Source organism: Streptomyces sp. NPDC088725 (assembly GCF_044751305.1).
Taxonomy (GTDB): Bacteria; Actinomycetota; Actinomycetes; order Streptomycetales; family Streptomycetaceae; genus Streptomyces.
Genome location: NZ_JBIVLO010000002.1, coordinates 356,958 through 414,628 on the forward strand (window position 1 = coordinate 356,958; position 57,671 = coordinate 414,628).

The following is a 57,671-nucleotide window of genomic DNA, read 5'->3' on the forward strand; positions in this document are numbered from 1 at the left end:
AAGCCCTCGCAGACACTGATGTCACGGAGGAACAATGCAGCCGACCGCCACGGTGCTGGTCTACAGCGACAACGCGCACACCCGCGAGCAGGTACGGCTGGCGGCGGGGCGCAGGCCGGCCTCCGACGTACCGCCGGTCGAGTTCCTGGAGTGCGCGACCCTGCCCGCGGTCCTCAAGGCCCTCGGCAGGGGCGGGATCGACGTCTGCGTGCTGGACGGGGAGACGACCCCCGCGGGCGGCATGGGCGTCTGCCGGCAGATCAAGGACGAAATCTTCAACTGCCCGCCCGTGCTGCTGCTCATCGGCCGCCCGCAGGACGCCTGGCTGGCCACGTGGAGCCGCGCGGAGGCCGCGGTGACCCTCCCGGTCGAACCGGTCGATTTCGCGGACTCCCTGGCCGCCCTGCTGCGCCGCAGGCTCGCCGTCGGAGCCTGAGGAGGACGGCGCCCCCGGCGCGCCGTCCCACGCCGCCCCGGCCGGTGCCGGTGGCGGTCAGAGCTGGGGGCGCAGCCGGGCCGCGTCGGCGGGGGTGCTGCCGTCCCTGGTTCCGGCCTGCAGGACGCTGCCCTTGCGCCACTTGTCCCAGTTCAGGTTCCAGTCGCCGAAGCCGTTGCCGAACGGTTCCATCATCTCGCCGCCGCTGTTGATGACCTTGACGATGTCTCCCGGGCGCACGGTCTCGAAGAACCACTCGGCGTTGTCGGTGGACATTCCGATACAGCCGTGGCTGACGTTGGCGGAGCCCTGGGACCCGACGGACCACGGCGCGGCGTGCACGTACTCACCGCTCCATGTCACCCGGGTGGCCCAGTGGACGGGCAGGTCGTAGGAGTCGCCGCTGCCTTCCGCGATGCCGACGGTCGTGCCGCGCATCCGCACGAACTGTTCCTTGCCGAGGATGACTTTGATGCCGTTGCGGGTGGAGAAGCCCGGCTTGCCGGTGGTCACCGGCACGGTGTTGATCTCCTTGCCGTTGCGCAGGACCGTCATCTGGTGTGTTTCCGAGTCGGTGATGGCCTCGACGCGGTCGCCGGTGGTGAGCTTGAGGGGTTTCACGGCAGCGCCGTACAGCTTGCCGGTGACTTTCACCCCTTGGAGTGACCCGGTCGCGGTGATGGTGGCGTTCGCGGGCCAGTACTCCTTGGGGCGGAAGTGCAGGTTCTTGTCGTCGACCCAGTGCCAGGCACCGGTGACCGCGGGCATGGAGGTGACTCTGAGGGAGCGTTCGACGACGGCCCTGGCCTCCTTGGACTTCACCGGGGCGCTCAGCTCGGCCGTGATGGGCTGGCCGACGCCGTACTTGCCCGCCTGCGGGCCGAATGTGACCTTGAGGAGCTTCTTGGCGGCGGAGGTGTCGAGCGTGAGCACACGGGAGCCTGGGGCTCCGTCCTCGTCCTCCGTGGAGACCTTGACGGTGTAACGGGTGCCGGCCGCGAGCGGCGCGGTGGAGCGCCACCGGGTGCCGTCGGCGTTCAGCTCTCCCGCGAGGTAGTGGCCCGCGGTGTCCCTGGCCGTGACGTCGGTGATGCGGTCTTCGCTGTCCTTGGCGGTGACTTCGAGCGGCTTGTCGGGGTCTGCCTTGCCCTTGCCCTGCGGCCCGTGGACGGCGATCTGTCCGGCGGCGTCGTAGGGCTTGACGGAGAGTGAACTGCTGTCCGTGTGACCGCCGCACGCTGTCGCGCCCGCCCCGAGGGACACGACCAGCAGGCTGCAACTGAGTACGGTGCGGATGCGTGGCGTGTGGTTCATGGCCTCACGTTATGGAGACTTCGTCGCCGACAGCGCGACGAGTGAGGCAAAAGAGTGACCCGGACCCTCCGTCACGGAGTGTCCGGGCCACGTGGTGCTGCTGTACGTGTTACTGGTTGCGGCTCTCACCGCGGTAGTACTCGAAGACCCAGCCCCAGAGTCCGACGAAGATCAGCGGAGCCGAGAAGTAGAGCAGCCACCAGCCGATCGCCACGGCCAGGAAGGCCAGGGCGCCACCGATCGCCAGCGAGAACGGCTGCCAGCTGTGCGGGGAGAAGAACCCCACCTCGCCGGCCTCGTCCGCGACATCGGCTTCCTTGTTGTCCTGGGCCAGCGCGTCCACGCGCCGGGCCGTGAACGACAGGTAGAAGCCGATCATGATGGCCAGGCCGAACGCCAGGAAGAGCGCGGTGGTGCCGGCGGCTTCCTTCGACCACACGCCGTACAGGACGGCGATGGCCAGGATGAAGATACCCAGCCAGATGAACAGCCTGCCTTGGATCTTCACTTCCCGACCTCCTTGCCGCCGGACAGGGCGGTGTCCTTCTGGCCGTGACCGACGAGTTCGTCCAGGGCGGCGATCTCAGGGTGGTGCAGGTCGAACGCCGGGGATTCGGAACGGATCCGCGGCAGCGAGGCGAAGTTGTGCCTCGGCGGCGGGCACGACGTCGCCCATTCGAGCGAGCGGCCGTAGCCCCACGGGTCGTCGACCTCGACCTTCTTGCCGTACTTGGCGGTCTTCCACACGTTGTAGAAGAACGGCAGGATCGACAGTCCGAGGAGGAACGAGCTGATCGTGGAGATGGTGTTCAGCGTCGTGAACCCGTCGGCCGCGAGGTAGTCCGCGTACCGGCGCGGCATGCCCTCGGCACCCAGCCAGTGCTGGACGAGGAAGGTGCCGTGGAAGCCGATGAACAGCGTCCAGAAAGTGATCTTGCCGAGCCGCTCGTCCAGCATCTTGCCGGTGAACTTCGGCCACCAGAAGTGGAATCCGGCGAACATCGCGAACACGACCGTACCGAAGACCACGTAGTGGAAGTGGGCGACGACGAAGTACGAGTCGGAGACGTGGAAGTCCAGCGGCGGTGAGGCCAGGATGACGCCGGTCAGGCCACCGAAGGTGAAGGTGACCAGGAAGCCGATCGTCCAGAGCATCGGTGTCTCGAAGGACAGTGAGCCCTTCCACATCGTGCCGATCCAGTTGAAGAACTTCACCCCGGTCGGCACCGCGATCAGGAAGGTCATGAACGAGAAGAACGGGAGCAGTACCCCGCCCGTCACGTACATGTGGTGCGCCCAGACCGTCACCGAGAGACCGGCGATGGCGATGGTCGCGGCCACCAGGCCGATGTAACCGAACATCGGCTTGCGGCTGAACACCGGGATCACCTCGGAGATGATCCCGAAGAAGGGCAAGGCGATGATGTACACCTCTGGATGCCCGAAGAACCAGAAGAGGTGTTGCCAGAGCAGCGATCCGCCGTTGGCGGCATCAAAGACATGTGCTCCGAACTTGCGGTCCGCCTCCAGTGCGAAGAGGGCGGCGGCGAGCACGGGGAAGGCCAGCAGGACCAGCACACCGGTCAGCAGCACGTTCCAGGTGAAGATCGGCATCCGGAACATCGTCATGCCGGGGGCGCGCATGCAGATGATCGTGGTGATGAAGTTGACCGAGCCGAGGATCGTGCCGAAGCCGGAGAAGGCCAGACCCATGATCCACATGTCGGCGCCGATACCCGGCGAGCGGACGGCGTCCGACAGCGGGGAGTAGGCGAACCAGCCGAAGTCGGCGGCACCCTGCGGGGTGATGAAGCCGGCCACCGCGATGATCGAGCCGAAGAGGTACAGCCAGTAGGCGAACATGTTCAGCCGCGGGAACGCCACGTCGGGCGCGCCGATCTGCAGCGGCATGATCCAGTTCGCGAATCCGGCGAACAGCGGCGTAGCGAACATCAGCAGCATGATCGTGCCGTGCATCGTGAACGCCTGGTTGAACTGCTCGTTCGACATGATCTGCGTGCCGGGGCGGGCCAGCTCGGCGCGCATGAAGAGCGCCATCAGACCGCCGATGCAGAAGAACGCGAACGACGTGACCAGGTACATCGTGCCGATCGTCTTGTGGTCAGTGGTGGTCAGCCACTTCACGACGACGGTTCCGGGCTGCTTGCGCCGTACCGGCACCTCGTTGGCATACGAGTCGTCAGCAGCCGCGGCACCCTGTGGTTCGTTGAGGATGCTCACAGTGTCTTCTTCTCCGCGTTCCTGGCCGGTGCCGTCTGCTTGATGCCTGCCGGGATGTAGCCGTCCTGACCCTTCTTGTGCAGGTCCTCCAAGTGCTTCTGGTAGCGCTCCGGGGAGACGACCTTGACGTTGAAGAGCATCCGCGAGTGGTCGACGCCGCACAGCTCGGCGCACTTGCCCCGGAAGGTGCCCTCCTGATTGGGAGTCACCTCGAAGGAGTTCGTGTGCCCCGGGATGACGTCCTGCTTCATCAGGAAGGGGACCACCCAGAAGTCGTGGATGACGTCGCGCGAGGTCAGGATGAACCGGACGCGCTCACCCTTGGCCAGCCACAGGGTCGGGCCCGGGTCGCCGTTCTGGGGGTTCCGCTCGCCCGGGACACCGGCGTCGTAGACGCCTTCGGCTCCCTTGGGGAACGCCTTCTGGAACTTGTCCGGAATGGCTTCCAGGTTGGTGCGGTCGTTGGCCGAGATCCCCGTGGAGTCGTTCCCGTCCACGTTCTCGATGTAGTTGAAGCCCCAGCTCCACTGATAGCCGACCACGTTCACGGTGTGGACCGGCTTCGGCTTGAGCTCGAGGAGCTTCGACTCATCGCGGGCGGTGAAGTAGAAGAACACCGAGACGATGATGAGGGGGACCACGGTGTACAACGCCTCGATGGGCATGTTGTACCTGGTCTGCGGAGGTACCTCGATCTTGGTGCGGCTGCGCCGGTGGAAGATGATGCTCCACAGGATCAGACCCCACACCAGAATGCCCGTGATGAGCGCTGCCGCCCACGAGCCCTGCCACAGGGAGAGCACCCGAGGGGCCTCCTCCGTCACCGGCGTAGGCATACCAAGGCGGGGGAAGTCCTTGTAGGTGCAACCGGTTGCGGTCGCAAGGATCAGGCCCGCAGTCAGCACCTGCGGCAGCTGCCGCCGCATCGGGCGCCGCGACGAGCGGTCGGAGCCGTTGGGACTCACGTAGCGCCTTCCCGAGAGTCTCGCCCGCGCGGCCGGCTGCGGCCGTCTCGGTCGGTCGCCGGCCCTGACACGGGCAGGGGTTTGGATGTTTATGCGGACCAAACCCTACTGGACGCAATTTGGGGTCGCGCGGGGAGGGTACCCAACGCGCCGCACGGCACCCCGAAGGGATGGAATGCCCGCCTCCGGGGCACTTCTGACGCCCCCTCCGGGTACCGGGGTTAGCGTGGCGCTGTGCCTTACTTCGACACGGCCTCGTCCGCACCGCTGCATCCCGTCGCCCGGCAGGCCCTCCACGCGTCCCTGGACGAGGGTTGGGCGGATCCGGCCCGTCTCTACCGGGAGGGACGGCGGGCCCGGCTGCTCCTCGACGCCGCCAGGGAGTCCGCGGCCGAGGCCGTCGGCTGCCGTCCCGACGAGCTGGTTTTCACCCCTTCGGGGACATCCGCGGTGCATTCAGGAATGTCCGGGGCTCTTTTCGGGCGTCGGCGTGTCGGATCCCATGCCGTCGTGTCCGCGGTGGAGCACTCGTCTGTTCTGCACGCGGCACGGGCGCACGGGGACGCGACCGGCGGCGAGGTGACCGAGGTACCCGTCGACCGGTACGGAGCGGTGTCGCCGGGGACGTACGCCGGGGCGCTGCGCGACGACACCGCGCTGGCGTGTCTCCAGTCCGCGAACCACGAGGTGGGTACGGAGCAGCCGGTGGCGGCGGTGGCCGAGGCGTGCCGGAGCCGGGGCGTGCCGCTGCTGGTGGACGCGGCGCAGTCGCTGGGCTGGGCTCCGGTGGACGGCGCCTGGTCGCTGCTCACCGCGAGCGCGCACAAATGGGGCGGGCCCGCCGGGGTCGGGCTGCTCGCCGTACGCAAAGGGGTGAGGTTCGCCCGTCGGGGTCCGGCCGACGAGCGGGAGTCGGGACGCGTGCCCGGCTTCGAGAACATCCCGGCGATCGTGGCGGCGGTGGCCTCGCTGCGGGCGGTGCGCGCGCAGGCCGCGGACGAGGACGTGCGGCTGCGCGTGCTGGTGGACCGGATCCGGGCGCGGGTGCCCGAGCTGGTGCCGGATGTCGAGGTGGTGGGCGATCCGGTGCGCCGGCTCCCGCATCTCGTCACCTTCTCCTGCCTCTACGTGGACGGCGAGAGCCTGCTGCACGAGCTGGACCGGGCGGACTTCTCCGTCAACTCGGGCTCGTCCTGTACGAGCAGCACGCTGACGCCGAGCCATGTGCTGCGGGCGATGGGCGTCCTGTCGGAGGGCAACGTCCGGGTCTCGCTCCCGCTCGGGACACCGGACGCGGAGGTGGACCGGTTCCTGGAGGTGCTGCCGGGCGCGGTGTCCGGCGTACGCGCCCGGCTCGGCGCGCCGGTGTCGGCGCCGCTGGCCGGCTCGGGGCGGCCGGCGCCGGGCGCCGGGGCGCCCGGGGATCCTTCCGGTGGTCCGGTGTCCGGTGGTCGGTCCGGTGACGCGCTGCCCGGTACCGCGCCCTCGCTCGTGGTGGACGCGCTCGGCAGGCGGTGTCCGATCCCGGTGATCGAGCTGGCCAAGGTGTTCGGCGAGGTCCCGGTGGGCGGGACGGTCGCCGTGCTCTCGGACGACGAGGCCGCGCGGCTGGACATTCCGGCGTGGTGCGAGATGCGCGGCCAGGAGTACGTGGGCGAGGAGCCGGCGGACCACGGTGTCGCGTATGTGGTCCGCCGGGTGTCCTGAGGCCCTGTGTCCTGAGGCCCGGTCCGGCCGTGCGCCGCCGGTGGGGCGGGTCAGGCCGGGCAGTTCAGGCGGCCCTGGATCTCTTCCGCGGCCTCGTGGCCGTACGCCTTGGTGAAGCGGTCCATGAAGTGGGTCCTGCGCAGGGTGTACTCCTGCGTGCCCACCGTCTCGATGACCAGTGTCGCGAGCATGCAGCCGACCTGGGCCGCGCGCTCCAGGCTGACACCCCAGGAGAGACCGGAGAGGAATCCGGCGCGGAAGGCGTCGCCGACGCCGGTCGGGTCGGCCTTCGTGTCCTCCTCCGGGCAGCCGACCACGATCGTCTCGGCGCCGGTGGCCTCGATCCGTACGCCCTGCTTGCCGAGCGTGGTGACGCGGTGGCCGACCCGGTCCAGGATCTCGGCGTCCGTCCAGCCGGTCTTGGACTCGATGAGCCCCTTCTCGTACTCGTTGGAGAAGAGGTAGGTGGCGCCGTCGAGCAGGGTGCGGATGTCGTCGCCGGTCATCCGGGCGATCTGCTGGGAGAAGTCCGCGGCGAACGGGATCTTGCGGCTGCGGCACTCCTCGGTGTGGCGGAGCATCGCCTCGGGGTCGTCCGCGCCGATCAGTACCAGGTCGAGACCGCCGACGCGGTCGGCGACCTTCTTCAGCTCGATCTGGCGGGCCTCGCTCATCGCGCCCGTGTAGAAGGAACCGATCTGGTTGTGGTCGGCGTCCGTCGTGCAGACGAACCGCGCGGTGTGCAGGACCTCCGAGATACGGACGGAGGCGGTGTCGACGCCGTGGCGGTCGAGCCAGCCGCGGTACTCGTCGAAGTCCGCGCCCGCCGCGCCGACGAGGATCGGGCCTGTGCCCAGCTGGCCCATGCCGAAGCAGATGTTCGCGCCGACACCGCCCCTGCGCACGTCGAGGTTGTCGACCAGGAAGGACAGGGAGACCGTGTGCAGCTGATCGGCGACCAGTTGGTCGGCGAAGCGGCCGGGAAACGTCATCAGATGGTCGGTGGCGATGGAGCCGGAGACTGCGATTCGCACGGCGGGAACGCTCCAGGGGGCGAGAACGGTTGACAGTCCACGCTACCGGGTCGCGGGAGCCACCGGACCATGGTCTCTTCGGCACCGGGGCCGCGCCGCGAACCGGCGCGGCGAAGACACGGACCGGAACCGCGCGTCCATCCCCTCCGTCAGACCGGTGTCCCGTCAGGATGGCAAGTCCAACCAGGCAGACTGAGGAGCCAGCGGTGAACAGTACGCACAGCACCGGGACCACGGGCGCCGGCGGCGCGCGGTGGCGGCGTTCTCCGCTCGCCGCCGTCACCGTCACGGCAGCGGTACTGGTCGCCGCGGGCGGCGGCGCCTGGCTCGCGACCAGCGCCTCGGGCAGCGACCACCGCAGCGGCGCGCCGGCGGCCGACGGCAATCCGCCGCCGCTCGCACTCGACGGCCACCCGGGCCCGGCGCCCGGCGGCCCCGGCGGACCGCCGCCCAACGGCATCGCGCCGGGCGAGCCGGATCCGCACGGGGTCGTCTACCGCGCCAGGGGCGCGCTGCCCGAGGGGCCGGACTCGGCGCGCGTCTACCGTACGGAAGGGGACGTCGGCGCGGCGGACGTGACCCGGCTGGCCAGGGCCCTCGGGCTGACGGGTACGCCCCGCACGGACGGCACGACGTGGAAGGTCGGTGCGGCGCACGACGGTTCAGGACCGGTGCTGCGGGTCCAGAAGCAGGAGCCCGGGGCATGGACGTACGACCTCTTCGGCCCGTCGAAGGGCGGCGACAACTGTCTCAAGGGCAGGAGCGGCTGCCCTGGCACCGGCAGCGGCACGGGCGCCGGGACGGGCAACGGCTCCGCCGTCAGCGAGGCGGCCGCGAGGAAGGCGGCGGCCCCGGTTCTCAAGGCGCTGGGCCAGGACGACGCGAAAATCGACGCCCACCGGCTGCGGGGCGCGGTCCGGCTGGTCAACGCGGACCCGGTGATCGGCGGGCTGCCCACGTACGGCTGGGCGACCGGGCTCCAGGTGGGCGCGGACGGCGGACTGCTCGGCGGCAGCGGACAGCTGAACGCCCCTGATCCCGGCGACGAGTACCCGGTGATCGGCGCGGCGGAGGCGCTGAAGCAGCTGAACACTCCGCGTGTCGACAGCGGGAGCGGTGGCTGCGCGACCGCGGTGCCTGCGGCCGGCAGGTCCCGGGCACAGGCACCGTGCACGCCGCAGGCCGGGGCGGCCCGTGCGCCGGTGACCATCGAGAAGGCGGTCTTCGGTCTCGCGGTGCACTCCGTGGAGGGGCGGCGGACGCTCGTCCCCTCGTGGCTGTTCGAGGCGGCGCCCGGCGGCGGCGCGCCGTCGTACACGCTGGCGCAGCCGGCGGTGGCGCCGCGTTTCCTGACGCGGCCCGCTCCCCCGCACAAGGAGCTGCCGGGCGGCCCCGCCTCGGCGGGCCCCGGTCAGCGGCGCGTCACGTCGTACAGCGCGGAGGGCAGGACGCTGACACTGCGGTTCTGGGGCGGGGTGTGCGGTGAGTACGGGGTGAGCGCGGACGAGAGCGGTACCGCGGTCAAGGTGAAGGTGACCGGTCCGGTGTCGGATCCGCCGGACGGCAAGGAGGTCTGCGTGGCCCTCGCCAAGGAAGTGACCGCGCGGACGACGCTGGACCGGCCGCTGGGCGGCCGGCAGGTGGTGGACGGAGTGACGGGCGACGTGATCCCTCTCGGCTGACGCACCCGTACATGCCTGACGCACCCGTACATACGGAAGGCGGCGACCCCCGAGGGGATCGCCGCCTTCCGCGTTCCAGCTGTACGGCTGGATCGGGCGTTCAGCTGAAGGAGTCGCCGCAGGCGCAGGAACCCGTGGCGTTCGGGTTGTCGATCGTGAAGCCCTGCTTCTCGATCGTGTCGACGAAGTCGATGGAGGCACCACCCAGGTACGGGGCGCTCATCCGGTCGGTGACGACCTTGACGCCGCCGAAGTCCTTCACGACATCGCCGTCGAGCGAACGCTCGTCGAAGAACAGCTGGTAGCGGAGGCCCGAGCAGCCGCCGGGCTGGACCGCGACGCGCAGTGCGAGGTCGTCCCGGCCTTCCTGGTCCAGCAGGGCCTTGACCTTGCCCGCGGCGGCGTCGGACAGGAGGATGCCGTCGCTCACGGTTGTGGTGTCGTCCGATACGGACATCTGCTTCTCTCCCGGGTTGTACGGACTGCTTGCCGACGTTGCAACCGGCATGGCCGCGGATTCATTCCTGGCCCTGGCATGTGTCTTCCCTCGTTCATGCTCGCACACGCACGCGCCCGGCGGGACTCCGTGGCCCCACCCGTATCCCCCGCCGTGCCGCTCTCCCCTGGAACGCGTCACATCGACGCTATCGGTGTCGTCAACGTGACATGAAGGGACTATGATAGATAGCGTCAATTAGACGAAAAGGCTCGTCTGCAGAGAAGAAAGGGTGCGTGACGTGACCACCGCCCAGCCCCGACAGGTTCTCGATGTCCAGCCGACGCCCCTGGCACTGCTGCTGCTCGGCCGCGACGCCGACCCGCGCAGCGAGCGTGGCGTGGAGTGCCCCGGCGACCTGCCCGCCCCGTCAGACCCTGATCTGGTGGAGCGTGCCCGCGCGGCGAAAGAGAAGCTCGGGGACAAGGTCTTCGTCCTCGGCCACCACTACCAGCGCGACGAGGTCATCCAGTTCGCGGACGTCACCGGAGACTCCTTCAAGCTCGCCAGGGACGCGGCGGCGCGCCCCGAGGCGGAGTACATCGTCTTCTGCGGCGTGCACTTCATGGCGGAGTCCGCGGACATCCTGACCGGCGACGACCAGAAGGTCGTCCTGCCCGACCTGGCGGCCGGCTGCTCCATGGCCGACATGGCCACGGCGGAGCAGGTCGCCGAGTGCTGGGACGTACTGACCGAGGCGGGCGTGGCGGACCAGGTCGTGCCGGTCTCGTACATGAACTCCTCCGCCGACATCAAGGCGTTCACCGGCAAGCACGGCGGCACGATCTGCACGTCCTCGAACGCCGAGCGCGCCCTGAACTGGGCCTTCGAACAGGGCGAGAAGGTGCTCTTCCTGCCCGACCAGCACCTGGGCCGCAACACCGCGGTGCGTGACCTCGGGATGTCGCTGGAGGACTGTGTCCTCTACAACCCGCACAAGCCGAACGGCGGGCTCACCGCCGAGCAGCTGCGGGACGCCAGGATGATCCTGTGGCGCGGCCACTGCTCCGTGCACGGCCGCTTCTCGCTGGACTCCGTCCAGGAGGTACGGGAGCGGATCCCGGGCGTCAATGTGCTGGTGCACCCGGAGTGCAAGCACGAGGTCGTGTCCGCGGCGGACTACGTGGGCTCGACGGAGTACATCATCAAGGCGCTCGAAGAGGCCCCGGCCGGTTCCAAGTGGGCGATCGGCACGGAACTCAACCTGGTGCAGCGGCTGGCGAATCGTTTCGCTGCCGAGGACAAGGAAATCGTCTTCCTCGACAAGACGGTCTGCTTCTGCTCCACGATGAACCGCATCGACCTGCCGCATCTGGTGTGGACGCTGGAGTCGCTGGCCGAGGGCAACGAGGTCAACCGCATCCAGGTCGACGAGGAGACGGCGGAGTACTCCCGGCTGGCGCTGGAACGGATGCTGGCGCTGCCGTAACCACGCGTTCCGTGATCGCGTGTCAGGGGCGCCCCGCCTGTGGCGGGGCGCCCCCGCGTTCTTCCAGGATCAGTACGTCATTACGATGTGAGGCGTTTCTTGAGCGGGTTCGACCCGGCTCCGCCTCGCGGTCGTCTCCGGGGCGCCTCTGCTCCAGCCATCCCTCCGAGTAACCGTCCCTGCGACCCCTGTTCCTCACTCGGATGCTGGAGATGTCCCGCCGTGCCCCTGCTCACCGCAGCGCTCGTCCTTCTGTGCTTCGTCGGTCCGCTGTCGACCGACATGTATCTGCCGGCCTTTCCCGGTATCGCCACCGAACTGCACACGGACCCGTCCGGGGTGCAGCTCACCCTCACCGCGTTCCTGATCGGCATGACGCTCGGCCACCTGGTCTTCGGCCCGCTGTCCGACCGGTACGGGCGGCGCCGACCGCTGCTCGCCGGTGCGGCGGTGTGCGCCGCGGCCACCGCGCTGTGCGCGCTCGCGCCGTCGCTGGAGTGGCTGATCGTGCTGCGCCTGGTGACCGGGTTCACCGGGGCCGCGGGGGTCGTGATCGGCCGGGCCGTGGTCTCCGACGTCACCGAAGGCCCGGCGGCGGCACGGCTGTTCGGCATCCTGATGACCCTGTCGAGCACGGCGCCGATCCTCGCGCCGCTCGCGGGCGGTGCGGTGATCGGCGCGGCGGGCTGGCGAGCCGTGTTCTGGGTGCTCACCGGCGTCTCGCTGCTCGCGCTGGTGGGCGTGCTGGCAGCCGTACGGGAGAGCCTGCCGGCCGAGCGGCGCAGGGCCGGCGGCGGAGGGGTGTGGCGCGGGGTGCGGGAGGTCGCGGGTGACCGCGCGTACGTCGGCTACACGTTCGCGTTCGCCTTCGCCTTCGGCGCGCTGTTCTGCTACATCGCGGGATCGCCGTTCCTGCTCCAGAACGTCCTGGGGCTGAGCGTCGGCACGTCGTCCGTGGTCTTCTCCGGCGGCGCGGTGATCTCCACGCTCTCGAACGCGACGAGCACCAGGCTGGCGGGCCGGGTCGCCCCGCAGCGCCTGCTGCGCACGGGCCTGTACACGATGCTCGCGTCCACGCTCGTGCTGCTGGCCGTCACGGTGGCCGGTGTCCTGACGCTCCCGGTGTACGCGCCGCTCATCGCCGCGATGTTCGGCGGTCTCGGCCTGGTGTTCCCGAACGCCGCGTCCCTGGCGATCGCCCGGGTCCCGCAGGCGGCGGGAACCGGCTCCGCGCTGCTCGGTACGGCGCAGAGCCTGCTGGGAGCCGTGGTGGCGCCGCTGGTGGGGCTGGCGGGCGGCGGGACGGCGGTGCCGCTGTTCGCCGGAATGGTGCTGTGCACCGGTGCGGCGGCGTTCTTCGCGCGCAGCGCGGTGCGCGCGGGCGCTGTCGCGCCGGCGCGGCAGCTTCCCGGCGTGGTCGGCATGTCCGTCCCGGCCGACATCCCGCTCCCCCGCTCCGAGGACAAGCCGGAGCGGCACGGCGCCTGACGCCCGCGGGCCACGCCAGTCGTGGCCCGGCTACGGGCCCGGCTCCCGCTCCCGCTCCCGCTCCAACCCCGGCTCCGGCTCCGGCTCCGGCTCCGGAAACGTGTAAGGGGTGTGGGCCCGGCGTACCTCTCGTACGCCGGGCCCACACCCCTTGACGGTCCCGTTACCGCGACCGCCTGTCCCCGAAGGGACCGAACGGACTACGCGTTGGCCGGTTCACGGTCGGTCTCGGCCGGGGACGGGTCCGACGCCGCTTCCCGCTTGGCCGCCTTCTTCTTCGCGCGGCGTTCCTTCCGCAGCTCCACCATCGCGTACAGCGCGGGCACCAGGAGCAGCGTCAGCAGCGTGGACGTCACCAGACCGCCGATCACCACGACCGCGAGCGGCTGCGCGATGAAGCCGCCCTGACCGGTGATCCCCAGCGCCATCGGCAGCAGCGCGAAGATCGTGGCGAGCGCCGTCATCAGGATCGGGCGGAGCCGGTGGCGGCCACCCTCGACGACCGCTTCCACCACGCCCAGACCCTGCGACCTGTACTGGTTGATCAGGTCGATCAGCACGATCGCGTTGGTCACCACGATGCCGATCAGCATCAGCATGCCGATCATCGCGGGCACCCCGAGCGGCGTCCCCGTCAGGAGCAGGAGCCCGAGCGCGCCGGTCGCGGCGAACGGGATCGAGACCAGCAGGATCAGCGGCTGGATCAGCGACCTGAAGGTACCGACCAGCAGCATGAAGACGATCGCGATGGCCGCCAGCATGGCGAGGCCGAGCTTGACGAAGGCGTCGTCCTGGTCCTGCGAGACACCGCCGATGGAGGCGGTCGCGCCCTGCGGGAGGTCGAGGGCGTCGATCTTCTTCTGGAGGGACGCGCTCACCGCACCGGTGTTGTCGCCGGTCGGCCGCGCCGTGATCGTGGCGGCACGCGCCCCGTCGATACGGGTCAGCGAGACCGGTCCGGGGACCAGCTTCACGTCGGCGACCTGACCGAGCTTCACCGGACCCAGCGGAAGGTCCTTCAGCTGGGCGATGGTCGTCGCCGGCTTGGCCGACGTGATGACGACGTCCCGCTCCGTGTCGCCGAGGATCGCCGAACCCGCCGGGGTACCGCGTACGGCCTGCGTGACGGCCGCGCCGAGCGTCGCGTCACTGAAACCGGCCGCGGCGGCCTTGGAGTTGGCGGTGACGGAGATCCGCGGCACGCTCTGCGCGAGGTCGCTCTGGACGTCGGTGACGTCGTCGAGGGTCGCGACGGCGTCCCGTACCTGGCTCGCCGCCTTCTTGAGGGTGTCCGCCTCCGACGCCTTCACCACGACGCTCAGGTCCTGGCTGCCGAAGCCGCCGCCCGCGCCGACCGTCGTCTCGCCGATGCCGTCGAGCTTCGCCAGTGCCTTCTCGATACGGTCCTGGGTCGCCGCGTACGTCGTGGCGTCCTTCAGTGTCACCTGGTACGACGCCTGGTTGGCACCGGAGCCGCCGCCGAAGGCGGCCATGAAGCCGGAGGAGCCGACGGTGACCTGGTAGTCCTTGACGTCGTCCAGACCGGCGAGGACCTTCTCGACCTTCTTGGCCGCGGCGTCGGCCGATTCGAGGCTCGTACCCGGGGCCAGTTCCTGCTTGAGGGAGATGACTTCCTGGTCGCCCTGGTCGAAGAAGTTGGTCTTGAGCAGCGGGGCCATACCGAACGTGGCGAGCAGCACCACGACGGCGATGGCCACGCTCATGATCCTGCGGCGGGTCGCGAACCGCAGCACCGGCACGTACAGCCGCTGGAGCCTGCTGCTGTTCTCCTTCTTCTCCGCGATCCGGCGCGCCTCCTCGGGGCTGACCCCGAGCGCTTCCTTCGGCGGGCGCAGGAACCAGTACGAGAAGACCGGGACGACCGTCAGCGAGACGAGGAGCGAGGCGAGCAGGGCCGCCGTGACGGTGAGCGAGAACGAACCGAACAGCTCTCCGACGATGCCGCCGACGAGTCCGATCGGCAGGAACACCGCGACCGTGGTGAGCGTCGAGGACGTGACCGCGCCGGCGACTTCCTTCACCGCGGCGGTGATCGCGCTCTGCCGTTCCTCGCCGTAGCTCAGATGGCGCTTGATGTTTTCGAGCACCACGATCGAGTCGTCGACCACGCGGCCGATCGCGATGGTGAGCGCGCCGAGCGTGAGGACGTTCAGCGACAGGTCACGCGTCCACAGCACGATCAGCGCCAGGACGACGGAGAGCGGGATGGAGATCGCGGTGACCAGGGTGGAGCGGAGCGAGGCCAGGAAGACCAGGATCACGATCACCGCGAAGACCAGGCCGAGCGCGCCCTCGGTGGTGAGGCCCGAGATCGACTTCGAGACGGCGGGGCCCTGGTCGCTGGCGACGGTGAGCGTGGCGCCGGAGCCGAGCTGCTTGCGCAGGTCGTCTAGCTTGTCCTGAACGCCGTCCGAGATGGCGACGGCGCTGCCGTCCTTGTCCATCGTGACGTTGACGGCGAGGCTGGGCTTGCCGTTCGTCCGGGTCAGGGACGTCGCCGCGGACGGCTCCTGCTTCACGGTGGCGATGTCGCCGAGGCGTACGGGTCCGGCCTGACCGGAACCGCCCTGACCGGAACCGCCGCCCTGCGCCGGGGCGATCCGCAGGTCCTCGATCTGCTTCAGCGAGGTGTAACCGCCGCCGACCTGGACCGTCCGGCTCTTGCCGTCCTCGTTGAACGAGCCCGCGGGGAGCGTCGCGCCGCCGGCCTTGAGCGCCTCGGAGAGCGCCATGGGGTTGAGTCCGGCCGCCGCGAGCTTCGCGGCGTCGGGGGTGACGGAGACCTGGAGGTCGCGCACGCCGTCGATGCTGACCTGGCCGACGCCGTCGATGTCTTCCAGCGCGGGGACGACCGTGCGGTCCAGCTGGTCGGCGAGCGCCTGCTGGTCCTTGTCGGAGGTGACGGCGAGGACGACGGTCGGGATGTCGTCCGTCGAGCCGGCCACGACCTGCGGGTCGACGCCGTCGGGCAGCTGGCTGCGTGCGCGGTTCACGGCCTGCTGGACGTCGGCGACGAGCTGCTTGGTGCCGCTGTCACCGAAGTCGAAGCTGGCCATGACAATGCCGGTGCCCTCGCTCGCTGTCGAGGTGACGCCGCTGATGCCGTCGACGGCCTTGATCGAGTTTTCGAGGGGTTCGACGACCTGCTTCTCGACCACATCGGGGGAGGCGCCCTGGTAGGGGGCGAGCACCGACACCATCGGGAGTTCGATGGAGGGCAGCAGTTGCTGCTTGAGCTGCGGTATCGCGATCGCCCCGAAGACGATCGCGATGATCGACATCAGACCTATCAGGGCCCGTTGCGCGAGGCTGAATCTCGACAGCCAGGACATGGGGTCTCTCTTCTGTGGTGTACGCGGCAGGTGGGCGCGGCGGCCCGGCTACGGATGGGCACGTCGGTGGGCGCTTCGGTGCGCTTCGTCGGGGCACCTCGGTGGAAACGCTTCGGCGGGGCGGGACTGAGCCCACCCGGCCAAATGAGGCCCCTCTATACGATCGGTCATAGGTGGCGGCGATCTGTCAGCCACAAGTCCATTTCCTGCCGCGTCGCGTACCGCGCCTGGAGTACGCGAGGGACGGGGTTCACTCCACCCGTGGACGTACCAGGCCCGATTCGTAGGCTATTACCACCAATTGGGCCCGGTCGCGGGCGCCAAGTTTTGCCATCGCCCGGTTCACATGGGTCTTGACCGTCAGCGGACTGACCTCCAGCCGGTCCGCGATCTCGTCGTTGGAGTGGCCGCCCGCAACGAGGACGAGCACCTCGCGCTCGCGCACGGTGAGCGCCGCGAGGCGTGCGGAGTACGCGGCGGCCGCGGGGCCCTCGGCCGAACTGCCGCCCTGGGCGAGGAAGGTGGCGATCAGGCCCTTGGTCGCCGCGGGCGAGAGCAGCGCGTCACCGGCGGCGGCGATCCGGATGGCGCTGAGCAGTTCGTCGGGCTCCGCGCCCTTGCCGAGGAAGCCGGAGGCGCCGGCGCGCAGCGACTGCACGACGTACTCGTCGACCTCGAAGGTGGTGAGCATGACGACGTGCACGCCCGCGAGCGCCGGGTCGGAGCTGATCATGCGGGTGGCGGCGAGGCCGTCCGTGCCCGGCATGCGGATGTCCATCAGGACGACGTCCGCCTTGAGGTCGCGGGCGAGGGTGACGGCCTGGGCGCCGTCCGCGGCCTCGCCGACGACCTCCATGTCCGGCTCCGAGTCGACGAGCACCCGGAACGCGCTGCGCAGCAGTGTCTGGTCGTCGGCGAGCAGGACTCTGATGGTCATACGGTCTCCCCGGTGTCGCCCGTGGGCGCGGTTTCGGCGGCGGGGGCCCCGGTGGCCGGGGCCCCGGTGGCCGGGGCCCCGGTGGCCGCGGTGCGCGCCCGTGGCACGCCTGCCGCGCTCGCGCCGCTCTGCACCGGCAGTATCGCCTGGACGCGGAAGCCGCCGCCGTACCGGGGTCCCGCGCTGAGGGAGCCGCCCAGCGCGGTGACCCGCTCGCGCATGCCGAGCAGGCCGTGGCCGCCGCCGTCGGACGGTTCGCCGGTGCCCCGGCCGTTGTCCAGGACGGTGATCTCGATGGTGTGCCCGACCGGTACGACACTGACCTCGGCCCTGGCTCCGGCGCCCGCGTGCTTGCGGACGTTGGTCAGGGCCTCCTGGATGATCCGGAACGCGGCGAGGTCGACGGTGGCGGGGAGCCTGGGTGTGCCGTCGGCGGCGGCGAAGTCGACCGGCAGGCCCGCGTTGCGGAACGTGCCGAGGAGCCCGTCGACGTGGGCGAGACCGGGCGCGGGCTCGGTGGGCGCCTCCGGGTCGCCGGACTGGCGGAGCAGACCGACCGTGGCGCGCAGTTCGTTGAGCGCGGAGCGGCTGGCCTCACGTACGTGGGCGAGGGCTTCCTTGGCCTGGTCGGGGCGCTTGTCCATGACGTGGGAGGCCACGCCGGCCTGGACGTTGACCAGCGCGATGTGGTGGGCGACGACGTCGTGCAGATCGCGGGCGATGCGCAGCCGCTCCTCGGCGACGCGGCGGCGCGCCTCCTCCTCGCGGGTGCGTTCCGCGCGTTCGGCGCGTTCTCGTATGGCGCCGATGAAGGCGCGGCGGCTGCGTACGGCGTCACCGGCGGCTCCCGCCATGCCCGTCCAGGCGAAGATGCCCAGGTTCTCCTGCTCGTACCAGGGGCCCGCGCTGAAGCCCATCGCGAGGGCGGTGAGCACGGTCATGGTGGCGAGGCCGACGCGCCAGGTGGTGGAGCGGTCGGTGCGGGCCGCGACGGTGAACAGCGCGATGACCGTGCTGAAGACGACCGGGGCCGGCGGGGCGCTCAGGACGAGGTCGACCGCGGTGAGCGTGCCGGTGCACAGCAGGACGGCCATGGGATTGCGGCGGCGCCGGACCAGCGCGGCGGCGGCGACGGCCATGAGGACCACACTGAGGGCGTCGGGCGCCCGCTCGCCGAAGGTGGGCCCGGGGCCGCCCGCCCGGCTGTGCGGCCCCGCGAACGAGCCGACGAGCATCGCGAGCAGGACGGCTGCCGCGAGGACCGCGTCGGGCGCGAGCGGATGCGCGCGGGCCCAGCCGCGGGCGCGGGCGAACACGGTTCCGAGGGAGGTCACGTCAGCAACGGTACGGGGAGGCGCGCCGCGCGCCCGGACCGTGGCGCCGCCCCGTACGCACCGGGGTCGCGGCGCCGGGCCCGGACCGGCACGAGCGGGCACGGACGGCGCGAGCGCGCACGGGCGGCCAGGCGGCGCGAACCGGCACGAACGAGCGCAGGCGGCGCAAGCAGGCACCGGAGCCAGGCGGCGCGAACCAGCACAAGCGAGCGCGGACCGGGACAAGCAGGCACAGACGGCCAGGCGCACCGACCGGCGCCGGCAGCACCGCGCGCCGCGCCGGGTCACAGCCGGATCGCGGCACCGGCCTCGTACGCGCCGGTCACGCCCCTGCCCGCATGCGCCCGGGTCACACCGAGGGGATCAGGCCGTCGTCGGTCAGCAGGTCGCGGACCTCTTCCAGCGTCGCGCCCGGCGCCGGCAGGATCAGCTCCGACGGCTCCAGGGCGTCGTCGGGCAGCGGCTCGCCCAGCTCGCGCACCTGCGCGAGCAGCGCGTGGAAGGTCCGGCGAAAACCCGCTTCGTCGCCCTTCCTGACCTCGGCGAGCAATTCGTCGTCGAGCGAGTTGAGCGCGGTGAAGTGGCTGTCCGCCAGCTTCACCTGGCCCTCCCCCATGATCCGTACGATCATGACGAGCTCCTACTGCTTGTCGAACTTGGTCGGCGGAGCGTCCTCTTTGTCCGTGCCGCCCTCGATCGCCTGCTGGGAGGACGAACCGCCCGCAAGCTCCGTCTTCATGCGCTGGAGCTCCAGCTCGACGTCCGAACCGCCGGAGATCCGGTCCAGCTCGGCGGCGATGTCGTCCTTCGCCAGCCCGGACTGGTCGTCCAGCGCGCCCGAGGCGAGCAGCTCGTCGATCGCGCCGGCCCTGGCCTGAAGCTGCGCGGTCTTGTCCTCCGCCCGCTGGATCGCCATGCCGACGTCGCCCATCTCCTCGGAGATGCCGGAGAAGGCCTCACCGATCCGGGTCTGCGCCTGCGCGGCGGTGTAGGTGGCCTTGATGGTCTCCTTCTTCGTACGGAAGGCGTCGACCTTGGCCTGGAGGCGCTGCGCGGCGAGCGTCAGCTTCTCCTCCTCGCCCTGGAGCGTGGTGTGCTGCTCCTCCAGGTCGGAGGCCTGCTGCTGGAGCGCGGCGCGGCGGGACAGCGCTTCGCGCGCCAGGTCCTCCCGGCCGAGCGCCAGCGCCTTGCGGCCCTGGTCCTCCAGCTTGGCGGACTGACCCTGCAACTGGTTCAGCTGCAATTCCAGCCGCTTGCGGGACGTCGCCACATCGGCGACCCCGCGGCGCACCTTCTGAAGCAGCTCCAGCTGTTTCTGGTACGAGTAATCAAGGGTCTCGCGCGGATCCTCGGCCCGGTCAAGGGCTTTGTTTGCCTTCGCGCGGAAGATCATCCCCATACGCTTCATGACACCGCTCATGGGCTTCGCGCGCCCCCTTCTGACGAACTAAAGCTCCAGCACTCCAACAGAACCCACAGTACGGGCCCTGCCTCCATTACCGCACTGTTCGGACACGGATGCGCTCCTCCCCAAGGACGACTGTGCCGCGTCCCCGTCAGGCTCCAGGAGTAGATGACCATGGGAGAAGGAGGAGACATCCCCGAAGTAGGGGGGAAAGCACGGTCACGTCCGCTCTGTCCCATGTAAGGAAACAGGCCGTTGTGTGATCGTTCCCCTCGGGGGTGGGGTCCATGCGCGGCACCCCGTACCCTTGGTCTTTGTGTTCCGTAGCCGTGCCAACGAAGAGACGTCCCCTGCCACCAAAGTGACGGCCGACCTCTCGAAGCAGCCTCGCGACCCGCAGTCACCCAAGGGCCGCCCGACCCCCAAGCGCAGCCAGGCGGAGTCGCAGCGGCGCCGTGCCTCCACGACGCCGACCGACCGCAAGACGGCCATGAAGCGGCAGCGCGAGGCGCGCCGTGTGGATCTGGCCAAGCAGCGCGAGGCGCTGGCGAGCGGGGACGAGCGCTACCTGCCGGCCCGCGACAAGGGCGGGGTGCGGCGCTACGTGCGCGACTACGTCGACTCGCGCTACTGCATGGCGGAGTTCTTCCTGCCGCTCGCGGTGGTGATCCTTGTGCTGAGCATGGTGAAGGTCGGCTCGCTCCAGAGCATCGCCCTGCTGCTGTGGCTGATCGTCATCGTGCTGATCGTCATCGACTCGATCGGTATCGCGATCCGCCTGAAGAAGCAGCTGGCCGCGCGCTTCCCGGACGAACCGACCCGTGGCGCCATCGCCTACGGTCTGATGCGTACGCTCCAGCTGCGCCGGATGCGGCTGCCCAAGCCGCAGGTCAAGCGCGGAGAGCGGCCCTGAGCAAGGACCTCACCGGCTTCTCCGGGGCTTCGGCGAGCTGGCTCGCCGGCCTGGGAGGGCTGCGCAACGTCGTCCGTCAGGAGCTGGTGGCCCGCCAGCTGGACGAGCAGATCACCGGGCGCTTCCCGGTGGGACAGCGGCTGCGGATCCTCGACGTGGGCCTGGGGCAGGGCACTCAGGCGTTACGGCTGGCCCGTGGCGGACACACGGTGACCGGCCTGGAGTCCGACAGCGAGATGCTGTCGACCGCGCGTGAGACGTTCTCCACGGAGCCCGAGGGCATACGTGAGCGGGTCACACTGGTGCAGGGCGACGGTCTGGAGACCGGCGTGCATTTCCTGCCCGGCAGCTTCGACGTGGTCCTGTGCCACGGCGTGCTGATGTACGTCGAGGAGCCGGACGCGATGCTCGCGGGCCTGGCCAGGATGCTGGCGCCCGGCGGGCTGCTGTCGCTGCTCGTGCGGAACGCGGACGCGCTCGCGGTCCGTCCCGGCCTGGCCGGGGACTGGGCGGGCGCCCTGGGCGCCTTCGACACCGACCTGTACGTCAACCGGCTGGGCCGTCAGGTGCGCGCCGACCGGCTGGACGCCCTGACCGCGACGCTCGCCGGGATCGCCGCGCCGCTGCACGCCTGGTACGGGGTGCGCTTCTTCACGGACAGCGCCCCCGACGACGCCGAGGTGCCGACGGGCGAGGAGCTGGAGCGGCTGATGTCCGCCGAGGACCGGGCCGGGCGTACGGACCCGTACCGCGGGATCGCCTCGCTGCTGCACCTGTGCGGGGTCCGGGGCTGAACGCGACCGCGCGCGGGACCCGCCCGTGCGCGGACCGCCCGCGCGAGGCCGACCCCAACGTCTGACCGCCCGCGTGGGGCCGTCCGGCCGCGTGTCCACCCGTACGTGTGACCGCCCGTGTGCGTCCGAGCACCCCCTGATCGGCGGCGCAGCGCAGGCGGCCTCCGACGGGCGAAAGGGATACTCCGGACATGGATGCTCCCCTTCACCGCGGCCGTACGCGCCGGTTCCTGCTGCCCGTGACCGCCGCGATCTGCGCCGTGGCGCTGATCGGCGGCTGCGCCGGCTCCGCCCCCTCCGCCGACCGTCCGGCTTCCGACAGCACGACACCCGACGCCGCCCAGGCGGCGGACGTGAGCCCGGCGACCAACAGCCTCCAGACCAATTACGAGACCGTCATCAAGAACGTGCTGCCCTCGGTCGTCCAGATCGACACCGGGAACGCCCTGGGCTCGGGCATCGTGTACGACAACAAGGGCCACGTCGTCACCAACGCCCATGTGGTCGGCAAGCACAAGACGTTCCACGTCACGGTCGCCACCCGCGAGCACCCCCTCACGGCGAAGCTGGTCTCCAGCTTTCCGCAGCAGGACCTCGCGGTCATCAAGCTGGACAGCATTCCCAACGGACTGAAGGCCGCCACATTCGGCGACACCTCCAAGGTCGCGATCGGCCAGATCACCCTCGCCATGGGCTCACCGCTCGGCCTGTCGAGCAGCGTCACCCAGGGCATCGTCTCCGCCATCGGCCGTACCGTCAGCGAGAGCGACTCGGGCGGCGGTACGGGCGCCACCATCGCCAACATGGTGCAGACCTCGGCCGCGATCAACCCCGGCAACAGCGGCGGCGCGCTGGTCAACCTGGACAGCCAGGTGATCGGCATCCCGACGCTGGCCGCGACCGACCCGCAGCTGGGCAACACCGCCGCTCCCGGTATCGGCTTCGCGATCCCGGTGGCGATGGTCAAGACCGTCGCGGATCAGATCATCAAGAACGGCAAGGTCACCAACTCGGGCCGGGCGGCTCTCGGTATCGAGGGCCGTACCGTGCTCGGCGGCGACTTCGAGCCCGCGGGCGTCGCGATCGTCAGGACCACCAAGGGGAGCGCCGCCGCCAAGGCGGGACTGCGCGCCGGGGACATCATCACCCAGCTCGACGGTACCGACGTGCCGACGATCGCCATCCTGTCCCAGGTGCTGGCCTCGGCCAGACCCGGTCAGCGGATCAAGGTGTCGTACACGCACAACGGCAGCCCGAAGACGGCGAACGTCACGCTCGGCGAGATGTGACGCCCCGGCAGACAGCGCCGGGACGTCGGGGTGCTGGGCACGGACACGCCCGCGAAAACCAGCGGTAAGCGCCCGCGCGCGCCGGATGAGGGCTCACGCGGGCGCCGTCGCGCCGCTCGCCGTCAGTCCTGTTCGACCTGTTCGGGCTGTTCGGACTCATCGGCCTGATCGGCCTGATCGGCCTTCAGGCTCATCGGGCCGTAGATCTCGGTGCCGTCCTCGAACAGGTGCACCTGTTCCGCGCCGCCGTCGAGGAGTTCCTTCCACACCTCGCCGATCCACGACTCGGCGTCCCCCTGAGTGGTGAACTCCTCCGGCTCCACCGCCGGCGCGACCTCCGTACCGTCGGACTTCTCGAACCGCCACGTCCACGCCATGTGCGCCTCCCGGGCCCCGGCCAGCTGATCAGTTACCTGCCCGCAGCGTAGCCGGGCGCGCACCGTACGCGGCTACGCGGGAGGATCATCTACGTGGAACTCACTCTGCTCGGCACCGGAGCCCCCGCCGGCCTCCCCCGCCCCCACTGCCCGTGCGCCGCCTGCGCCGCCGCCAGGGGCGCTTCGGCGCGCGCCGCGACCGCCCTGCTCATGGACGGTGTCCTGCTCCTCGATCTCACCCCGGGGGCCGCGCTCGCCGCCGCCCGCGCCGGGCACTCGCTCGCGGGCGTACGGCAGGTCCTGCTCAGCCATCCGCACGACGGTCCCGCGGTGGAACTGCCCGCGGGGCTGCCGACGGCGGGACGGGTGGCGGACGGCCGGGTGCTGACGCTGCTCGGCGGGCACCGGGTGCGGGCGGTGGCGATGGACGCGCCGGGCACGGGCTACGAGGTGACGGCGCCCGGCGGCGAGCGGCTGCTGTACCTGCCGCCGGGCGGCGCGCCCGCGGGACTGCCCGGCACGCCCGGCAGGGCCGCCGCGACGGTCACGTACGACGTGGTGGCCGCCGATGTCGTCGGGCGGCCCGACGCGGTGGCCAGGCTGCGCGCGACCGGGGCGGTGGGCCCGGACACGGACGTGATCGCCGTTCACCTCGACCACGACGTGCCGCCGGGCGCCGAACTGGACCGGCGGCTCGCGGCCGCGGGCGCGCGCGCCGTGCCCGACGGTACGACGATCACGGTGGGCGCCTACCAGGACGTACCGGTCGTCCCCCGGCGCACGCTGGTGACCGGCGGGGCGCGCTCGGGCAAGTCGTGGGAGGCGGAACGGCGGCTCGCCACGTTCCCCGGGGTGGTGTACGTGGCGACGGGCGGCAGCCGCGACGGCGACACGGAGTGGGGTGCCCGGGTGCGCGAGCACCGCGACCGGCGGCCCGCCTCCTGGCTCACGGAGGAGACCTGCGACCTCGTCCCGCTCCTCGCGGACACCGGGCCTCCGCTGCTGATCGACTGCCTGTCGCTGTGGCTGACCGACGCGATGGACCGGGTGGACGCCTGGGACGACGCGGCCTGGGCGGCGGGCGGCGAGAAGGCGCTGCGCGAGCGGACCGCCGGGCTGGTCGGGGCGGTACGCCGGACGCGGCGGACGGTCGTCGCGGTGTCCAACGAGGTCGGTTCCGGCGTGGTGCCGGCGACCACGTCCGGGCGGCGCTTCCGGGACGAGCTGGGCCGGCTGAACGCGTCGTTCGCCGCCGAGTGCGAGCACCTGCTGCTGGTCGTCGCGGGACAGGCCCTCACTCTGCGCGGGTGACGGAGGCCGGTACTGTTCGGCGAATGAGCTCGCTGAATCTCGATGACTTCTCCGATCTGATCGAGCGCCCCGACAGCCGTACGCGCCGTGACGCCGAGGAACGCAGGGGCCGGCTGACCGTGCCGCCCGGCGCGCTGGGCCGCCTGGACGAGCTGGGCGAGTGGCTTTCCGCCGCGCAGGGCTCCGTGACCGTGAAGCCCGTCGAGCAGCCCCGCGTGGTGCTGTTCGCCGGTGATCACGGAGTGGCCTCGCTCGACGTCTCCGGGCGTCCCGCGGGCACCGCGCACCTGCTGGTGCGCGCCACGCTCGACGGCGTGAGCCCCGTGGCCGTGCTGGCCCGCAGGGCCGGAGTGCCGGTGCGGATCATCGACGCCGGGCTGGACTGCGACCCGGAGCTGCTGCCCGAGGACGTCGTGAAGCACCGGGTGCGGCGCGGCAGCGGCCGTACCGACGTCGAGAACGCGCTGACGGTCGAGGAAGCCGAGCGTGCGGTACGGCTCGGCATGGCGATCGCCGACGAGGAGGCGGACTCCGGTACGGATCTGATCGTCCTCGGAGACCTGAGCGTCGGCGGCACCACCCCGGCGGCCACCCTGATCGCGGCGCTCTGCGGTACGGACGCGTCGGTGGTCACCGGCCGCGGTGGCGCGGGGATCGACGATCTGGCCTGGATGCGCAAGTGCGCGGCCGTCCGCGATTCGCTGCGCCGGGCCCGTCCCGTCCTCGGCGATCTGCTGGAACTGCTGGCGGCGGTGGGCGGCGCCGACCTCGCGGCCACGACGGGCTTCCTGCTCCAGAGCGCGGTACGGCGGATGCCGGTGATCCTGGACGGTGTCGTCTCCGCGGCCTGCGCGCTGGTGGGTCAGCGCGCCGCGTTCCGCGCGCCCGACTGGTGGATGGCGGGCCAGCTGAGCGGCGAGCCCGCGCAGGCGAGGGCGCTGGACCGGATGTCACTCACCCCGTTGCTCGACCAGGGCGTCACGGTCGGCGAGGGAGCGGGCGCGCTGCTCGCGCTCCCGCTCGTGCGGGCCGCGGCGGCGCTGGCGGCGGAGCTGCCGGAGCGTCCGGCGGAGGGCTCCGAGGACGAGGAGGACGCCGAGGACTCCGAGGACGCCGTCGGCTGAGCGCTCAGCGCGGCAGACGGCCCCCGGGCGGTTCGTCCGGGGCGCCGCCGATCAGGTCCTGGACCCGGCGGCGCGGTCCCGACCAGCGGATGTCGTGGCGGTAGCCGCGCAGCGCCGCTTTCGCGCGCGCCTTCGGCCGGTTGCGGTAGAAGCGCCTGGCCCACGGCGAGCCCGGCCTGCCCAGCCTGATCGCGCCCACGACCGCCACGAACGGCACCAGGACGCCGACCAGTCCCGTCCGCGGCTTCCCCTTGAAGAGCGTGACGACGGCGAAAGCGAAGTTGACCACGATCGTGACGATCACCGAGCCGCGGTCCTGCTGCTGGTCCGCCGACAGGGAGTTGACGCCGAGCGGGGAGTATCCGCCGAGCACCAGCAGCGCCAGCGCCGCCGCCAGGATCACCACCTCCACGCTCTGCCTGCCCTGTTCGCTCCAGTAGACGTCCTGAAGGTGCAGGATCAGCGCGAACTCGTCCAGGACGAGCCCGACGCCCACCCCGAAGATCACCGCGCACACGGACGCCGCGATGCCGTGCCTGCCGGTGCCGACCGCACCGAAACCGCCGATCACGGTCAGCACCACCCCGGGCACCACGTGATGGATGTGCGTACCGCCCGGTGAGACGTCCCTGAACGGCCCCTTTCCGGCCCGGATGAGCCGGGTGATCGTCCGGGTCACCACGAAGGTGAGCACGAAGGAGGCGACGGCCAGCAGCGCGGGAAGCTTGCCCGGCTCGACGATGTTCTGGTGAAACCAGTGGCCCATGCCGCCCGCTTCCGAATCGCGCCTCGTCCGATCTGACGTCATATATGCGGCAATTTACCGCCTGTTGGCCGGTGCGGTTCCCCGGCCGTGCGCCGCCGGCGCCCCTTCCGGCCGCCGCCGCGACCGGCTCCTCTAGGATTTCGGGCGATGACTCCCACGGACGGCCCGCGTTTCGCCTTCGGCACGCTCACCGCGCTGCCCGTCCGGGTGACACGCTGGGACCGCGAGGCGGCCCGTGCGGGCATGCTGTGCGCGCCGCTCGCCGGGCTCGTCGTGGGCGGGTTCGCGGCCGGAACCGGCCTGCTGCTGCTCCTGGCGGGAACGTCGCCGCTGCTCGCGGCGGTCGGCGCGGTGGCCGTACCCGCCGTCCTCACCCGAGGTCTGCACCTCGACGGTCTCGCCGACACCGCGGACGGCCTCGGCAGCGGCAGACCGGCCGCCGACGCCCTGCGGATCATGAAGCAGTCGGACATCGGCCCCTTCGGGGTCATCACCCTGCTGCTCGTGCTGCTCGCCCAGGTCGCGGCGGTGGCCGAGCTGTACGGGCGCAGCCCGGCGCTCGGCGCCGTCGGGGTGTCGGCCGCCGGGGTGGTCGCGCGGCTCGCGCTCACCGTCGCCTGCCGTACGGGCGTCCCGCCGGCCAGGCCGGACGGTCTGGGCGCGGCCGTGGCCGGCACGGTCCCGCTGCCGGCCGCCGCCGCCGTCGCGGCGCTGGTGACGCTCGCCTGCGCGGCGGCGGGCGCGTCCTTCGGCCCCGGCGGCGCCCTGCGGCACGGTCTCGCGGCCCTGGCCGGGCTGCTCGCCGCGTGGTCACTGCTGCGGCACTGCGTACGCCGCTTCGGCGGAGTCACCGGCGATGTGTTCGGCGCCCTCGCCGAGACCGCCGCGACAGCGACGCTGATCGCGCTGACCCTGGGCTGAGCCGAGCCGCCCCGCGGCGCGGACCGGCCCCGCGGCCCGGCGGCGGCAAGGGCGCGCGTCCGGCTGCGCACATCCGGCGAAAACCAGCCCACGGTCAGATGAACGGCAAACCGCCGTGAGCGGATCACATCACCGCGCGTAGTCTCATTCCCGGCGTTCATCGGGCCGGACACCGGACCGGATCCGGTGCCCAACGGGCCGGATGACGATGCGGCGGGCCCGGTCGGCCCACCCCCCGACCGCCATGGAACTCAACGGAAGCGAGAAATCACCACAGTGACTGCTCTCACTCTCAGTACAGCCGGGGCGTCGACGCTCCGCGTCGACGTGGTCGTCGTCGGCATCGCGAAGGGCGGCAAGGGCCCGGTGATCGCTCCGGGCGCCGAGGCCGTGAACAAGGCCTTCGACGGAAAGCTCGCCACCGTTCTGGAAACCCTCGGTGCCACCGGCGCCGAGGGCGAGGTGACCAAGCTGCCCGCGCCCGCCGGCTACAAGGCACCCGTCATCCTCGCCGTCGGACTCGGCGCGGTCCCGGAGAAGAACGAGTCGTACGGCTCCGAGGCGCTGCGCCGCGCCGCCGGCACCGCGGCCCGCGTCCTGTCGGGCACCAAGAAGGCCGCGCTCGCGCTGCCCGTGGCCCAGGCCGCGGACGTCGAGGCCGTCGCGGAGGGCGCTCTCCTCGGCGCGTACGCCTTCACCGCCTACCAGGGCGGCGAGAAGCGCGCGAAGAAGGGCGACAAGGGTCCCAAGCTGCCGCTCGCCGAGATCACACTCCTCGGCGCGAAGCCGCGCGACAAGGCGCACAAGGCCGCGGCCGACCGTGCGATCGCGCTGACCGAGGAGATCAACCGCGCGCGCGACCTGATCAACACCCCGCCGAACGACCTCACCCCCGAGGCCTTCGCCGCCGTGGCGTCCGCCGCCGGCAAGGAGAACGGCGTCAAGGTAGAGATCCTGGACGAGAAGGCGCTCACCAAGGGCGGCTACGGCGGCATCCTCGGCGTCGGCCAGGGCTCGGTCAGCCCGCCGCGCCTGGTGAAGCTCTCGTACACGCACCCCAAGGCGGCGAAGACACTCGCCCTGGTCGGCAAGGGCATCACCTACGACTCGGGCGGCATCTCGCTCAAGCCGCCGGGCCACAACGAGACGATGAAGTGCGACATGAGTGGTGCTGCCGCCGTGTTCGCCACCGTCATCTCGGCCGCCAGGCTCGGCCTGCGCGTCAACGTCACCGGCTGGCTGGCGCTCGCGGAGAACATGCCGTCGGGATCCGCCGTCCGCCCCGGTGACGTGCTGCGCATGTACAGCGGCAAGACCGTCGAGGTGCTGAACACCGACGCCGAGGGCCGGCTCGTGCTGGCCGACGCGATCACCCGCGCCTCCGAGGAGGCCCCGGACGCGATCATCGACGTGGCGACCCTGACCGGCGCGATGATGGTGGCGCTGGGCAACCGCACCTTCGGCATCATGTCGAACGACGACGCGTTCCGTACGTCCCTGCACGAGATCTCCTCGGAGGTCGGCGAGGCGTCCTGGCCGATGCCGCTCCCCGCGGACCTGCTCAAGGGCATGGACTCCCCCACCGCCGACATCGCCAACATCGGCGAGCGGATGGGCGGCGGTCTGGTCGCCGGGCTGTTCCTGAAGGAGTTCGTGGGCGAGGGCATCACCTGGGCCCACCTCGACATCGCGGGCCCGGCCTTCCACGAGGGGGCGCCCTACGGCTACACCCCCAAGGGCGGTACGGGATCCTCGATCCGCACGCTGGTCAGGCTCGCGGAGCGCACCGCCGCCGGCGATCTCGGCTAGGTATTTCTCCCGCGCGGGAACCCGGCCGGAACCCGGCTTGGAAAAAGCCCGGGAACCGGCCGCGCACCGGGCCGCGGAATAAAGCGCTGCGGCCCCGGGCTCTTATTGCCCGGGGCCGCAGCGGCCTTTTCGCCCTGGACGAAATCCGTACGTGTGTACAGGTTGGTAACCCTGTAGTGCGGGGTCCCGGCTGTCCCGTACCCCGGCCCCGCGTCCCGTCACCCGTCAACAAGTGCGAAGATGGGTTCTCGGCAGGACAGGGCCCCCACCACAGGGCCGAAGACAAGCGGCCGAATACCAGCCGCCGCCCGGTCAGAGAAGGCCGGCGCCCGGCGCACATGCATGGAGGACGTGACGTGGCGAACGACGCCAGCACCGTTTTCGACCTAGTGATCCTCGGCGGCGGTAGCGGCGGTTACGCCGCGGCCCTGCGCGGAGCGCAGCTGGGCCTGGACGTCGCACTGATCGAGAAGAACAAGCTGGGCGGCACCTGCCTGCACAACGGCTGCATCCCGACGAAGGCCCTGCTGCACGCCGGCGAGATCGCCGACCAGGCACGCGAGTCCGAGCAGTTCGGTGTCAAGGCCACCTTCGAGGGCATCGACATCGCGGGTGTGCACAAGTACAAGGACGACGTGGTCTCGGGCCTCTACAAGGGCCTCCAGGGACTCATCGCCTCCCGCAAGGTGACGTACATCGAGGGTGAGGGCCGTCTCTCCTCCCCGACCTCCGTCGACGTCGAGGGCCGCAGCGTCCAGGGCCGTCACATCCTGCTGGCGACCGGCTCCGTGCCGAAGTCGCTGCCGGGCCTGCAGATCGACGGCAACCGGATCATCTCCTCGGACCACGCGCTGAAGCTGGACCGCGTCCCGCAGTCCGCGATCATCCTGGGCGGCGGCGTCATCGGCGTCGAGTTCGCCTCGGCGTGGAAGTCCTTCGGCACCGACGTGACGATCGTCGAGGGTCTGAAGCACCTCGCTCCCCTCGAGGACGAGAACAGCTCGAAGCTTCTTGAGCGCGCGTTCCGCAAGCGCGGCATCAAGTTCAACCTCGGCACGTTCTTCGACAAGGCCGAGTACACCGAGGACGGTGTGCGGGTCACCCTCGCCGACGGCAAGACCTTCGAGGCGGAGGTGCTGCTGGTCGCGATCGGCCGCGGCCCGGTCTCGCAGGGCCTCGGCTACGAGGAGCAGGGCGTCGCGCTGGACCGCGGCTACGTCGTCGTGGACGAGTACATGCGCACGAACGTCGAGACGATCTCGGCCGTCGGCGACCTCGTCCCGACCCTCCAGCTCGCGCACGTCGGCTTCGCCGAGGGCATGCTCGTCGCGGAGCGGCTGGCCGGCCTCAAGACCGTTCCGATCGACTACGACGGCGTGCCCCGGGTGACGTACTGCCACCCCGAGGTCGCCTCCGTCGGCATCACCGAGGCCAAGGCCAAGGAGATCTACGGTGCGGACAAGGTCGTCGCCCTGAAGTACAACCTCGCGGGCAACGGCCGGAGCAAGATCCTCAAGACCGCGGGCGAGATCAAGCTCGTCCAGGTCAAGGACGGCGCCGTGGTCGGCGTCCACATGGTCGGTGACCGTATGGGCGAGCAGGTCGGCGAAGCCCAGCTGATCTACAACTGGGAGGCCCTGCCCTCCGAGGTCGCGCAGCTCATCCACGCGCACCCGACCCAGAACGAGGCGCTCGGCGAGGCCCACCTGGCCCTGGCCGGCAAGCCCCTGCACTCCCACGACTGAGCCTTCAGTCCGGCCGCGACGACCACTACCGCACATTCGTTAGGAGCAACTGAAACCATGGCGGTTTCCGTAACCCTGCCGGCGCTCGGCGAGAGCGTCACCGAGGGCACTGTCACCCGGTGGCTGAAAGCCGAGGGCGAGCGCGTCGAGGCCGACGAGCCGCTGCTCGAGGTCTCCACCGACAAGGTCGACACCGAGATCCCCGCGCCGTCCTCCGGCGTGCTGGCGTCCATCAAGGTCGCCGAGGACGAGACGGTGGAGGTCGGCGCAGAGCTGGCCATCATCGACGACGGTTCCGGCGCCCCCGAGGCCGCCCCCGCCGCCGAGCCCGCCGAGGCCCCGGCCCCGGCGCAGGAGGCCCCCGAGGCCGCCCCGGCGCAGGAGTCGCAGCCCCCCGCCCCGGCGCCGAGCGCCGAGGCCGCTTCCGGCGGCGGTTCCGCCGAGGGCACCGACGTGGTCCTTCCGGCGCTCGGCGAGAGCGTCACCGAGGGCACCGTCACCCGCTGGCTGAAGGAGATCGGCGACTCGGTCGAGGAGGACGAGCCGCTGCTCGAGGTCTCCACCGACAAGGTCGACACCGAGATCCCCGCCCCGACCGCCGGTGTCCTGCTGGAGATCGTGGTCGGCGAGGACGAGACCGCTGAGGTCGGCGCCAAGCTCGCCGTCATCGGCGCTCCCGGTGCCGCGCCCGCGGCGGCTCCGGCCGCTCCCGCGCCCGCCCCGGCGCAGGAGGCCCCCAAGGCTCCGGCTCCCGCCCCGGCCGCCGCGCCTGCTCAGGAGGAGGCCCCCAAGGCCGCCGCTCCGGCTCCGGCCGCGCAGGCCCCGGCCCCGGCTGCGCCGGCTCCCGCGAAGGCTCCGGCCGCCGCTCCCGCCGCGACCTCCGGTGACGACGGCGCGTACGTCACGCCGCTGGTCCGCAAGCTCGCCTCCGAGAACGGGATCGACCTCGGCGCGGTCAAGGGCACCGGCGTCGGTGGCCGTATCCGCAAGCAGGACGTCCTCGCAGCGGCGGAGGCCGCCAAGGCCGCCGCCGCGGCTCCGGCTCCGGCCGCCGCGGCTCCCGCCGCGTCGAAGGCGCCGAAGCTGGAGTCGTCTCCGCTGCGCGGTCAGACCGTCAAGATGACCCGCATGCGCAAGGTCATCGGCGACAACATGATCAAGGCGCTGCACGACCAGGCCCAGCTGACCTCCGTGGTCGAGGTGGACATCACCAAGCTGATGCGTCTGCGTGCCCAGGCCAAGGAGTCGTTCGCGGCCCGTGAGGGCGTCAAGCTCTCCCCGATGCCGTTCTTCGTCAAGGCGGCGGCCCAGGCGCTGAAGGCCCACCCGGTCATCAACGCCCGGATCAACGAGGGCGAAGGGACGATCACCTACTTCGACACCGAGAACATCGGTATCGCGGTGGACTCCGAGAAGGGTCTGATGACCCCGGTCATCAAGGGTGCGGGCGACCTCAACCTCGCCGGCATCTCGAAGAAGACCGCGGAGCTGGCCGCCGCCGTGCGTGCCAGCAAGATCACCCCGGACGACCTGGCCGGCGCGACCTTCACCATCAGCAACACCGGTTCGCGCGGCGCCCTGTTCGACACGATCATCGTGCCCCCGAACCAGGTCGCGATCCTCGGCATCGGTGCCACCGTCCGGCGCCCGGTGGTCATCAACCACCCGGACCTGGGCGAGACCATCGCGGTGCGCGACATGACGTACGTCGCGCTCTCCTACGACCACCGCCTGGTGGACGGCGCCGACGCGGCCCGTTACCTGACGACCGTCAAGGCGATCCTGGAGGCCGGCGAGTACGAGGTCGAACTCGGCCTGTAGTCAACGCGGTTCATCGCACGTCGGCGCCCCCGTCCGGAGAGATCCGGGCGGGGGCGCCGACGTTGTCGGTACTGGGCCGTATTGTCGAGGAACCGTCCCCGCCAGGAGGAGCACATCCATGACCCCGCCCGTCGTCCACTCGCTCCGCGAACAGATCCGCGAGCACATCGTGGAGGGGATCGTGAGCGGGCGCTGGAAGCCGGGTGAGCGGATCGTCGAGCGACGGATCGCGACCGAGCTGCGGGTGAGCCAGACGCCCGTGCGCGAGGCGCTGCGTGAGCTGGAGAGCCTGCGGCTCATCGAGTCGGCGCCCAACAAGGGCGTACGGGTCAGGAACCTCAGCGCGGCCGATCTGGAGGAGAGCTACCCGGTACGGGCGGGCCTGGAGCAGATCGCCGCCGAGCTGGCCGCCGAGCGGCTGGCGGTGGACTGTTCCGCGCTGGAACCGCACGTCACCGCGTTGTACGCGGCCGACCGGGGACACGACGGGACCGCACAGGTGCGGCACACCGTCGGCTTCCACCGCGAGCTGGTGCGGGCGGCCGGGAACAGCGTGCTGCTGCACACCTGGGAGGGTCTTGGCATCGAGGTGTTCACCGCGCTGTCGATCCGCTGGCTGGGCACCGTACAGAAGTCGTACGCCGAAGAACATCAGGATTTGGTCGAAGCGTTCCGCAGACGGGACCCCGCCATCGGCGCTCTGGTGAAAACACATGTGCTCGGATGCGCGCCGCGCGCCTGAATCACCCGATTTGCCCAGGGAATTTCGGCGTCACTGCGTGCCTGTACCCATGGCACGGGATGCCAATTCATTGAAAACGAAAGATTTTCCTCTCAACCCTTTGATCGATCATCGATCAGCGAATTAAAGTCGAACACGGACTGCACACAGCCCACGGCCCCGTCCTGCCAGACAAGGCCCTTCTTCATCTCTCCGTCCTGTCCGGAAGGCGGCGACCATGCCCGACCCCGTAGGCAAACTTCCGAGCGAGCTGGACCAGCTCCCGGACCGTGACACCGAGGAGACCGCCGAATGGGCGGCCTCCCTCGACGCCGTCACCGAACACGCAGGACCGCACCGCGCCGCGTACCTGATGAAGCGCACGCTTCAGCACGCCGGAACGGCGGGGGTACCGGTGCCGGCGCTGCTGGAGACCGACTATGTGAACACCATCCCCACCGCCGCCGAACCCGAGTTCGACGGCGACCTGGAGATGGAGTCCCGCATCACCGCGTGGAACCGCTGGAACGCGGCCGCGATGGTCACCCGCGGCGCCCGCTACGGCGTCGGCGGCCACATCGCCACCTTCGCGTCCGCCGCGTGGCTGTACGAGACCGGCTTCAACCACTTCTTCCACGGCAAGGAGGGAGACGGCTCCGGCGACCAGCTCTACGTCCAGGGCCACGCCTCCCCCGGCATATATGCTCGCGCCTTCCTCGACGGCCGGCTCTCCGAGGAGCAGCTCGACAACTTCCGCCAGGAAGCCGGCGGCAACGGCCTGCCCTCGTACCCGCACCCGCGCCGGCTGCCCTGGCTGTGGGAGTTCCCCACCGTCTCCATGGGCCTCGGCCCGCTCTCCGCGATCTACCAGGCACGGTTCAACCGCTACCTGACCAACCGCGGCATCAAGGACCTGTCGGGCTCGCACGTATGGGCCTTCCTCGGTGACGGCGAGATGGACGAGCCCGAGTCGACGGCCGCCCTCGCGCTCGCGGCCCGTGAGGGTCTGGACAACCTCACCTTCGTCATCAACTGCAACCTCCAGCGTCTCGACGGTCCCGTCCGCGCCAACTTCAAGATCGTGCAGGAGCTGGAGGCCCAGTTCCGCGGCGCCGGCTGGAACGTCGTCAAGTCCCTGTGGGGTTCCGCCTGGGACGAGCTGTTCGCCCTGGACACCACGGGCGCGCTGGTACGCCGCCTGCGCCAGGTGCCCGACGCGCAGTTCCAGACGTACGCCGCCCGCGACGTCGCGTACATCCGTGAGCACTTCTTCGGCGCGGAGCCCGCGCTCGCCGAGCTGGCGAAGCTGCTGCCCGACGCGAAGATCGCCGAGCTGTTCTTCACCTCCCGCGGTGGCCACGAGGCCCGCAAGGTCTACGCCGCCTACCGCGCGGCCCTCGGCCACAAGGGCGCGCCGACCGTGGTCCTCGCGCAGACGGTGAAGGGCTACACGCTCGGCTCCGGGTTCGAGTCGCGCAACGCCAACCACCAGATGAAGAAGCTCTCGGGCGACCAGTTCCGCGCCATGCGCGACCTGCTCGAACTGCCCATCTCGGACGCGCAGCTGAACGTGGACCTCGTCCCGTACGGCCACCCCGGCGCCGACTCCCCCGAGGTCCGCTACCTCCAGGAGCGCCGTGCCGCGCTGGGCGGCCCCGCGCCGGCCCGCCGCGTGCACGCCGTCGCGCTGCCCGAGCCGTCCGACAAGCCGTTCCAGGCGGTCTACAAGGGTTCCGGCAAGCAGACGGTGGCCACCACCATGGCCTTCGTCCGCCTGATGAAGGACCTGATGCGGGACAAGGAGACCGGCAAGCGCTGGGTCCCGATCGTCCCCGACGAGGCGCGCACCTTCGGTATGGAGGCGCTGTTCCCGTCGGCCGGCATCTACTCGCCGCTCGGCCAGACGTACGACCCGGTCGACCGCGACCAGATCATGTACTACAAGGAAGCCAAGGACGGGCAGATCCTCAACGAGGGGATCACCGAGGCCGGCTCGATGGCCGACTTCATCGCCGCCTCGACGTCGTACGCGACGCACGGCGAGCCGATGATCCCGTTCTACATCTTCTACTCGATGTTCGGCTGGCAGCGCACGGGCGACCAGATGTGGCAGCTCGCCGACCAGATGGGCAAGGGCTTCATCGTCGGCGCCACCGCGGGCCGTACGACCCTGACGGGTGAGGGCCTTCAGCACGCCGACGGCCACTCGCACCTCATCGCGTCGACCAACCCGGCCTCCCTGAACTACGACCCGGCCTTCGCCTACGAGGTCGCGGTCATCGTCAAGGAGGGCCTGCGCCGGATGTACGGCCCCGACGCCGAGGACGTCTTCTACTACCTGACGGTCTACAACGAGCCCAAGCCGCAGCCCGCCATGCCGGAAGGCGTCGAGGAGGGCATCCTCAAGGGTCTCTACCGCTTCAAGGAAGGCACCCCGGCGGCGGCCGACGCCCCCCGGGCGCAGGTGCTGGCGTCCGGTACGGCGATCCACTGGGCCCTGGAGGCGCAGGAACTGCTCGCCGCCGACTGGGGAGTCACGGCCGACGTCTGGTCCGCGACCTCCTGGGGCGAGCTGCGCCGTGACGCGATGGCGGCCGACGAGGCGCTGCTGCTGCGCGGCGAGGAGCGCGTCCCGTACGTGACCCGCGCGCTGGAAGGCGCGCCGGGACCGGTCCTGGCGGTCAGCGACTGGATGCGTCAGGTACCCGACCAGATCAGCCAGTGGGTCGAGCAGGACTACTCCTCGCTCGGCACGGACGGCTTCGGCATCTCCGACACCCGCGAGGCGGCCCGCCGCCACTTCGGTGTCGACCCGCAGTCGATCGTCGTCGCCGTGCTGGCGCAGCTCGCCCGCCGCGGCGAGGTCAAGCCGCAGCGCGTCGTCGAGGCCCGCGAGCGCTACGGGTTCTGATCCCGCACCGTTTCCCCGGGGAGCCCCCGTCGCACCGCGACGGGGGCTCCCCGCGTTCCGCGGCCCGTCCTGCCGGGGGCACTTGGTGCGCTCTTCGCGGGACATGTCCGGGCCCGGCACAGACCGGCCGGAAGGCACCTTGCATCATGGTGGGCATGCGTGCTGCCCGGCTGATCAAGATGGTTCTCCTGCTCCAGTCCAGACCCTCCATGACCGGAACCGAACTGGCCGAGGCGCTCGAAGTCTCGGAGCGGACCATCACCCGGGACGCCCAGGCGCTCTCCGAGGCCGGCATACCGGTCTGCGCGGACCGGGGCAGAACCGGCGGCTACCGGCTGATGGGCGGCTACCGTACGCGGCTGACCGGGCTGGCCCGCGACGAGGCCGAGGCGCTGTTCCTCTCCGGAGTCCCCGGCGCGCTGCGCGAAATGGGCCTCGCCGACGCCGCCTCCGCCGCCCGGCTGAAGGTGACCGCCGCCCTGCTGCCCTCCGCGCGCTGCGCCCCGGACTCCGCGGCGCGGCGCTTTCATCTGGACGCGCCGGGCTGGTATCAGGAACCAGCCACCCCCGAACTGCTGCCGGCCGTCGCCGAGGCGGTGTGGGGCGACCGCGTGCTCAAGGCCCGCTACCGGCGCCAGGACACCGAGGTGGACCGCGAGCTGGCGCCGTACGGTCTCGTGCTCAAGGCGGGCGTCTGGTATCTCTGCGCGCGCTCCGAGAGCGCCTTCCGGGTCTACCGGCTCGACCGGTTCGTCTCCGCCGAACCCCTGGAGACCCGTTTCGTACGGGACGAGAGCTTCGATCTGTCCGCGTTCTGGGCGGAGCGCGCGGCGCAGTTCGCGCGTTCGATCCTGCGGACCGAGATCGTGATCCGCCTCACGGCGGACGGCGCCAGGCGCCTGCCGTACCTCGTGGACCGCGCCGCCGCCCAGGAGGCGCTGGCCGCCGCGGGACCACCGGACGCGGAGAGCCGGCTCACGCTCACCCTGCCGGTGGAGTCGCAGGACGTGGCGTACTCCCAACTCCTCACCCTGGGGCCGGATGTGGAGGTCCTGGAACCGTCCGCGCTGCGGATCCGCTTCGCGCGGGCGGCGGCCAGGATGCACGAGCTGTACGGCTGAGCCCTCGCGTTGTGCGAGGCCGGCTCCCGCGCGCTGTGCGGCCGGGAGCACGCGCACCTCGCACGGCTGCACCTGCGGGACATCCGTTGTCCGCCGACAAAACACCTGCCCTTTACGTGGCTCCGCGTGCGCGGCTCTCCCGTAACCACGATGCTGTATCCGTGATGGACGAGACGGAGTTCTGGGAGATCATCGACAGCACCCGCGAGGCCGCCGGAGGCGACCCCGAGGACCATGCCGATCTGCTGGTCGAGCGGTTGGTGCTGCTCGACCCCGACTCCGTACTGGATTTCGCCAGACACTTCGAGTCGCGGTACAACCGCGCGTACCGCTGGGAGCTGTGGGGCGCGGCCGCCGTCCTGCTCGGCGGCGCGAGCGACGACGCCTTCGACTACTTCCGGTGCTGGCTCATCGGACAGGGCCGCGAGATCTTCGAGGGCGCGCTGTACGACCCGGACAGCCTCGCCGATCTCCTGGACGAGTTCGACGAGGACCTCGACGGGGACGGCGAGGAGCTGGGGTTCGCGGCGGACGAGGCGTACGAGCAGCTGACCGGTGTGGAGGCCCCCGACCTCGGCATCGCGTCCCAGCCCTCGCAGCCCGAGGGCACGGCCCTCGACCCGGAGGACGACGCGACGCTGGCGGAACGCTTTCCCCGGCTCTGGGAGCGCTTCGGGGGCGTCTGACCGGGCGGGGAGACCTTGCGGCGGGGAGACGCTTGTCGCGGGCGGCCGGGTGCGGGCGTGTCCGGCCGCCGGGCGGTCACGTCAGGTCGTCAGGTCCAGCCCCATCCGTACGTCGTCCACGTAACTGCCCTCCAGCAGGAACTCCCCCGGCAGCACGCCCTCCACCACGTACCCCTCCGCCTCGTACAGACGGCGCGCGGCGTCGTTCCACCCCAGCACCCCCAGCCTCAGCCGCCGCGCGCCCTGTTCCCGCGCGAGCGCGGCGGCCGCTCGCAGCAGTGCGCGCCCCACTCCCCGGCCGCGGGCCCACTCGTGCACGACCAGGCCCTGGATCTGCCGCACGTGCGCGTTGCTCGCCAGCGACGTGGACGATACGACCCGGACGTACCCGGCGAGCCGGCCCGCGACCTCGGCCACCAGGAAGTGTTCCGGGCGGTGCGTGGCGTCGAAGAACGGGTCGAACGGCTCCTTCGGCCGCGCGGACACCGCGTGCAGCGGCGACCAGGTCTCCCGGTCCAACTGCGCCAGTTCGTCCTCGTCGTCGAGGAACGCGGAACGTATCTGAGTCTCGGACATGGCGGTACTGTGCCACGGCGTTCCGCGAGGGCAGGATGGAGCGATGAAGATCGCGGTCACCGGCTCCACCGGTCTCATCGGCAGAACGCTCGTACGCTCCCTGCGCACCGACGGGCACGAAGTGCTCCGTCTGGTACGGCGGCCTCCCCGGACGGGCGACGAGGTCGAATGGGACCCCAAGCGGCAACACGTCGACACGCGCGGCCTCCAGGGCTGCGAGGCGGTCGTACACCTCGCGGGCGCGGGGGTCGGCGACCGGCGCTGGACCGACGCGTACAAGAAGGAGATCCGGGACAGCCGGGTCCTCGGCACGGCCGCGATCGCCGAGGCCGTCGCCTCCCTCCCCGACCGCCCCCGGGTCCTGCTGTGCGGTTCCGCCATCGGCTTCTACGGCGACACCGGCGACACCGCGGTGGACGAGACCGCGCCTCCCGGCGAGGGCTTCCTGCCGTCCGTCTGCGTCGAGTGGGAAGCAGCGGCGGCAGCAGCCGAAGAAGCCGGCATCCGCACGGTCTTCGCCCGCACCGGCCTGGTCATCGCGCGCAGCGGTGGCGCCTGGGCCCGGCTCTTCCCGATCTTCCAGGCGGGCCTGGGCGGACGCCTCGGCACCGGCCGGCAGTACTGGAGCTTCATCGCCCTGCACGACCACGTGGCGGCGCTGCGGCACCTGCTCGACACGGAAACCCTGCGGGGCCCGGTGAACCTGACGGCCCCGGCGCCGGTCACCAACCGCGAGGTGACGGCGGCGATGGGGAGGGTACTGCGGCGGCCCACGGCGTTCCCGGTACCGGCGGCGGCGATCCGGGTGGCGCTCGGGGAGTTCGCGGGGGACGTGCTGGGCAGCCAGCGGGTGGTGCCGGCGAAGCTGCTGGAGTCGGGGTTCAGGTTCGCGTTTCCGACGATTGACGCGGCGATCCGCGCGGCCTGAGGCCGGAGGCCGCGTTTCGCCGTCCGGCGCGGGCCGGGTCGCATGGGGGCCTGAGCGACCGCCCGCCGGCGGGTGGAAGGGGGCCGTGGAGGGGTGGTGTCCAGAACGTAGAGCGTGACTTTGCGGCGCACTAACCACCGGCCCGGTGTCCACTACGCGCCCACGCGCCGTAAATCATGCAGTGGCGGACACTTCCCCTGCGCGGAACCCGGCGACAACCCCAACGCACAACACCCCAGCCCACGACGGCGGCGCGGACCGGCGACAACCGCAACCCTGCCGGGCCCGCGCCGGACGGTGGCCCGGTGGTCCCTGCGACAACCGCAACGCACCACGCGCCGCGCCGGACGGCGACCCCGTGCCGCCGTACCCCGCCGCCCGCGCCGGACGGCGAAACCGCGCCGGACGGCGACCCCGTGCCACCCGTGCCACCCCCATGCACCGGTGACCCCCTCCGCGCGCGGACCCCGCAGGCCCCGGCGCTTCCTACGCTCTAGCCGAACCCGGGCTTTCCGAGAGCCCGTCGGGGGCAGCAGCCCCCACCGCCGCGCCGACCTCGGGGAGGGGCTCGTGCTCAGCACCGCTCACAGATCACGTACACCGCACACCGCAGACGTCGTCATCATCGGAGCCGGTATTGCCGGGCTGGCCGCCGCGCACCACCTGATCAGCGCCGGTGTAACAGTCCGCGTCCTGGAGGCCGCCCCTTACATCGGCGGGCGTATGGCCACCGAAGAGGTCGACGGGTTCCGCCTCGACCGTACGAGTCAGCTGCTCAGCACTTCGTATGCCGAACTGCTCAGCGCACCGGGGCTCGAGGCCGCCTCGCTGCGCATGTTCTCCCCGGGCGTGCTGCTGCACAGCGACGGCCGGCAGTACAGGACCGGAGCCGTACGGAGCGCGCGGAGCGCACTGAGTGCCGCGCGCGCCCTGGCGAGCGCCCCCCGGCCTCCGCTGGGTGGAACAGGGGGCGCGCTCGATCAGGCGCGGCTCGCGGCGGCGCTCGGCCGGCTGGCGACCGTACCGACGGCCCGGCTGCTCGCCCGGTCGGAGCGGACCACGCTGGACGCGCTCACCGGGCGCGGTCTGCCCGCCCGCACGGTCGACGGGTTCTTCCGGCCGCTGCTGGCCGCGTTGCTCTGCGACCCGGACCTGACCACGTCGAGCCGTGTCGCGGACCTCGCGCTGCGCGGTTTCGCCCGGGGTCGGCTGTGTGTGACCGCGGGCGGCGCGGCCACGCTGCCGGAGCTGCTGGCGGCGGCGCTGCCGGAGGGCACGGTGCATACGGACACCTGTGTGACGGACGCGGCCATCAACTGCGTCACCACGAAGGAGCACGGCGAGATCACCAGCCGCTCGCTGCTGTTCGCGACCGGCGCGCGTGCGGCGGCGGAGTTGCTGCCGGGGCTGCGGGTGCCCGCGTTCCATCCGGTGACGACCCTTCACCACACCGCGCCCGTCTCTCCGCTGGCCGATCCCGCGCTGCTGCTGGACGCGGAGCCGGGCGGCGGTCCCGTCGCACACACGGCCGTGATGAGCGAGGTCGATCCGTCGCGCGCGCCCGGCGGGCGCGTGCTGATCTCGTCGGCGGTGCTCGGTACCCCGCCCCCCGCCGCCGAGCTGGAGCGCGCGGTCCGCGCGCATCTCGCGAAGCTCTACGGGACTCCGACGGACGACTGGGAGACGCTGGCCGTCCACCACGACCCGGAGGCCGTGCCCGCGATGCCTCCGCCGCACGACGCGCGCCGTACCGTGCGGCTGCTGGCGGGCCTGTACGTGTGCGGGGACCACCGCGATGTGAACACCGCGCAGGGCGCGCTGTTCTCGGGCCGCAGGGCCGCCCACGCGATCCTGGCGGACCTGGGGGTGAAGCCGGGGGCGGCGGCGCTGCCGGCCGCGGCGTAGCGGTCAGCCCATCGACGCGACCCGCTCGCGGTAGTTCCGTACGGCCGCGGCGTCCCGGTAGGGCTCCAGGCGCCGTTCGAAGTCCCGTACGTACTCCGCGGCCCGCGCCGAACGGATCTGGGTGGCCTGCTGGGCGGCTTCCGCGCCCAGCAGGCACGCCTGGTCCAGTTCGCCGAGGCCGAGACGGGCGCAGGCGAGCACGACGCCGCAGAAGAGACGGCTGCGCGCGAGCGCCGGTGCGCGCAGCTGGAGTGAGCGTTCGGCGTACTGGGCGGAGGATCGGTACTGCTGGAGATCGCGGTAGCAGTGGCCGAAGTCGTCGGCGAGCTGTGCCTCGTCGAAGGAGCGTCCCCAGTGCGGCACTTCGTCGCCGGGCCGCGCGGCCTCCAGGGCGCGTTCGGCCCGTACGAGCGAGGCGGTGCAGGCCCGTACCTCGCCGAGTACGCCGTGGCCGCGCGCCTCGACCGCGTGCAGCAGCGCCTGGACGACCGGCGGAGCCGACGAGCCGACGCCCTGCTGGGCGACGCGCGCGAGCTGGACCGCCTCGCGGCCGTGGCCGAGATGGACGGCCTGCCGGCTCATGGTGATCAGGACGTACGAGCCGTAGGCCCGGTCGCCCGCCGCCTGGGAGAGCCGCAGCGCCTGGACGAAGTAGCGCTGGGCGAGGCCGTGGGCGGCGATGTCGTACGAGGTCCAGCCGGCGAGCCGGGTCAGATCGGCGGCGGCGCCGAAGAGCTTGCGTCCGACAGTCTCTCCGTACAGTCCGCGCAGCATCGGCTCCGTCTCGTGTTCGAGGTAGCGGACGAGCGCCTGCCGGGCGTGGCCGCCGCCGTACGTCTGGTCGAGGGTGCGGAAGAGGTCGCCGACGGAGCGCAGGGCCTCGACGTCTCCGGCGGTGACCCGCTGGCCTGCGCCGCGTTCGGTGCGCTGCCGGGGCACGGCGGGCGCGGCGCGCCCCTGGGACGGCACCCGCGCGCTGTTCTGCGGTGCGAGGTCGGGGTGGCCGACCCGTTCGTCGGCGCGGCCGATCAGCCAGTCCCTGCTGGGCACGACGAGTCCGGCCGGGGTGAACGCGATCTTGCGCAGTTCGGTGTGGCTGCCCGAGTCCTTGCGCCAGAGACCGGCCACGATGTCGACGGCTTCTTCGGGGGTGGCGGCGAATTCGAGCCCCGCGTAGACCGGGGCGCAGGCTTCGAGGCCCAGGTCCTGTGCGGAGAGCCGGCGGCCGAGGCGGCGGGTGAAGACCTCGGCGATCAGGGCGGGCGTCGTGCCGCGTGGCTGCTGTCCGCGCAGCCAGCGCGTCACCGACGTCTTGTCGTACCGGAGGTCGAGGCCGTGTTCAAGACCGAGCTGGTCCACCCGGCGGGCAAGTCCCGCGTTGGAGAAACCGGCTTCTGCGATGAGCGCGGCGAGCTGGCGGTTGGGGATGCGCTGCGGAGGTCGTTCCGACATCAGCTGTTCGGTCTCCTGCCTTCCGGGCCGGGAAGCAGCCCACATGGAACGGCGCGAATTTAGCGGTATCGACCACCCACACTGTCAGGTTCGTCCCATATTCATCCGATCGTGTGAGAATTGCCGGAGTCGCTGACGGGTGCCCGGGAGTACCTGCCCGGCCTCCGCGCGCGGGGCCGCCGTACAGTTGCGGGAGCGCGATTCGCGCGCAGGGCGGGTACTGAGGAGGCGCTGCCGTGAGTGAGCTGCGGTATGTCCATCTGGGGTTCGGCAAGGACTCCGTCGACTACCAGGAAGCCTGGCAGGAGCAGCGCCGGGTGCACGCGGCCCGTTTCGCGGACGAGATCCCCGACACCTGCCTGCTGCTGGAACACCCCCCGGTCTACACGGCGGGACGGCGTACGGAGGACAGCGAACGCCCTCTGGACGGCACCCCCGTGGTGGACGTGGACCGCGGCGGGAAGATCACCTGGCACGGCCCCGGCCAGCTGGTGGGCTACCCGATCCTCAAGCTGCCGCGCCCGGTGGACGTCATCGCGCACGTGCGCCGGCTGGAGGACGCCCTGATCCTCACGGCCGCCGAGTTCGGCCTGGAGACGACCCGGGTGGAGGGCCGCAGCGGGGTCTGGGTGCTCGGCGATCCGGTCGCGGAGCGGCCCTCGGTGGGCGGCCTGTCGCTGGACCTCGACCCCCGGATGCGGGACGACGAGTTCGACCCGCGGCTGAACGGCCCGGAGTACGCCCCGTCCAACGCGGGCCAGCGCCGGGAGGACCGCAAGCTCGCGGCGATCGGTATCCGGATCGCCAAGGGCGTGTCGATGCACGGCTTCTCGCTGAACGTGAACCCGGACAACACCTGGTTCGACAAGATCGTGCCGTGCGGGATCCGGGACGCGGGCGTCACGTCGCTCGCGAACGAGCTGGGCAGGGACGTCACGATCGCGGATGTCGTACCCGTGGTGGAGAAGCACCTGCGGGACGTTCTGGAGCACGCGGAGCCGCAGCCGCGGGAGATCGAGCACGCGAGCGCCTGAGAAACGCGCACGGGGACGCGCACGGGCCGGGAGGCCCCGGGGGAATGCGTCCCTCTGGCCATGGGTTGGCCACACGTAATGCCACGCAAACAACGGGCGTAACCTGGTGTTCGCCGAAGAATCGAATGCCGCGCCAGCAGAGAGAGGTGCCGGACGTGTCCGCTGTCGCACCCGACGGACGCAAGATGCTGCGCCTGGAGGTCCGGAACAGCCAGACCCCCATCGAGCGCAAGCCCGAGTGGATCAAGACCCGGGCGAAAATGGGACCCGAGTACCAACAGCTGCAGAAGCTCGTGAAGAGCGAGGGCCTGCACACGGTCTGCCAGGAGGCCGGCTGTCCGAACATCTTCGAATGCTGGGAGGACCGCGAGGCGACCTTCCTCATCGGCGGTGACCAGTGCACGCGACGCTGCGACTTCTGCCAGATCGACACGGGCAAGCCGGAAGCGCTGGACCGTGACGAGCCGCGCCGGGTGGGTGAGTCGGTCGTCACCATGGACCTGAACTACGCCACGATCACCGGCGTCGCCCGCGACGACCTGCCGGACGGCGGCGCGTGGCTGTACGCCGAGACCGTGCGCCAGATCCACGCCCAGACGGCGGAGCGTGCCGCGGGCGGCACGAAGGTCGAGCTGCTCATCCCCGACTTCAACGCCGAGCCCGAGCAGCTGGCCGAGGTCTTCTCGTCCCGTCCCGAGGTACTCGCGCACAACGTCGAGACGGTGCCGCGGATCTTCAAGCGGATCCGCCCCGGCTTCCGGTACGAGCGCTCGCTCGAAGTGATCACGCGGGCCCGCGAGGCCGGTCTGGTCACCAAGTCCAACCTGATCCTGGGCATGGGCGAGGAGCGCGCGGAGGTCAGCGAGGCGCTTCAGGACCTGTACGACGCGGGCTGCGAGCTGATCACGATCACGCAGTACCTGCGGCCTTCCGTACGGCACCACCCGGTCGAACGCTGGGTGAAGCCGCACGAGTTCGTGGAGCTTCAGGAGGAGGCCGAGGAGATCGGCTACTCCGGCGTGATGTCAGGTCCGCTGGTGCGGTCCTCGTACCGCGCGGGCCGGCTGTTCCAGCAGGCGATCGAGCGCCGTGGCGCGGTGGCCGCCGGGCAGAGCGCGTAGGCGCGTGCAGGCGTGAGAAGCGGCGCGTGTACGCGTGAGAAGCAGGCGCGTAAGCGTGTGAAACGGAGCACAAGCTCCTACTGATCGGTAGTAAAAGATCAGGGCGCGGTCCGGACGCTCTCCGCAGGTGGGGAGGCGCGTACGGGCCGCGTCAGCGCTTTACCGGGACCGGTTCGGGGTTTCATTCGAGTTTGACCGCCCAGTCACCCGCTGGTAACACCGGTCGGAGACGCTAGTTCCACGCTCGCCACGGCTCCTAGGGGGACCGCCATCATGCAGGCCGCGCCGGTAGGACCCGCCACCGAGGCAATGGTGGCCACCACCCGCACCACCAGCACCCTTCCCCGCCCCACGACCAGGCCTTCCGTCTCCACCGCGCTGCGCGCCGTAGAGTCGCTGCTGCTCGCCGGCGGCCAGCGGACGGCCCGCCGGAACGCCTGGACCGCGGTCCTCGAGGACCGCCGCAGGGCCAAGGACCGGGTCGAGGTGCAGCAGGTACTGGAGGCGGTGTCGGACCGCGCCTCCCGCGCCACGTAAACTCTTTCGCATGGCGAGGAAGGAAAACGCAGACACTACTGCGAACCCGGGGCGACTGAAGCAGATCGCCCTTACCTACAAGATGACCCGGCGGGCCGACTCCAAGGTCGGTCTTGTCGTCGCGGGTGTGGGAATCGTCACCTTCGGTGTCTTCCTCGCGGTCGGCTTCTTGATCAACCACCCGGTCTACGCGGGCATCCTGGGCTTCATCCTGGCGTTCCTCGCGATGGCGATCGTCTTCGGCCGCCGCGCCGAGCGCGCCGCCTTCGGGCAGATGGAGGGCCAGCCGGGCGCCGCCGCGGCCGTACTGGAGAACGTGGGCCGTGGCTGGACCACGACACCCGCGGTCGCGATGAACCGCAGCCAGGACGTCGTGCACCGCGCCGTCGGCAAGGCGGGGATCGTCCTGGTGGCCGAGGGCAACCCGAACCGGCTGAAGACTCTGCTCGCGGCGGAGAAGAGGCGGATGGCACGGATCGTCGTGGACGTCCCCGTGCACGACATCATCGTCGGTGACGGCGAGGGCCAGGTGCCGCTGACGAAGGTCCGTACGACCTTGCTGAAGCTGCCGAGGGTACTGGCGGGCCCGCAGGTCACGGCGACCAACGACCGGCTTCGGGCGATGGGTGACCTGATGAACAACATGCCGTTGCCAAAGGGGCCCATGCCCAAGGGCATGCGGATGCCGCGCGGCGGAAAGTCACGCTGAACGCTCATCAGAAGGGCGGTTCCGGGAGCCATCGCTCCGGGAACCGCCCTCTTTACGTCTCCGGGTTACGTTTCCGGGCCCGGCTCTCTCAGATCCGCACCTGTACGGCGCGGGCGAGGCGGTCGTGCAGTCCGCGTCCGTCGCGGTCCCAGATCAGCGCGGGGATGGCGAGGCACAGCAGGACACTGCGGACCAGCACGCGCCCCGTACCGATCCGTCCGCCGTCCTCCGCGACGACACGCAGCCCGAAGAGGCGCTTGCCGGGGGTGAAGCCGACCGTGCCGACGGTGAGGACGCTCAGTACGAGAAGGACGCCGAGCGCCCAGTTCCCCGACGCCTGCCAGTCACCGCGCGCGAGCAGTCCGTATGCGATCAGCACGCACAGCGCCCAGTCGACGCACAGCGCACCGATACGCCGTCCGAACCTGGCCACCGAGCCGGGCCCCTCCTCCGGCAGACCGAGCCGCTGACCCCGGTACCCGAAGTCGACACCCATGTCCTCGGCGGCCGCGCGGGGCCCGGAAATCCATGATCCGATTGCGTCCCTGTTGTCCACCCGTACACGGTACTGCGACCCCGTTTGCCCCTCTTGAACCGGGGGGTGAACCGGGAGCGCGCGCGGGGCGCGAAGCCGTGGCGCACCCCAGCTCGCGGCACGTCCGGTTAACTTGGGCGAAACAAATGGGTCATGCTTGAGAAATCCCCGATATCTAAGGTCGGATCCAGCGTGTGCCACCGCACTGGCCGCACCACCGAGCGAGAGACCCCCGCCCCTTCCCGGGTCGGGAGGAGGAGGAGCTGGATGTTCCAGAACGCCGACGACGCCAAAAAGTTCATCGCGGACGAGGACGTCAAGTTCGTAGACGTCCGTTTCTGCGACCTGCCGGGCGTGATGCAGCACTTCACGATCCCGGCGAAGGCGTTCGACCCGAACGAGGAGCTGGCCTTCGACGGGTCCTCGATCCGCGGCTTCCAGGCCATCCACGAGTCGGACATGGCGCTCCGCGCCGACCTGTCGACCGCGCGGGTGGACCCCTTCCGCCGTGACAAGACGGTCAACATCAACTTCTTCATCCACGACCCGATCACGGGCGAGCAGTACAGCCGCGACCCGCGCAACATCGCCAAGAAGGCCGAGGCCTACCTCGCGTCGACCGGCATCGCGGACACCGCGTACTTCGGCCCCGAGGCCGAGTTCTACGTCTTCGACAGCGTGCGGTTCAACACCACGTCGAACGAGAGCTTCTACCACATCGACTCCGAGGCCGGCGCCTGGAACACGGGCTCCACGGAGGACAACCGCGGCTACAAGGTCCGCTACAAGGGCGGTTACTTCCCGGCCCCGCCGGTCGACCACTTCGCCGACCTGCGCGCCGAGATCTCCCTCGAGCTGGAGGCCTCCGGCATCCAGATCGAGCGCCAGCACCACGAGGTCGGCACCGCGGGCCAGGCCGAGATCAACTACAAGTTCAACACGCTGCTGGCCGCGGCCGACGACCTGATGCTCTTCAAGTACATCGTGAAGAACGTCGCCTGGCGGAACGGCAAGACCGCGACCTTCATGCCCAAGCCGATCTTCGGTGACAACGGCTCCGGCATGCACGTCCACCAGTCGCTGTGGAACGGCAGCACGCCGCTCTTCTACGACGAGCAGGGCTACGCGGGCCTCTCGGACACCGCCCGCTACTACATCGGCGGCATCCTCAAGCACGCCCCGTCGCTGCTGGCCTTCACGAACCCGACGGTGAACTCGTACCACCGCCTGGTCCCCGGCTTCGAGGCCCCGGTCAACCTGGTCTACTCGCAGCGCAACCGCTCCGCCGCGATGCGCATCCCGATCACGGGCTCGAACCCGAAGGCCAAGCGCGTCGAGTTCCGCGCGCCGGACCCGTCCTCGAACCCGTACCTCGCCTTCTCGGCGCTCCTCCTCGCGGGCCTCGACGGCATCAAGAACAAGATCGAGCCGGCCGAGCCGATCGACAAGGACCTCTACGAACTGGCCCCCGAAGAGCACGCGGGCGTCCCCCAGGTCCCGACCTCCCTCCCGGCCGTCCTCGACGCCCTGGAAGCGGACAACGAGTACCTCCAGGCGGGCGGCGTCTTCACGCCGGACCTGATCGAGACGTGGATCGACTACAAGCGCACCAAGGAAATCGCCCCGATCCAGCTGCGCCCGCACCCGCACGAGTTCGAGCTGTACTTCGACATCTAAAGGGCGGAGCCGGGTGGCTTGGGAACAGGCTGTGACCTGCGAGAGTTCTTCTCATGTGTACCGGGCGTGCACAGACCGGCCGTTCCTCTGACGTGAAGTCAGCAAAAGCAGTAGGGGCCGCTACCCCCTTCGGGTAGCGGCCCCTACTGCCGTTCCGGGATCGTCTGCGCCCAACACCAGCGCCCGTCGACCGGTCGAGCTGCCCGGTCGGCGGCGTAATCGGGCCACCGGCCACGAGCGCGGTCTTCTCTTTCGGCAGGGTCCTCGCCCAGACTCTCAGCAACCAGTTTCCAGAGGGGAAGGAAGACGCGTGGCGAGGAAGCGCAAGCGCCGGTCGGCTGCACGGAAGAGACAGCGGGACCGGCGGAACGCGGCCTTAGGCGGTGGTGCGTCAGCGCTGATCTTGTTGACGGCGTTCTGGTCGCAGGTCTGGCCGTACCTCGCGGGCATCGCTGCCCTCAGCGGTGTCGGTGGTGCGGTCTGGTGGCTCTGGCGCACGGACCGGCTGGTACGGAGCCGGGACCGACGGTGGCGCGAGGAGGACGCGATCCGCGTCGGTCGCCGGTCACTGGCCGAGGTGGACGCGATGAGCTGGCAGGATTTCGAGCGGTATGTCGCAGGGTTGTGCCGTCGCGACGGGTGCACCGACGTCGAAGTGAGCGGTAAATCAGGCGACTTGGGGGCCGACGTCATCGCCACCCTTCCCGACGGCCGGCGGCTGGTCGTCCAGTGCAAGCACTACGCCCCGCACCGGTACGTACCCAGCGGCGACATGCAGAAGTTCATCGGCACCGCCTGGCTGCACCACAAAGCCGACGTGGCCGTGTTTGCGGCCACCTGTCCTTTCAGCAGGGCGGCGCTCGCGCTCGCGGTCCAACACGGTGTGCTCGCCGTTCACCGCGATCTGCTGGGTGCGTGGAACACGGGCACTCCGCTGCAGGCCATGCTGCCGTTGAACGGCACTGGCCAAGGAGATCGCGCCCATCGCAAGCGCTGGAAGGATACGTACCGCTTCTGAGTGCCACCGCCGCCGTACAGATGCCGGGCCGCATACCCCCGGGGCGCCGCCCAGACCCTGTCAGCGCTTCTTGGTCTTCTTCTTCTGTCGAGGCGTCCACTCACCTCGGTGGACCTGGCAGCGTGAGTAGCCGATCATCGCTGGGTTCTGACATGGCTTGCCGGTCGTGGTCTTCGTCGATCCGCACTTGACTTGCCTGCCCATTGGCCCTCCCACTCGGTCGGTGCGCTGAACAGATCGTCACAGACAGGCGAGGCCGGCGTCCGCCACCCCGGCATTTCGGCTGATTCGATGTCCTGGGCGACTGGATGCGGGTGCCTGTCAGCTGTGGTGGGTGAACTCAGTTGCGCTGGCGGCCCGGTCGGTGCGGGTGGTGAGAAGAATGCGCAGGACCGGGCCTGAGCCGGTGCGTGAGGTGAGGATGACGGGGACGCTCTGGGCGAGGTCGTCGATGACTGGTGCGAGGCCGGACGGTACGTGCCCGACCCGATCCCTCCCATGCGCCTTCCCGCGGGCCTGAGCGGACCCCTGCGGGCTCCGCCACACCCTGCCACGGCCGCGCCTGCGCGGTCACGGGAACGCCCGCGCCCCGAGACCACATCACCCCACGTATGTGAACCTCGCGCGCCCCGAACTCTTTACCGTGCCAGGGGCTGCGCCCTCGACCCACCCGCTCTACTCTCCCAAGTGTTCACACCAGTGCCGGAAATGCATGTATGTGAACACGCATCCCCCACAGGAGAAGGGCAGTCACATGTCCCAGCGCATCGCACGCTTCTCTTCCCGCAAGGCTCGCTCCCGGCGGACTGCCGGGGTTCTCGCGGCTGTTCTGGCGGCGGGTACGTTGCTGGTCACCGCTCAGGGCGCTTCCGCGCAGCCCGCGGCCACCGTGTCGCTGAGCGGGTGGAAGCTGACCCTGCCGGTGAACTCGTCCGGCGAGCAGAGTGGCGCTTCCGTCACGAAGAACCCGGCCGTCGTCACCGCGCCCTGGCTGACCCGCAACTCCAGCGGCACGCTCACCTTCTGGGCTCCCACCAAGGGCGCGACGACGCCCAACTCGGCGCATCCGCGCACCGAGTTGGTGCGCACCAGTGATTTCACCGCCGGGTCGGGCAGCCACACGCTCTCGTCGGACGTCACCATGCAGCAACTGCCGGCCGGCAGCGACGACATCATCATCGGGCAGATCCACGGCAGCGGTTCGAACTCCTCCGTGCCGCTGCTCATGCTCCACTACACGTCGGGCCGCGTCTGGGTGGCCGTCCGCAAGAACCCGGACGTCGCGGGCACGGACACCGCCACGCTGCTGGAGGGCGTTCCGATGAACCAGGCCTTCTCGTTCCACATCGTCGCCGACGGCAACAACCTGACGTCGTCCGTCGCGGTGACCTCCACCGGCGAGAGCGCAAGCAAGACCATCGCCCTCAACTCCTCGTTCAAGGGCATGGCTGTCCGCTGGCAGGTCGGTGACTACCAGCAGACCGACGCCAACAACAGTGCCACCGACGGCGGTCGCCTCACGGTCAACTACCTCACCGCGAACTGATTTCCGGGCCGAGTGAGCCCCCGGCCGCCGTCAACTCCGCCGCGTGGCGGGGCCGGTGGCGGCCGGGTGGCGAACTACTCGTGGGCGGCCAGGAGATGGTCCAAGCGGGCGTCGGGGAAGGCCCGTTCGAAGGAGTTGGCCTGCCAGCGGTCCGGGAACAGGGCGAGTACGGCCTTGTCGCGGACGCGCACCAGGGCTTCGCCCCTGACCAGCCGGGAGCCGTTCAGCGCCTCTCCTCCGGCCGCGTCGGTCGCCCGCGCCAGGTGGTACGGAAGGGGCTCCAGCCGTATGGGGGAGGAGAATTCGCCCGCCATGCGGTGGGAGACCACCTCGAACTGCATGGGTCCCACGGCGGCGAGGACCGGAGACTGGTCACCCCGCAGGTCGGAGGTGAGGACCTGGACCACGCCCTCCTCGTCCAACTGGGCGATCCCCCGCCGGAATTGCTTGGACCGGCTGACGTCGGCGGGACGTGCGACGGCGAAGTGCTCCGGTGCGAAGGTGGGCATGGGAGGGAACTGCGCGGCCGGTCCGTCGTAGAGCGTGTCGCCCACCCGGAGCGCGGCGGCGTTGCCCACGCCCACCACGTCACCGGGGTACGCCGTGTCGACCGAGGAGCGGTCCTGGCCGAAGACGCTGTGCGCGTACTTCGTGGCGAACGGCTTGCCGGAGGTGGCGCGGATGACCGTGCTGCCCCGCTCGAAGACGCCCGAGCACACGCGCAGGAACGCGATCCGGTCCCGGTGGGACGGGTCCATGTTCGCCTGCACCTTGAACACGAGCCCGGAGAACGGCGCGTCCACCGGGCGGCTGCCGCCGGTTTCCAGCTCGCGCGGGCCCGGGGCGGGGGCCAGGTCGACCACGGCGTCCAGCAGCAGCCGTACGCCGATGTTGGAGACGGCGGCGCCGAAGAAGACGGGGGTGGACGTGCCGGCCAGGAAGGAGTCCCTGTCGTACTCGGCCCCCTCCTCACGGAGCAGTTCCAGCTCCTCGGTGGCCTGCTCCCACCAGGTGCCCTCCTCGCCCGTCGCCTGCTCCGCCGTGATCGTCTCCTCGACGGCCTCGTGGGCGCCGCCGGGGGTGCGGGTGTAGCGCAGCATCGTCTCGGGGTGGCGCGCGTCGACCAGACCGCGCAGGTCACCGGCGGTGCCGACCGGCCAGGTGACGGGCGTGGGGCGCAGCCGGAACTCGCGCTCGATCTCGTCCATCAGCTCCAGGGCCTCGCGGCCCGGCCTGTCCCACTTGTTGACGAAGGTGATCACCGGGATCCTGCGGTGCCGGCAGACGTCGAAGAGCTTGCGGGTCTGCTCCTCAAGGCCCTTGGCCGCGTCGATGAGCATGATCGCGCAGTCCACCGCCGCCAGCACCCGGTAGGTGTCCTCGGAGAAGTCCGCGTGACCCGGGGTGTCGAGGAGGTTGAGCACGCGGTCGCGGTGGGCGAACTGCAGCACCGCCGAGGTCACCGAGATGCCTCGGGCCTTCTCCATCTCCATCCAGTCGGAGGCGACCGCGCGCCGTCCCGACTTGCCGTGTACCGCGCCCGCCTCGGTGATCGCCTGCGCGTGCAGGGCCAGGGCCTCGGTGAGCGTCGACTTGCCCGCGTCGGGGTGGCTGATCACCGCGAAGGTACGCCTCCGGGCGGCCTCGCTCGCCGCCTGCTCGCCCGCGGTACTCATCGGGCCGCCTTGGAGGCGCCCGCCGGCGCGTCCGGCGTCCGGGCCGGACGACCGTGCAAGGAGGGTGCGAAGTTCTCCGCCGCCCGTTCCAGGCACCGGTGCGCGCAGCGCAGATCCGCTCGTACCCAATAGTTCCGCAATGTCGCCGCCAGTTCCTCGTACGCCTGTTTCGTCTGCCTGCGACCACGGCCGCCCGGCTCACGCGGGCACTCCCGTACGCAGCGCAGCGCACGCGCGTCGTTCCAACAGAAGCCGGGCGCCGCATGCCGCGTGCCCGTCTGTTGACGCACCTCTGTCTCTGTGTGCCGACCTCAATCTACTCTGACGTAAAAGTGGGTTGCGAACGCCGGAGCGCGGACCCTCCCCGCGGGCCGGGCCCGGTGTCCGGACCGGCCTCGGGTCACGCGCGGGGTCGCGCTCAGGACGTCCGCGGGTGTGGCGGCCGGCGGGTGATCGCCACCGGATGAAAGCGTGTACGACACCCTCCGGTAACGTCAAAATATGAGCCATCCGCATCCCGACCTGAAAACCGCGCCGCCCCTGCCTGCCGGAGGGCTGAGGGTCGTCGCCCTCGGCGGTCTCGGGGAGATCGGCCGCAATATGACCGTCTTCGAGTATGCGGGAAAACTGCTGATCGTCGACTGCGGCGTGCTGTTCCCCGAGGAGAACCAGCCCGGGGTCGATGTCATCCTGCCCGACTTCACGTCGATCAGGGACCGTCTGGACGATGTGGTCGCCATCGTGCTGACCCACGGCCACGAGGACCACATCGGCGGTGTGCCGTACCTGCTGCGCGAGCGGGCCGACATCCCGGTGGTCGGCTCCAAGCTGACGCTGGCCTTTCTGGAGGCCAAGCTCAAGGAGCACGGCATCCGGCCGCGTACGGCGCGGGTGCGTGAGGGCGACCGGCGCGGTTTCGGTCCCTTCGACTGTGAGTTCGTGGCGGTCAACCACTCCATCCCCGACGGTCTCGCGGTCGCGATCCGTACCGGCGCCGGGATGGTGCTGCACACCGGTGACTTCAAGATGGACCAGTTCCCGCTGGACGACCGCATCACCGACCTGCGCGCGTTCGCCCGTCTCGGCGAGGAGGGCGTCGACCTCTTCCTCGTCGACTCCACCAACGCCGAGGTGCCCGGTTTCACCACCTCCGAGCGCGATCTGAACCCCGCGATCGAGCAGGTGCTGCGCACCGCTCCGCGCCGGGTCATCGTGTCCAGCTTCGCCAGCCATGTGCACCGTATCCAGCAGGTGCTGGACGCCGCCCATCAGTACGGGCGCAAGGTGGCCTTCGTCGGCAGGTCGATGGTCCGCAACATGGGCATCGCCCGCGAACTCGGCTATCTGAAGGTCCCCGAGGGCCTGGTCGTGGGCCTCAAGGAGCTGGAGAAGCTGCCGGACCACAAGATCACGCTGGTGTGCACGGGATCGCAGGGTGAGCCGATGGCCGCGCTCTCCCGGATGGCCAACCGCGACCACATGATCCGGATCGGCAAGGGCGACACCGTCCTGCTCGCCAGTTCCCTGATCCCGGGCAATGAGAACGCCATCTACCGGGTGATCAACGGGCTGACCAGGTGGGGCGCCAACGTCGTCCACAAGGGCAACGCGAAGGTGCACGTCTCCGGGCACGCCAGCGCGGGCGAGCTGGTGTACTGCTACAACATCATCAAGCCCCGGCACGTCATGCCCGTGCACGGCGAGTGGCGTCATCTGCGGGCCAACGGCGACCTCGCCATCCGTACGGGGATCGACCCCAGGAACGTGGTCATCGCCGAGGACGGCGTCGTCGTCGATCTGGTGAACGGCCGGGTGTCCGTCACCGGCAAGGTGCCCGCGGGCAATGTCTACGTGGACGGCATGTCGGTCGGCGGCGCCACCGAGGCGTCCCTGAAGGACCGGCTCACCCTGGCCGAGGAAGGCGTCCTCACGGTGGTGGCGATCGTCGACGCCGACACGGGACTCCTCGCCGAGGCTCCCGACTTCCTCGCGCGCGGGTTCGTCCACGACGACTCCACCTTCGAGTCGTTGATCCCGGTGATCGAGAAGACCCTCGCGGCCGCGGCCAGGGAAGGGGTCGGGGACGCGCACCAGCTGGAACAGCTCATCAGCCGCGCGGTGAGTTCCTGGGCCTTCAGGACGCATCACCGCAAGCCCCTCGTCATCCCCGTCATCATCGACGCGTGAGCCCACCGCAGACCGCCCCCCGGAGCGTGTTCACGGCCGGGGAATGCCGCGTACAGGAACATCACGACGCGCCGACACGGTTACCGGCGGCGGAAAAGGACAGCGGATGAGCGCGCGTTTCGAGGAGATCGACTGGCGTCCGACGCCCATGGGCGACATCAGTCTGCGGCGGCGCCGGGACCCGGTGTCGGGCGAGGACGTGTACGAGGTGAAACTCGGCGACGAGTTCCTCATGTCCAGCCTCTTCACGGCGGGCGAGATCGCGCTCACCCGGCTCGGCCTGGGGAAACTGCCGGACAGCCTGCCCGAGGACGAACGGATCGACGTCGTCGTGGGCGGGCTGGGCCTCGGATACACCGCACGGGCCGCGCTGGACGACGTACGTGTGGGCTCGCTGATCGTGGTCGACGCGCTGGGTGAGGTGATCGAGTGGCACCGGCGGGGCCTGGTGCCGCTGGGAGCCGGGCTGGCGTCGGATCCCCGCTGCCGGCTGGTGCGCGGCGACTTCTTCGCGATGGCCCGCGACTCCCGGGGGCTGGACCCGGAAGCGCCGGGCCGGCGCTTCCACGCCGTCCTGCTGGACGTCGACCACTCGCCACGCCATGTGCTGCACCCGAGCCACGCGGCGCTCTACCGGCCCGAGGGCCTGCGGTCTCTCGCCGACCGCCTGCACCCGGGCGGGGTCTTCGCGCTGTGGTCGAACGACCCGCCCGACGAGGAGTTCTGCGCCGTGCTCGCGGAGGTGTTCGCGGAAACGGAGGCCCGGGTGGTCGATTTCGACAATCCGCTCCAGGGCGGAACCTCGGCCAACACCGTTTACCTGGCGAGGAAACGAGTGGATACGGCGTAGCCCGCGGCCGGGGCCGGGAGGACTTCGCCGCGCGGGACGGGACGACGCTCCGTCAGCCTTCAGTGTTCACCGGCGGGGAACTGGATTCCTCCCTGGCCGACCGGCCGCGTTCGCCGTCCGCCGGGCCCGCGGGAGACCGGGCCCCGGGCCCGCGGGAGATCGGGCCGGGGCACTGTAGCGGTGCCCCTGACACAGGGGGTACCGTCGCAGGGAAATGACGACGGTGTGACGGAAGTCCGGTGAGAGTCCGGCACGGTCGCGCCACTGTGTACCCGTACCCCTGCGGGAAGTCAGACCCAGGCACCTTCGTCTCAGGCACCACGATCGGGACGCGTGTTCCCCAGGAGGTTCGGCCATGGCACAGTTCGCTGCCCCCGCCACCAGCACCACCACCCCCAGCGCCATCACCCCCATATCGCTGAAGGCCATCGCCCCCTGGGCTGTCTTCTTCGGCATCCTCATGCTGGTCCTGCTCTACTTCGTCGGCGCCGAGCAGGGCGCCATCTCCGTCATCTCCGGTGAGAACGTGCACGAATGGGTCCACGACGGACGCCATCTGCTCGGCTTCCCCTGCCACTGAGTGACGGAACCAGGACTCCCCTCATGAACTCCATATCCGTCAGGGCCCTGCTCGTCCGCGGCATGCTCGCCGGCCTCGCCGCCGGCGTGCTCGCGCTGGTCGTCGCGTACCTCCTGGGCGAGCCCCGCGTGGACTCGGCCATCGCCTTCGAGGAGGCCCACAGCCACGAGCACGGCATGGAGGCCGTCAGCCGCTCGCTGCAGTCCACCGCCGGACTCGCGACCGGTGTGCTGATCTTCGGTGTGGCGGTCGGCGGTATCGCCGCGCTCGCCTTCTGTGTCGCGCTCGGCCGCGTGGGCAGGTTCGGGGTGCGGGCCACGGCCGCGCTGCTCTCCTTCGGGGCGCTCGTGGCCGTCTACGTCGTACCGTTCCTCAAGTATCCGGCGAATCCGCCGGCCGTCGGCAATGCCGACACCATCGGCAAGCGCACGACGCTGTACTTCCTGATGATCGTGCTCAGCGTCCTGCTGGCCGTCGGTGCCACGATCCTCGGCAGGCGGCTGGCCCCGAGGCTGGGCAACTGGAACGCCACGGTCACCGCGTCGGCCGCCTTCGTCGTCGCCGTCGGGCTGGCCTACGCCTTCCTGCCGTCGGTCAACGAAGTCCCCGAGGGCTTCCCCGCCACTCTGGTCTGGCAGTTCCGGCTGGCGTCCCTCGCCATCCAGATCACCCTGTGGACCACGTTCGGGCTGCTCTTCGGACACCTGGCGGAACGGCTCCTCGTGCCGAAGCCCACCGCTGCCGCGCGGACGGGCGAGGCCGCTGCCGCGCACTGAACACCGCGCGCCGCACATATCACGCGTGCGCCAGAACGCCAGGACCCGCCGGGCTCTTCCCGGCGGGTCCTGGCGTTGTCTGTATGCCGGTTGACGTCACCGCGCTAGCAAATAACCAAGGCCCGGTAAAGCGAAGAGCTAATTATTCACTCTCCCGGGTCTGTTGCCGTGGGTAAGAACGTTTCTGCGCGCGGCGCTTCACTACCGTTTGTAAGGTCGTCCCAGCCCCCGGCGGCACCCACGCCGACAGAACCCCCCACTCCGCCGTCGTGCGGCCACAGCAGAGCCCAAGGGACACGTATGGACCATTACGCCGGACGGTACCCCGCCTCCTGCACCCCGGTTCCCCGGCCCGAAGCGCCCCGCGCCACGTTCAGCCGTGTGATCCACGGCGTACCGCTGGTGCAGCTCTTCGGTGACATAGACCTCGCCAC

At 70.6% G+C, this 57,671-nt stretch carries 49 protein-coding genes (1 of these 49 only partly in view); 32 read left to right on the plus strand and 17 right to left on the minus strand.

Annotated features, from left to right (window positions below):
• Positions 1-34 precede the first annotated feature (34 nt).
• The gene (locus ACIP6N_RS05505; RefSeq protein ID WP_401813095.1) at positions 35-436 is read left to right on the plus strand and encodes a hypothetical protein; all 402 of its coding nucleotides are present in this window, start codon (positions 35-37) and stop codon (positions 434-436) included.
• A gap of 57 nt (positions 437-493) precedes the next feature.
• Here the strand turns inward: ACIP6N_RS05505 and ACIP6N_RS05510 are convergent, their stop codons facing one another.
• The 4 genes from ACIP6N_RS05510 to ACIP6N_RS05525 all read right to left on the minus strand — a co-directional run bounded on the left by ACIP6N_RS05510 (position 494) and on the right by ACIP6N_RS05525 (position 4,956).
• On the minus strand, positions 494-1,750 hold the full coding sequence (locus ACIP6N_RS05510) for an Ig-like domain-containing protein (RefSeq protein WP_401813097.1): 1,257 nt from the start codon (positions 1,748-1,750) through the stop codon (positions 494-496).
• Positions 1,751-1,859: 109 nt separating this feature from the next.
• Complete coding sequence (locus ACIP6N_RS05515; protein WP_401813098.1) at positions 1,860-2,258, minus strand: cytochrome c oxidase subunit 4; 399 nt, start codon at positions 2,256-2,258, stop codon at positions 1,860-1,862.
• Complete coding sequence (gene ctaD, locus ACIP6N_RS05520) at positions 2,255-3,991, minus strand: cytochrome c oxidase subunit I (RefSeq protein WP_401813100.1); 1,737 nt, start codon at positions 3,989-3,991, stop codon at positions 2,255-2,257. The genes ACIP6N_RS05515 and ctaD overlap by 4 nt, the downstream gene beginning before the upstream one ends.
• The gene (locus tag ACIP6N_RS05525) at positions 3,988-4,956 is read right to left on the minus strand and encodes a cytochrome c oxidase subunit II (protein ID WP_401813101.1); all 969 of its coding nucleotides are present in this window, start codon (positions 4,954-4,956) and stop codon (positions 3,988-3,990) included. Before ACIP6N_RS05525 ends, ctaD begins: the two co-directional genes overlap by 4 nt.
• Positions 4,957-5,190: 234 nt before the next feature.
• Here ACIP6N_RS05525 and ACIP6N_RS05530 point away from each other — a divergent pair, with 234 nt between their 5' ends.
• Entirely contained in the window at positions 5,191-6,663 is a 1,473-nt protein-coding gene (locus ACIP6N_RS05530; protein ID WP_401813103.1) for a cysteine desulfurase/sulfurtransferase TusA family protein, read from the plus strand.
• A 50-nt stretch (positions 6,664-6,713) separates the two neighbouring features.
• Here the strand turns inward: ACIP6N_RS05530 and ACIP6N_RS05535 are convergent, their stop codons facing one another.
• A complete protein-coding gene (locus ACIP6N_RS05535; protein ID WP_401813104.1) occupies positions 6,714-7,697 on the minus strand; it encodes a carbohydrate kinase family protein in 984 nt (327 codons plus the stop codon).
• A 206-nt stretch (positions 7,698-7,903) separates the two neighbouring features.
• On the opposite strand from ACIP6N_RS05535, the gene ACIP6N_RS05540 reads away from it, so the two are divergent.
• Positions 7,904-9,379: a hypothetical protein gene (locus ACIP6N_RS05540; protein ID WP_401813105.1), complete on the plus strand. Its 1,476-nt coding sequence runs from the start codon at positions 7,904-7,906 to the stop codon at positions 9,377-9,379.
• A 100-nt stretch (positions 9,380-9,479) separates the two neighbouring features.
• Here ACIP6N_RS05540 and ACIP6N_RS05545 read toward each other — a convergent pair whose 3' ends face one another.
• The gene (locus tag ACIP6N_RS05545; RefSeq protein WP_401813504.1) at positions 9,480-9,836 is read right to left on the minus strand and encodes a HesB/IscA family protein; all 357 of its coding nucleotides are present in this window, start codon (positions 9,834-9,836) and stop codon (positions 9,480-9,482) included.
• Positions 9,837-10,107: 271 nt separating this feature from the next.
• On the opposite strand from ACIP6N_RS05545, the gene nadA reads away from it, so the two are divergent.
• Entirely contained in the window at positions 10,108-11,304 is a 1,197-nt protein-coding gene (gene nadA, locus ACIP6N_RS05550) for a quinolinate synthase NadA (RefSeq protein WP_401813106.1), read from the plus strand.
• Positions 11,305-11,526: 222 nt separating this feature from the next.
• Entirely contained in the window at positions 11,527-12,792 is a 1,266-nt protein-coding gene (locus ACIP6N_RS05555) for a multidrug effflux MFS transporter (protein ID WP_401813108.1), read from the plus strand.
• Between the two features lie 200 nt (positions 12,793-12,992).
• Here ACIP6N_RS05555 and ACIP6N_RS05560 read toward each other — a convergent pair whose 3' ends face one another.
• From ACIP6N_RS05560 to ACIP6N_RS05580, 5 genes are all read right to left on the minus strand, one after another.
• Complete coding sequence (locus ACIP6N_RS05560; protein ID WP_401813109.1) at positions 12,993-16,145, minus strand: efflux RND transporter permease subunit; 3,153 nt, start codon at positions 16,143-16,145, stop codon at positions 12,993-12,995.
• A 250-nt stretch (positions 16,146-16,395) separates the two neighbouring features.
• Complete coding sequence (locus tag ACIP6N_RS05565; protein ID WP_401813110.1) at positions 16,396-17,082, minus strand: response regulator; 687 nt, start codon at positions 17,080-17,082, stop codon at positions 16,396-16,398.
• Entirely contained in the window at positions 17,079-18,416 is a 1,338-nt protein-coding gene (locus ACIP6N_RS05570; RefSeq protein WP_401813111.1) for a sensor histidine kinase, read from the minus strand. Before ACIP6N_RS05570 ends, ACIP6N_RS05565 begins: the two co-directional genes overlap by 4 nt.
• Positions 18,417-18,765: 349 nt before the next feature.
• Positions 18,766-19,047, minus strand: coding sequence for a hypothetical protein (locus ACIP6N_RS05575; RefSeq protein WP_401813112.1), 282 nt, complete (start codon positions 19,045-19,047; stop codon positions 18,766-18,768).
• A 9-nt stretch (positions 19,048-19,056) separates the two neighbouring features.
• Positions 19,057-19,836, minus strand: a complete 780-nt coding sequence (locus tag ACIP6N_RS05580; RefSeq protein WP_401813114.1) for a PspA/IM30 family protein — start codon at positions 19,834-19,836, stop codon at positions 19,057-19,059.
• Positions 19,837-20,137: 301 nt separating this feature from the next.
• Here ACIP6N_RS05580 and ACIP6N_RS05585 point away from each other — a divergent pair, with 301 nt between their 5' ends.
• The 3 genes from ACIP6N_RS05585 (at position 20,138) to ACIP6N_RS05595 (ending at position 22,817) form a co-directional block, all read left to right on the plus strand.
• Positions 20,138-20,734: a DUF3043 domain-containing protein gene (locus tag ACIP6N_RS05585; RefSeq protein WP_401813115.1), complete on the plus strand. Its 597-nt coding sequence runs from the start codon at positions 20,138-20,140 to the stop codon at positions 20,732-20,734.
• Between the two features lie 86 nt (positions 20,735-20,820).
• On the plus strand, positions 20,821-21,528 hold the full coding sequence (locus tag ACIP6N_RS05590; RefSeq protein ID WP_401813117.1) for a class I SAM-dependent methyltransferase: 708 nt from the start codon (positions 20,821-20,823) through the stop codon (positions 21,526-21,528).
• Positions 21,529-21,719: 191 nt separating this feature from the next.
• Positions 21,720-22,817 (plus strand): S1C family serine protease, encoded by a 1,098-nt coding sequence (locus tag ACIP6N_RS05595; RefSeq protein ID WP_401813119.1) that lies wholly within the window; start codon positions 21,720-21,722, stop codon positions 22,815-22,817.
• Between the two features lie 122 nt (positions 22,818-22,939).
• Here the strand turns inward: ACIP6N_RS05595 and ACIP6N_RS05600 are convergent, their stop codons facing one another.
• Positions 22,940-23,194, minus strand: coding sequence for a hypothetical protein (locus ACIP6N_RS05600; RefSeq protein WP_401813120.1), 255 nt, complete (start codon positions 23,192-23,194; stop codon positions 22,940-22,942).
• 93 nt (positions 23,195-23,287) lie between these two features.
• Here ACIP6N_RS05600 and ACIP6N_RS05605 point away from each other — a divergent pair, with 93 nt between their 5' ends.
• Together ACIP6N_RS05605 and cobT are read left to right on the plus strand one after the other, a co-directional pair.
• Positions 23,288-24,505, plus strand: coding sequence for a bifunctional adenosylcobinamide kinase/adenosylcobinamide-phosphate guanylyltransferase (locus tag ACIP6N_RS05605; RefSeq protein ID WP_401813122.1), 1,218 nt, complete (start codon positions 23,288-23,290; stop codon positions 24,503-24,505).
• 23 nt (positions 24,506-24,528) lie between these two features.
• Positions 24,529-25,629, plus strand: a complete 1,101-nt coding sequence (cobT, locus tag ACIP6N_RS05610) for a nicotinate-nucleotide--dimethylbenzimidazole phosphoribosyltransferase (protein ID WP_401813123.1) — start codon at positions 24,529-24,531, stop codon at positions 25,627-25,629.
• Between the two features lie 4 nt (positions 25,630-25,633).
• Here cobT and ACIP6N_RS05615 read toward each other — a convergent pair whose 3' ends face one another.
• On the minus strand, positions 25,634-26,395 hold the full coding sequence (locus tag ACIP6N_RS05615) for a hypothetical protein (RefSeq protein WP_401813505.1): 762 nt from the start codon (positions 26,393-26,395) through the stop codon (positions 25,634-25,636).
• A gap of 147 nt (positions 26,396-26,542) precedes the next feature.
• On the opposite strand from ACIP6N_RS05615, the gene ACIP6N_RS05620 reads away from it, so the two are divergent.
• The 8 genes from ACIP6N_RS05620 to ACIP6N_RS05655 all read left to right on the plus strand — a co-directional run bounded on the left by ACIP6N_RS05620 (position 26,543) and on the right by ACIP6N_RS05655 (position 38,130).
• The gene (locus tag ACIP6N_RS05620) at positions 26,543-27,316 is read left to right on the plus strand and encodes an adenosylcobinamide-GDP ribazoletransferase (RefSeq protein ID WP_401813125.1); all 774 of its coding nucleotides are present in this window, start codon (positions 26,543-26,545) and stop codon (positions 27,314-27,316) included.
• Positions 27,317-27,592: 276 nt separating this feature from the next.
• Complete coding sequence (locus ACIP6N_RS05625; RefSeq protein WP_401813126.1) at positions 27,593-29,125, plus strand: leucyl aminopeptidase; 1,533 nt, start codon at positions 27,593-27,595, stop codon at positions 29,123-29,125.
• A gap of 356 nt (positions 29,126-29,481) precedes the next feature.
• The gene (lpdA, locus tag ACIP6N_RS05630; RefSeq protein ID WP_401813128.1) at positions 29,482-30,870 is read left to right on the plus strand and encodes a dihydrolipoyl dehydrogenase; all 1,389 of its coding nucleotides are present in this window, start codon (positions 29,482-29,484) and stop codon (positions 30,868-30,870) included.
• Between the two features lie 57 nt (positions 30,871-30,927).
• Complete coding sequence (sucB, locus tag ACIP6N_RS05635) at positions 30,928-32,691, plus strand: 2-oxoglutarate dehydrogenase, E2 component, dihydrolipoamide succinyltransferase (protein WP_401813130.1); 1,764 nt, start codon at positions 30,928-30,930, stop codon at positions 32,689-32,691.
• Between the two features lie 118 nt (positions 32,692-32,809).
• Complete coding sequence (locus ACIP6N_RS05640; protein ID WP_401813132.1) at positions 32,810-33,433, plus strand: GntR family transcriptional regulator; 624 nt, start codon at positions 32,810-32,812, stop codon at positions 33,431-33,433.
• Positions 33,434-33,650: 217 nt separating this feature from the next.
• The gene (gene aceE, locus ACIP6N_RS05645) at positions 33,651-36,323 is read left to right on the plus strand and encodes a pyruvate dehydrogenase (acetyl-transferring), homodimeric type (RefSeq protein ID WP_401813134.1); all 2,673 of its coding nucleotides are present in this window, start codon (positions 33,651-33,653) and stop codon (positions 36,321-36,323) included.
• 155 nt (positions 36,324-36,478) lie between these two features.
• Positions 36,479-37,444 carry a helix-turn-helix transcriptional regulator gene (locus tag ACIP6N_RS05650; RefSeq protein ID WP_401813135.1) on the plus strand — a complete coding sequence of 322 codons (966 nt, stop codon included), beginning with the start codon at positions 36,479-36,481 and terminating at the stop codon, positions 37,442-37,444.
• Between the two features lie 164 nt (positions 37,445-37,608).
• Positions 37,609-38,130 carry a DUF4240 domain-containing protein gene (locus tag ACIP6N_RS05655; protein ID WP_401813506.1) on the plus strand — a complete coding sequence of 174 codons (522 nt, stop codon included), beginning with the start codon at positions 37,609-37,611 and terminating at the stop codon, positions 38,128-38,130.
• An 81-nt stretch (positions 38,131-38,211) separates the two neighbouring features.
• Here the strand turns inward: ACIP6N_RS05655 and ACIP6N_RS05660 are convergent, their stop codons facing one another.
• Entirely contained in the window at positions 38,212-38,706 is a 495-nt protein-coding gene (locus ACIP6N_RS05660) for a GNAT family N-acetyltransferase (RefSeq protein WP_401813137.1), read from the minus strand.
• Between the two features lie 43 nt (positions 38,707-38,749).
• On the opposite strand from ACIP6N_RS05660, the gene ACIP6N_RS05665 reads away from it, so the two are divergent.
• Positions 38,750-39,634, plus strand: a complete 885-nt coding sequence (locus ACIP6N_RS05665; protein WP_401813139.1) for a TIGR01777 family oxidoreductase — start codon at positions 38,750-38,752, stop codon at positions 39,632-39,634.
• A 570-nt stretch (positions 39,635-40,204) separates the two neighbouring features.
• Complete coding sequence (locus ACIP6N_RS05670) at positions 40,205-41,539, plus strand: NAD(P)/FAD-dependent oxidoreductase (protein WP_401813141.1); 1,335 nt, start codon at positions 40,205-40,207, stop codon at positions 41,537-41,539.
• Positions 41,540-41,542: 3 nt separating this feature from the next.
• Here ACIP6N_RS05670 and ACIP6N_RS05675 read toward each other — a convergent pair whose 3' ends face one another.
• Complete coding sequence (locus ACIP6N_RS05675) at positions 41,543-42,991, minus strand: regulator (RefSeq protein ID WP_401813143.1); 1,449 nt, start codon at positions 42,989-42,991, stop codon at positions 41,543-41,545.
• 236 nt (positions 42,992-43,227) lie between these two features.
• Here ACIP6N_RS05675 and lipB point away from each other — a divergent pair, with 236 nt between their 5' ends.
• The 4 genes from lipB to ACIP6N_RS05695 all read left to right on the plus strand — a co-directional run bounded on the left by lipB (position 43,228) and on the right by ACIP6N_RS05695 (position 46,392).
• Entirely contained in the window at positions 43,228-44,025 is a 798-nt protein-coding gene (lipB, locus tag ACIP6N_RS05680) for a lipoyl(octanoyl) transferase LipB (RefSeq protein WP_401813144.1), read from the plus strand.
• Positions 44,026-44,180: 155 nt separating this feature from the next.
• On the plus strand, positions 44,181-45,146 hold the full coding sequence (gene lipA, locus ACIP6N_RS05685) for a lipoyl synthase (RefSeq protein WP_401813145.1): 966 nt from the start codon (positions 44,181-44,183) through the stop codon (positions 45,144-45,146).
• A gap of 309 nt (positions 45,147-45,455) precedes the next feature.
• A complete protein-coding gene (locus tag ACIP6N_RS05690) occupies positions 45,456-45,683 on the plus strand; it encodes a hypothetical protein (protein ID WP_401813507.1) in 228 nt (75 codons plus the stop codon).
• A gap of 10 nt (positions 45,684-45,693) precedes the next feature.
• A complete protein-coding gene (locus ACIP6N_RS05695; RefSeq protein WP_401813147.1) occupies positions 45,694-46,392 on the plus strand; it encodes a DUF4191 domain-containing protein in 699 nt (232 codons plus the stop codon).
• Between the two features lie 88 nt (positions 46,393-46,480).
• Here the strand turns inward: ACIP6N_RS05695 and ACIP6N_RS05700 are convergent, their stop codons facing one another.
• Entirely contained in the window at positions 46,481-46,948 is a 468-nt protein-coding gene (locus ACIP6N_RS05700) for an RDD family protein (RefSeq protein WP_401813148.1), read from the minus strand.
• A gap of 246 nt (positions 46,949-47,194) precedes the next feature.
• Here ACIP6N_RS05700 and glnA point away from each other — a divergent pair, with 246 nt between their 5' ends.
• From glnA to ACIP6N_RS05715, 3 genes are all read left to right on the plus strand, one after another.
• Positions 47,195-48,604 carry a type I glutamate--ammonia ligase gene (gene glnA / locus ACIP6N_RS05705; protein WP_401813150.1) on the plus strand — a complete coding sequence of 470 codons (1,410 nt, stop codon included), beginning with the start codon at positions 47,195-47,197 and terminating at the stop codon, positions 48,602-48,604.
• A gap of 448 nt (positions 48,605-49,052) precedes the next feature.
• Positions 49,053-49,622 carry a restriction endonuclease gene (locus tag ACIP6N_RS05710; protein ID WP_401813509.1) on the plus strand — a complete coding sequence of 190 codons (570 nt, stop codon included), beginning with the start codon at positions 49,053-49,055 and terminating at the stop codon, positions 49,620-49,622.
• Positions 49,623-50,376: 754 nt separating this feature from the next.
• Positions 50,377-51,168, plus strand: coding sequence for a polysaccharide lyase family 7 protein (locus tag ACIP6N_RS05715; protein ID WP_401813151.1), 792 nt, complete (start codon positions 50,377-50,379; stop codon positions 51,166-51,168).
• Between the two features lie 74 nt (positions 51,169-51,242).
• On the opposite strand, the gene ACIP6N_RS05720 is transcribed toward ACIP6N_RS05715, so the two are convergent.
• Positions 51,243-52,844 carry a peptide chain release factor 3 gene (locus ACIP6N_RS05720; protein ID WP_401813152.1) on the minus strand — a complete coding sequence of 534 codons (1,602 nt, stop codon included), beginning with the start codon at positions 52,842-52,844 and terminating at the stop codon, positions 51,243-51,245.
• Between the two features lie 501 nt (positions 52,845-53,345).
• Between ACIP6N_RS05720 and ACIP6N_RS05725 the strand changes: the two genes are divergently transcribed.
• From ACIP6N_RS05725 to ACIP6N_RS05745, 5 genes are all read left to right on the plus strand, one after another.
• Positions 53,346-55,031 carry a ribonuclease J gene (locus ACIP6N_RS05725; RefSeq protein WP_401813154.1) on the plus strand — a complete coding sequence of 562 codons (1,686 nt, stop codon included), beginning with the start codon at positions 53,346-53,348 and terminating at the stop codon, positions 55,029-55,031.
• Positions 55,032-55,137: 106 nt separating this feature from the next.
• Entirely contained in the window at positions 55,138-55,881 is a 744-nt protein-coding gene (locus tag ACIP6N_RS05730; RefSeq protein ID WP_401813156.1) for a spermidine synthase, read from the plus strand.
• A 355-nt stretch (positions 55,882-56,236) separates the two neighbouring features.
• The gene (locus ACIP6N_RS05735) at positions 56,237-56,461 is read left to right on the plus strand and encodes a CbtB-domain containing protein (RefSeq protein ID WP_401813157.1); all 225 of its coding nucleotides are present in this window, start codon (positions 56,237-56,239) and stop codon (positions 56,459-56,461) included.
• A gap of 23 nt (positions 56,462-56,484) precedes the next feature.
• Positions 56,485-57,237 (plus strand): CbtA family protein, encoded by a 753-nt coding sequence (locus ACIP6N_RS05740; protein ID WP_401813159.1) that lies wholly within the window; start codon positions 56,485-56,487, stop codon positions 57,235-57,237.
• A gap of 300 nt (positions 57,238-57,537) precedes the next feature.
• Positions 57,538-57,671, plus strand: partial view of an anti-sigma factor antagonist gene (locus ACIP6N_RS05745; RefSeq protein ID WP_401813160.1) — the 5' end (the start) only. The gene runs 268 nt beyond the window's last position; the window shows 134 of its 402 coding nt (coding positions 1-134); its start codon is at positions 57,538-57,540; its stop codon lies beyond the right edge, outside the window.

Bases quoted from the DNA above. Each gene is read 5' to 3' on its own strand.
- ACIP6N_RS05690 (WP_401813507.1), top strand. From the start codon at position 45,456: ATGGTGGCCACCACCCGCACCACCAGCACCCTTCCCCGCCCCACGACC.
- ACIP6N_RS05695 (WP_401813147.1), top strand. From the start codon at position 45,694: ATGGCGAGGAAGGAAAACGCAGACACTACTGCGAACCCGGGGCGACTG.
- ACIP6N_RS05510 (WP_401813097.1), bottom strand. From the start codon at position 1,750: ATGAACCACACGCCACGCATCCGCACCGTACTCAGTTGCAGCCTGCTG.
- ACIP6N_RS05660 (WP_401813137.1), bottom strand. From the start codon at position 38,706: ATGTCCGAGACTCAGATACGTTCCGCGTTCCTCGACGACGAGGACGAA.
- ACIP6N_RS05740 (WP_401813159.1), top strand. From the start codon at position 56,485: ATGAACTCCATATCCGTCAGGGCCCTGCTCGTCCGCGGCATGCTCGCC.
- ACIP6N_RS05725 (WP_401813154.1), top strand. From the start codon at position 53,346: ATGAGCCATCCGCATCCCGACCTGAAAACCGCGCCGCCCCTGCCTGCC.
- aceE (WP_401813134.1), top strand. From the start codon at position 33,651: ATGCCCGACCCCGTAGGCAAACTTCCGAGCGAGCTGGACCAGCTCCCG.
- ACIP6N_RS05545 (WP_401813504.1), bottom strand. From the start codon at position 9,836: ATGTCCGTATCGGACGACACCACAACCGTGAGCGACGGCATCCTCCTG.
- ACIP6N_RS05505 (WP_401813095.1), top strand. From the start codon at position 35: ATGCAGCCGACCGCCACGGTGCTGGTCTACAGCGACAACGCGCACACC.
- ACIP6N_RS05675 (WP_401813143.1), bottom strand. From the start codon at position 42,991: ATGTCGGAACGACCTCCGCAGCGCATCCCCAACCGCCAGCTCGCCGCG.
- sucB (WP_401813130.1), top strand. From the start codon at position 30,928: ATGGCGGTTTCCGTAACCCTGCCGGCGCTCGGCGAGAGCGTCACCGAG.
- ACIP6N_RS05560 (WP_401813109.1), bottom strand. From the start codon at position 16,145: ATGTCCTGGCTGTCGAGATTCAGCCTCGCGCAACGGGCCCTGATAGGT.
- ACIP6N_RS05640 (WP_401813132.1), top strand. From the start codon at position 32,810: ATGACCCCGCCCGTCGTCCACTCGCTCCGCGAACAGATCCGCGAGCAC.
- ACIP6N_RS05595 (WP_401813119.1), top strand. From the start codon at position 21,720: ATGGATGCTCCCCTTCACCGCGGCCGTACGCGCCGGTTCCTGCTGCCC.
- ACIP6N_RS05665 (WP_401813139.1), top strand. From the start codon at position 38,750: ATGAAGATCGCGGTCACCGGCTCCACCGGTCTCATCGGCAGAACGCTC.
- ACIP6N_RS05580 (WP_401813114.1), bottom strand. From the start codon at position 19,836: ATGAGCGGTGTCATGAAGCGTATGGGGATGATCTTCCGCGCGAAGGCA.
- ACIP6N_RS05615 (WP_401813505.1), bottom strand. From the start codon at position 26,395: ATGGGCCACTGGTTTCACCAGAACATCGTCGAGCCGGGCAAGCTTCCC.
- cobT (WP_401813123.1), top strand. From the start codon at position 24,529: ATGAGCTCGCTGAATCTCGATGACTTCTCCGATCTGATCGAGCGCCCC.
- ACIP6N_RS05650 (WP_401813135.1), top strand. From the start codon at position 36,479: ATGCGTGCTGCCCGGCTGATCAAGATGGTTCTCCTGCTCCAGTCCAGA.
- ACIP6N_RS05620 (WP_401813125.1), top strand. From the start codon at position 26,543: ATGACTCCCACGGACGGCCCGCGTTTCGCCTTCGGCACGCTCACCGCG.
- glnA (WP_401813150.1), top strand. From the start codon at position 47,195: ATGTTCCAGAACGCCGACGACGCCAAAAAGTTCATCGCGGACGAGGAC.
- ACIP6N_RS05735 (WP_401813157.1), top strand. From the start codon at position 56,237: ATGGCACAGTTCGCTGCCCCCGCCACCAGCACCACCACCCCCAGCGCC.
- ACIP6N_RS05565 (WP_401813110.1), bottom strand. From the start codon at position 17,082: ATGACCATCAGAGTCCTGCTCGCCGACGACCAGACACTGCTGCGCAGC.
- ACIP6N_RS05715 (WP_401813151.1), top strand. From the start codon at position 50,377: ATGTCCCAGCGCATCGCACGCTTCTCTTCCCGCAAGGCTCGCTCCCGG.
- ACIP6N_RS05575 (WP_401813112.1), bottom strand. From the start codon at position 19,047: ATGATCGTACGGATCATGGGGGAGGGCCAGGTGAAGCTGGCGGACAGC.
- ACIP6N_RS05600 (WP_401813120.1), bottom strand. From the start codon at position 23,194: ATGGCGTGGACGTGGCGGTTCGAGAAGTCCGACGGTACGGAGGTCGCG.
- ACIP6N_RS05720 (WP_401813152.1), bottom strand. From the start codon at position 52,844: ATGAGTACCGCGGGCGAGCAGGCGGCGAGCGAGGCCGCCCGGAGGCGT.
- ACIP6N_RS05655 (WP_401813506.1), top strand. From the start codon at position 37,609: ATGGACGAGACGGAGTTCTGGGAGATCATCGACAGCACCCGCGAGGCC.
- ACIP6N_RS05730 (WP_401813156.1), top strand. From the start codon at position 55,138: ATGAGCGCGCGTTTCGAGGAGATCGACTGGCGTCCGACGCCCATGGGC.